The organism is Kitasatospora albolonga (assembly GCF_039535905.1).
Lineage (GTDB): Bacteria > Actinomycetota > Actinomycetes > Streptomycetales > Streptomycetaceae > Kitasatospora > Kitasatospora albolonga.
On the sequence record NZ_BAAAYB010000096.1, the window covers coordinates 1 to 45,895 of the forward strand.

The following is a 45,895-nucleotide window of genomic DNA, read 5'->3' on the forward strand; positions in this document are numbered from 1 at the left end:
GAAAAGGCCTCCCGGCTAAGCCGGGGGGCCTTTTCGCATTCCCGGACACGCCGGCCGGGACTTCCCAGACCCGTCCGGGCAGCGCGTTGGCCAAGGCCCGGGCACCGGCGAGCTCGGCTTCGTTGTCCTGTTCGTCGTAGGGCTTGCCAGGTCAGCTGACCGCGATAGGCGCCGGGCCGACGACCTGCCAACTCCCGCCGAGGCGACGGCTCGTCGGCCCGAGACGCTTCAGTAGGCTGCGCTGGCCATGGATACGCACGCCGAACCCGAGCCGCCCCGGACCGACGCGATCGCTTCCGGTCCGCCGATCCGGCAGCTCTTCCGGAACGTCATCGCCGACTGTCTGCCGGGCCGCAGGCCGCCCCAGGCGGCGATGCTGTTCGACGCCGAGATCGACCCCTTCTGGGACGACCGGAGCTTCCTCGGCGCCTTCTACAACGAGATCCTCCACCAGGACACCTGCCAGCCGGCTACCGCTGACGGCCTCGTCCTGCCCGCGATTCTGGCCGCTGACGACCGGGTTCCCGCCCGGCACCGGTTCCAAGCCGTCCATCTGCTGTTCAGGGCTGCCACCGTCGCCGAGCACCACCTCGCCGAGACCTGGCCGGACAGCCCGCGGCACGCCGATCCCGACAGCGAGGCCCGGGCCCGCAGCGCGGTCCAGGCCCGCACCCCGGACCTGCTGAACCGCTGGTCGGCCGAATGCCCCGCGGTCCGGCTGGCCCTGGCCGGCCTCGCGGTCGTCTTCCCGACCGACCGCACCCTGCCCGCCCTCGCCCCGCGCCTGCACGGCTTCACGAACCAGCACGGCCGGGGCACCGACATCGGCGACTACGTACGGTTCGTCCTCGTGCTGGCCTCCCAGAACGAAGAACGGATCCGCACCCTGACGGAGAGCCTCACCGGCGCCCACTGGGCGGGAACAGCGAGAGAACTACCGACCCGGGCACGGGCCCTCCACCTCCTTGGTCAGATGCTGGCCGAGGTCGGAGCCGAACTCACCCAACCGCGCGGCCGGCAGTGACGCACCGCAGCCACGACGAACGACACACTGCTCGTCGCTCACGCTGCCATCTCTCGTGAACACCCGCGGACTTCAAGATCCGCAACTGCTGCCCAAACCGGCGGACAAAACGCTGCTCATAGAAGTGAACGAAGCCACCAGGTGGCCCAGGACGACCTGGTTGGCCTGTCCGCGGCCGACTGCGGACAGCCACGCCATCTGGACCGGCGGCACGAGGCCCTTCGTTGACGGGCCGTCAGGGAAATCGTCGGGATCGGGTCCCTCGGGCCACTGGTGGTCCCCTTCTGGATCTCACCGCCGCCCCAGCCTGACGGAATCGCGACCGAGCTCCTTTCGAGGATCCTCATCGAACGACAGGCCGACAGGCCCGGCAACGGCCCGACATACTCAGCGGATGAGCGTTGAGGCGGGAGCAGGCGGCGGTGGGGCACTCCAGGAGGTGCTGAGACGTACGGCGGAGGGTCTCGGAGTGGTCCTGCCCGAGCCTGACGGGGAGTTCTCGCACATCGCGAGGTACGCCCGTGCGGAGTCGGGTCGACGGGTGACGGTGCGTCCGCCCTACGACCGGTCCTGGGGCTCGAAATTCCTGACGGTGTATCCGCCCGGCGAGCAGTGCGGCGGCCACTGGATAGCCCTGGAAAGCCGCGGCGTGCCCATGGCCGGCGGGTGGGTCACGGATCCGGCCGAAGTGGTCAGGGCGACAGCGGCGTGGTTGAGCGGTGCGGGGTTGGGCGAGACCAAGGCTCTGGCTCCGGGCATCGAGTACCGCCCGTGGGCCGTGGAGCACGAGCAGGAGCCTCTGGACGCGGTCGAGTTGGTGTGGCACATCAAGCTCGACCGCTTTCACACGTCGTCGTGGGGCCGCCGTCCCCGCACGCACGCGCTGTTGGTGGCCGCGTATGCCCAGCCGGCGCTCCGCAGGCTGACGCCGATCACCAGTCATTTCAACGTGTGGTTCTCCACCAGGATCGAGTTCTTCGAGGACAGAGGGACCAGACAGGCCGGGTTCGGCCACTGGGCGGGGCAAGTCGGGTACGGCCTGCTCCCGCACGATGAGCGGCTGTACGGGGTGCGGCGCCGAGGCGGAGAGCTGGTCGCGCGCACCGAGACACCCGAGGAGGCCGTCTCCCTCGTGGTGGCTGCACTCCCGGACCGGCCGTGGTGATCAGCGGCTCAGGCTGTGCCGGACGTAGTCCGGGTGGGCGGCGCCGACCTCGATGCTGTTCTCGTCCAGGCCGTTGATGATCCGCAGGCAGCCGTCGGCGAAGGCGAACTCCACTGCCACGGTTCCGGCTGCCAGATCGCGGCCTGCCGGCTGCCACTCGAGCAGCGCGACCTCTCGCAGCTCCTGGCCGAGGAACGGCTCCAGGCGCTCATCGCTGTGGGACCACTGCGGCGTGAGCTCGAACCACTCCCACCCGGTGATCGTCGCCGCGGTGTCGAGCGTGTCCCAGCCGATCGAGAGGAGGTCGAGCTGCGAGTGGCAGACCTCCACCTGGTGGCCGTCGAAGTCCAGCACCACCGGGCAGTCGGCGAACCAGTCCCCGTCCTCGGCGAACCGCACCAGCGCGAACCCCGTCAGCCGTCTGCCGGCGAGCGCCGCCAGGCGTGATCCGTGTGCCTGCCGAATGGCGTCGAGCCCGATCAGGAAGGACGGCTCGAAACCAGAGATCCCCATGGTCACAGCACATGAGTTTCCAGGGCTTTGACCCGACCAGCCAGCGCATATCGACCATGCCGGGGGACTGCTTGTCGCCCGCAGCGCGCCGGCTACCTCTGGGCGTTCCCACGCGCCCGGCCGCTGGTGCCGCGTTCGAGGCGAGGGATCTTGTGCGGATTCTCCGGCAGCACGATGATGTGCGGCCATGAGCGATCTCGACCCGGTCACCCAGGAAACCCTGCGTTCGGTGGGCTGGTTGCCTGGGCGCCGCGTGGACACCAGCCTCTGGCGCATGAGTTTCGCGGAGACCGGGCTGGTGATGCACCGAGCCGCCGAGGAGTTCCTGGCCGAGTTCGGCGGGTTGCGGGTCGCCTCACAGGGTGCCGGGATCACGCGCGCTCGTGAGGCGTTCGACCTGGACCCCATGAGCCTCTGGAACAGTGAGGAGGACCGCTTCACGGCATGGAACGAAGTCAGAGGAGCCGGGCTCTTCCCCGTCGGCGAGCTTGCCCACGGCCTCGCGCTACTCGGCATCGACGAACACAGTGAGCTCTACGTGGTCCAACCCTCGCGCCTGGCCACCTTCGGGCGGCTTCCCACAGGCATGGACGGCCTCGTCCTCGGGGCCATGGCACGCAGGGTCGGCTGACCTCGGCGTCCGTCATGGCCCGACCGACGACAGTCCGTCAAGGGTGTTCGCCGGAGCGTGGGTTGATCGTGAGAGCGCAGGGCGGGTGCCGGGTTGCCTCTGTGGGGCTCGTCCGTGCGGCTGGGTGCGGGTGTACTGGGAGGGCGACGCCCTGGTGCCGTTGCCCTCGGCGGAGGGGGTGTTGTCGCGTCCTGCCGGGGCGGACGCGAGCTTCTGGGCCAGGAGGGGGTGGACATCCGGTCGGGCTCCCTGGGCTTGATCGGGCGCTGGTCGGGCGAGCCCGTGCGGATGACCACGGGAGGCGACTGGGGAAAACCGGTGCTCGGGTTCGAACCGGCCGCGGACGGTGTGGTGCTGCTGGCAGATCCCCTACCGGGCATCGAGGCATGGACCTTCGACAGCGGGTGCTCGTACGGCAGTACCTGGATCCGGTTCTTCAGGAGCTTGCGCTGGTCCAGGAGGGCCCGCAGCGAGCCGGCCGGGCTCGGCACGGTCAGAGCGGCCGCGTCGGTACTGGGGATGATGACGGTCTGCTCGTCGAGGGCGGCGAGGATCTCTTCGACCAGGCGCTGGACCATGCGCGGGGCCAAGGGCAGGGTGACACCAACCAGGCGACGGCGTCCGGCTTTTGTGCAGGGTGGACGGTGGGTCGAACCGCTCCAGCAGGGCCTCAGCACGCGTTCCAGGTGCGGGTCGAACCGGGTGAGCAGTCCGCGCAGCCGGTTGGCGATGCGAGCTCGATGCCGCGCGGGGTGTGCGGCATGGTGCGGGCGGCATCCGCAGTGACCGCGGTGTCGCGGGTGTCGCTCTTGGCCTCGCCGGGATAGAGCTTGGAGGTTCGGCAGCCGGCAGCCCGTGCGACCGCCAAGGGAAGGGCGCCGATGTTGGGCCCGTCGAGGGGGATAGGTTGAACAGGTGGCGTCGACGCCGCCGACTGGTCCGCCGTTCGCCCCGCGCCGCCAGGGCTCCCGGTGGGGCAGGTGCTGATGATGTTGATGCCGGGGCCGCCCCGGCCCTCCGTCGCCGCCGCGTAGCCGCACTGCTGTAGCTGAGTCCGAGACCGAGCCCCAGCCAGCCGGCCAAGCCGCCCTCGTCGCCCACGTCCGCGGCGCCGCCTGTGCCCGCTGGCGCCGCTGCGGCTGCGGGAGCTGTCCGAGCAGGCGGTCGTACTCGGTGCCGACTCCGCGTTGCGCCGGCCCGCTTGCGGGGCGGACGTGTGGCTCCGGCGGCGGCCGACCTGAGGTTGACGTCATGGGCGGAGAGGTCTAGTGTTCTTCGAGCTGCCTGACAGGGAGAACCGGACGCGCGCTCTGCACGGACGGTCCCGGGGTGGCCGATCTCCTGAAACACCACTTCTCATTCGAGCTGGTCCACGCCTTGTCGAGGGTCAGTGCGAATTGTCGTGCGCGAATTCGGAAGGTCGAGGCGGATTCGCTTTTCGGAGCGGGGATCGGCTAAGGTTTGAAACGTCGGACGGGCCGTCAGGTCGCAGAAGACACAAGCGAGTTGGATGAACGAAGCGCCGGAAACGGGGCGGAAAACATCTGGTAAGCTAAGAACACGAAAGAACGAAGCGCCCGGAGGGCCCGCTGGAAGGCGGACCGAAGGAAGCCACCGTTCCTTGAGAACTCAACAGCGTGCCAAAAGTCAACGCCAGATATGTTGACATCCCCGGCCTCACCTTCTGGTGGGGTTGGAGATTCCTTTATGAAGTAAACACTAGCGAGGACGCAGTGCGCGGGACCGCCCTATTCCGGTGGTTGCCGTGCCGCTCAACGCGAGTGCTTGCCGGATTACCGGTAGACATTCACGGAGAGTTTGATCCTGGCTCAGGACGAACGCTGGCGGCGTGCTTAACACATGCAAGTCGAACGGTGAAGCCCTTCGGGGTGGATCAGTGGCGAACGGGTGAGTAACACGTGGGAAATCTGCCCTGCACTCTGGGACAAGCCCGGGAAACTGGGTCTAATACCGGATATGACCTTCTTCCGCATGGTTGAAGGTGGAAAGCTCCGGCGGTGCAGGATGATCCCGCGGCCTATCAGCTTGTTGGTGGGGTAATGGCCTACCAAGGCGACGACGGGTAGCCGGCCTGAGAGGGCGACCGGCCACACTGGGACTGAGACACGGCCCAGACTCCTACGGGAGGCAGCAGTGGGGAATATTGCACAATGGGCGAAAGCCTGATGCAGCGACGCCGCGTGAGGGATGACGGCCTTCGGGTTGTAAACCTCTTTCAGCAGGGAAGAAGCGCAAGTGACGGTACCTGCAGAAGAAGCACCGGCTAACTACGTGCCAGCAGCCGCGGTAATACGTAGGGTGCGAGCGTTGTCCGGAATTATTGGGCGTAAAGAGCTCGTAGGCGGCTTGTCACGTCGGGTGTGAAAGCCCGGGGCTTAACCCCGGGTCTGCATTCGATACGGGCAGGCTTGAGTGTGGTAGGGGAGATCGGAATTCCTGGTGTAGCGGTGAAATGCGCAGATATCAGGAGGAACACCGGTGGCGAAGGCGGATCTCTGGGCCATTACTGACGCTGAGGAGCGAAAGCGTGGGGAGCGAACAGGATTAGATACCCTGGTAGTCCACGCCGTAAACGTTGGGAACTAGGTGTTGGCGACATTCCACGTCGTCGGTGCCGCAGCTAACGCATTAAGTTCCCCGCCTGGGGAGTACGGCCGCAAGGCTAAAACTCAAAGGAATTGACGGGGGCCCGCACAAGCAGCGGAGCATGTGGCTTAATTCGACGCAACGCGAAGAACCTTACCAAGGCTTGACATATGCCGGAAACGTCCAGAGATGGGCGCCCCCTTGTGGTCGGTATACAGGTGGTGCATGGTTGTCGTCAGCTCGTGTCGTGAGATGTTGGGTTAAGTCCCGCAACGAGCGCAACCCTTGTTCTGTGTTGCCAGCATGCCTTTCGGGGTGATGGGGACTCACAGGAGACTGCCGGGGTCAACTCGGAGGAAGGTGGGGACGACGTCAAATCATCATGCCCCTTATGTCTTGGGCTGCACACGTGCTACAATGGTCGGTACAAAGGGCTGCGATGCCGCGAGGCGGAGCGAATCCCAAAAAGCCGGCCTCAGTTCGGATTGGGGTCTGCAACTCGACCCCATGAAGTTGGAGTTGCTAGTAATCGCAGATCAGCATGCTGCGGTGAATACGTTCCCGGGCCTTGTACACACCGCCCGTCACGTCACGAAAGTCGGTAACACCCGAAGCCGGTGGCCTAACCCTTGGGAGGGAGCCGTCGAAGGTGGGACCAGCGATTGGGACGAAGTCGTAACAAGGTAGCCGTACCGGAAGGTGCGGCTGGATCACCTCCTTTCTAAGGAGCACATAGCCGGATGTGAGCGAATGTCTCACACGGTTGCTCATGGGTGGAACGTTGACTATTCGGCACACTAGGTAGGCCCTGTTAGTACTGCTTCGGCGTGGAACACAGGACACCATCTGGTGTGTCGGGCACGTTGTTGGGTCCTGAGGGAACGGAAGTTGCCTCGAGGATGCCGGCCTCATGCGAGGCGCCCCCGTAAGGGAGCGTTGAGTTTGGGTGTCTGGTCGTTGTTTGAGAACTGCACAGTGGACGCGAGCATCTGTGGCCAAGTTTTTAAGGGCGCACGGTGGATGCCTTGGCACTAGGAACCGATGAAGGACGTGGGAGGCCACGATAGTCCCCGGGGAGCCGTCAACCAGGCTTTGATCCGGGGGTTTCCGAATGGGGAAACCCGGCAGTCGTCATGGGCTGTCACCCGCACCTGAACACATAGGGTGTGTGGAGGGAACGAGGGGAAGTGAAACATCTCAGTACCCTCAGGAAGAGAAAACAACCGTGATTCCGGGAGTAGTGGCGAGCGAAACCGGATGAGGCTAAACCGCGTTGGTGTGAGACCCGGCAGGGGTTGCCATCGTGGGGTCGTGGGAAAGTTCTTCAGTCGTCTGCCGGCGGCTGGGCGAGTCAGAAACCGTATGGATAGTCGAAGGACATGCGAAAGGTCCGGCGTAGAGGGTAAGACCCCCGTAGACGAAATCTGTGCGGCTCGCTTGAGCTTCTCCCAAGTAGCACGGGGCCCGAGAAATCCCGTGTGAATCTGGCGGGACCACCCGCTAAGCCTAAATATTCCCTAGTGACCGATAGCGGATAGTACCGTGAGGGAATGGTGAAAAGTACCGCGGGAGCGGAGTGAAATAGTACCTGAAACCGTGTGCCTACAAGCCGTGGGAGCGTCGGATGTGCAGCTTGCTGTGCATCTCGTGACTGCGTGCCTTTTGAAGAATGAGCCTGCGAGTTTGCGGTGTGTAGCGAGGTTAACCCGTGTGGGGTAGCCGTAGCGAAAGCGAGTCCGAATAGGGCGTTTGAGTTGCATGCCCAAGACCCGAAGCGGAGTGATCTAGCCATGGGCAGGTTGAAGCGGAGGTAAGACTTCGTGGAGGACCGAACCCACCAGGGTTGAAAACCTGGGGGATGACCTGTGGTTAGGGGTGAAAGGCCAATCAAACTCCGTGATAGCTGGTTCTCCCCGAAATGCATTTAGGTGCAGCGTCACGTGTTTCTTGCCGGAGGTAGAGCACTGGATAGGCGATGGGCCTCACCGGGTTACTGACCTTAGCCAAACTCCGAATGCCGGTAAGTGAGAGCGTGGCAGTGAGACTGTGGGGGATAAGCTCCATGGTCGAGAGGGAAACAGCCCAGAACACCGACTAAGGCCCCTAAGCGTGTGCTAAGTGGGAAAGGATGTGGAGTCGCAGAGACAACCAGGAGGTTGGCTTAGAAGCAGCCACCCTTGAAAGAGTGCGTAATAGCTCACTGGTCAAGTGATTCCGCGCCGACAATGTAGCGGGGCTCAAGTACACCGCCGAAGTCGTGTCATTGCAGCAATACCCCCAACGGGGGCTGTGATGGGTAGGGGAGCGTCGTGTGCCGGGTGAAGCAGCGGAGGAATCCAGTTGTGGACGGTTCACGAGTGAGAATGCAGGCATGAGTAGCGATACAAGAGTGGGAAACTCTTGCGCCGATTGACCAAGGGTTCCTGGGTCAAGCTGATCTGCCCAGGGTAAGTCGGGACCTAAGGCGAGGCCGACAGGCGTAGTCGATGGACAACGGGTTGATATTCCCGTACCCGCTTTGAAGCGCCAACGGCGAACCTTCTGATGCTAAGACCGTGAAGCCGCCCCGGAGCCTTCGGGCAAAGGGGAGTGGTGGAGCCGTCGAACCAAGGTGGTAGTAGCTGAGCGATGGGGTGACGCAGGAAGGTAGTCCAGCCCGGGCGGTGGTTGTCCCGGGGTAAGGGTGTAGGACGTGAGGTAGGCAAATCCGCCTCACACATAGTCTGAGACCTGATGCCGAGCCGATTGTGGTGAAGTGGATGATCCTATGCTGTCGAGAAAAGCCTCTAGCGAGTTTCATGGCGGCCCGTACCCCAAACCGACTCAGGTGGTCAGGTAGAGAATACCGAGGCGTTCGGGTGAACTATGGTTAAGGAACTCGGCAAAATGCCCCCGTAACTTCGGGAGAAGGGGGGCCGGAACTGGTGATGGGATTTACTCCTTGAGCTGGGGCCGGCCGCAGAGACCAGCGAGAAGCGACTGTTTACTAAAAACACAGGTCCGTGCGAAGCCGTAAGGCGATGTATACGGACTGACGCCTGCCCGGTGCTGGAACGTTAAGGGGACCGGTTAGTCACGATTCGTCGTGGCGAAGCTGAGAACTTAAGCGCCAGTAAACGGCGGTGGTAACTATAACCATCCTAAGGTAGCGAAATTCCTTGTCGGGTAAGTTCCGACCTGCACGAATGGCGTAACGACTTCTCGACTGTCTCAACCATAGGCCCGGTGAAATTGCATTACGAGTAAAGATGCTCGTTTCGCGCAGCAGGACGGAAAGACCCCGGGACCTTTACTATAGCTTGATATTGGTGTTCGGTTCGGCTTGTGTAGGATAGGTGGGAGACTTTGAAACCCAAACGCCAGTTTGGGTGGAGTCGTCGTTGAAATACCACTCTGGTCGTGCTGGATGTCTAACCTGGGTCCGTGATCCGGATCAGGGACAGTGTCTGGTGGGTAGTTTAACTGGGGCGGTTGCCTCCTAAAGAGTAACGGAGGCGCCCAAAGGTTCCCTCAGCCTGGTTGGCAATCAGGTGTTGAGTGTAAGTGCACAAGGGAGCTTGACTGTGAGACCGACGGGTCGAGCAGGGACGAAAGTCGGGACTAGTGATCCGGCGGTGGCTTGTGGAAGCGCCGTCGCTCAACGGATAAAAGGTACCCCGGGGATAACAGGCTGATCTTCCCCAAGAGTCCATATCGACGGGATGGTTTGGCACCTCGATGTCGGCTCGTCGCATCCTGGGGCTGGAGTAGGTCCCAAGGGTTGGGCTGTTCGCCCATTAAAGCGGTACGCGAGCTGGGTTTAGAACGTCGTGAGACAGTTCGGTCCCTATCCGCTGTGCGCGTAGGAGTGTTGAGAAGGGCTGTCCCTAGTACGAGAGGACCGGGACGGACGAACCTCTGGTGTGCCAGTTGTCCTGCCAAGGGCATGGCTGGTTGGCTACGTTCGGGAGGGATAACCGCTGAAAGCATCTAAGCGGGAAGCCTGCTTCGAGATGAGCACTCCCACCTCCTTGAGAGGGTAAGGCTCCCAGTAGACGACTGGGTTGATAGGCCGGATGTGGAAGCCCTGTAAGGGGTGGAGCTGACCGGTACTAATAGGCCGAGGGCTTGTCCTCAGTTGCTCGCGTCCACTGTGTTGTTCTGAAACAACGACCCCACGTCATGGATGGCGTGGTGCGGTTGACAGTTTCATAGTGTTTCGGTGGTCATAGCGTGAGGGAAACGCCCGGTTACATTCCGAACCCGGAAGCTAAGCCTCACAGCGCCGATGGTACTGCAGGGGGGACCCTGTGGGAGAGTAGGACGCCGCCGAACAATCATTCAGAGAAGGCCTCCCGGCTTAGCCGGGGGGCCTTTTCGCATTTCCGGGCCGAATAACCGGATGCGTGCTTTCCGTATGATCTTTAGTGTTGCGCACATGACGATCTCTTACGACACCACCGGCGCCGGCCCGGCCGTTCTCCTGCTCCACTCCACCGTCTGTGACCGCCGCATGTGGGACGGCCAGCTGGCCGCCTTGGCCGGGGCCGGGCACCAGGTGGTCCGGGTCGATCTGCGGGGGTTCGGGGAGAGCCCGGCGGCGGACCAGGCCTACAACGATGCGGACGACCTGGTGGAGGTGCTGGCCGAGCTGGAGGTCGACCGGGTCGCTCTGGTGGGGGCGTCGGGTGGTGGGGCGGTGGCGCTGGAGTTCGCGGCGCGGTTCCCGGAGCGGGTCGGGGCGCTCGGGCTGCTCTGCACCGCGGCGGCGGGGCTCGAGCCGGGTGACGGGCTGCGGGCGTTCTGGGCGAAGGAGAACGAGCTGCTGGCGGCGGGGGACGTGGCGGGTGCCACAGACCTGAACGTGACCACCTGGCTGGGGCCGGACGCCGGTGACGACGCCCGGGCGACGGTCCGTCTGATGCAGCGGCACGCCTTCGAGGTGCAGCTGGCCGCGGGTGACGTGGAGGGGATCGAGTACGAGTCGTCCCCGGCCGACATCACCGCGCCGACCCTGCTGGTGACCGGGGCCCACGACTTCCCGGAGTTCGGTGGCGTCTCGGACAAGCTGGCCGGTCTGATCCCGGGTGCCCGCCGGCTGGACCTGGAGTGGGCCGGTCACCTGCCGGCCGTGGAGCGGCCCGAGGAGACTGCCGCCCTGCTGGTCGGGTTCCTGGCCGAGACCCGCTGGACCAAGTAGCAAGTAGCAAGGAGCGGGGGCGCGGGCTCAGGCGTGCTCGGCCGGGCCGAGGTCGACCAGGCCGAGGGCGGGCCGGTCGCGGTGGAGGGCCAGGGCGACGTCGACCAGGTCGGCCCGGGGCAGGTCGGTGATCTGGTCGAGGGGGATCCAGGCGGCCAGGTCGGTCGTGCCGTCCGTTTCCGGGCGGAGCTCGCCGCCGACCACCCGGGCGGAGTAGACGATCCGCAGGCTGTGGAAGTCGGTGGGTGGTCCGGAGAGGAACGGCGGGTTGAGGCGGTGCCGGGAGTCGACGCCGAGCAGGGCGTCGAGCTCGACCAGGTAGCCGGTCTCCTCCTCGGCCTCCCGGACGGCGGCGTGCTGCGGCGGTTCGCCGTGGTCGAGGCCGCCGCCGGGCACCGTCCACTCGGGACTGCCGTCGCCGAGCCGGCCGCGGGCGAGCAGCATCCGGTCGGCTTGGTCCACGCACACCACGTACGCCGCCACCCGCGAGCGCTGTACGGCCTTCTCCATCGTCGGCTCCCCCATCGTGGGCTCCTCGGTCTCCTCGGGCTCCTCCGTCGTCCCGCACCGGACCTGACACTCAATCAGGACGGGACCGGCCGGACCACCGTTTTACCGCCCGCCCGCCGCGTAAGGTCGGCAGCATGGAGATCCTGACCAACGCTGCCCTGACCGAGGACGAGCTCGCCGCCGCCCGGGCCGTCCTGACCGCCGCCGCGGAGGCGGACGGCCGCGAGGCGGTCTCGGAGGCGGGCCGGCTGCGGCTGCGGGTGGCGGAGCCCCGGGCCGGAGTGACGCACCTGGTGCAGCGCGGCGAGGCCCGCGAGCCGGCCGGGTACGCGCAGCTCGAGGTGGGCGAGGGGACGGCGACGGTCGAGTTCGCGGTGCACCCGGAGCTGCGTCGGCGCGGCCACGGGCGGGCGCTGCTGGACGCGGTGCTGGCGGCGGCGGGGCCGGGGCGGGCGGTGGACTTCTGGGCGCACGGCGGCCACCCGGGCGCGGCCAGGCTGGCCGAGGAGCGGGGAGCGGAGCTGGTGCGCGAGCTGCGGCAGATGCGCAAGCCGGCCGAGCCGGTGCCGGCCGCGCCGGTGCTCCCGGCGGGCGTGACGGTGCGGACCTTCCGGCCGGGGCGGGACGAGGCGGCCTGGCTGGCGCTGAACGCGCTGGCCTTCGCGCACCACCCCGAGCAGGGCAGCTGGACGGAGCGGGACCTGGCGGACCGTCAGGCGGAGGCGTGGTTCGACCCGAGCGGGTTCTTCCTGGCGGTCCGCGGGGACGGGGACGGGGCGGAGCGGGTGGTGGGCTTCCACTGGACCAAGGTGCACCCGGACGGGCTCGGCGAGGTGTACGTGGTCGGTGTCGACCCGGCCGAGCAGGGGAACGGACTGGGCAAGGCGCTGACCGCGACGGGCCTGCGCCATCTGGCCGAGGACCGCAAGGCGCCGACGGTGCTGCTGTACGTGGACGCCGACAACCACGCCGCCGTGCGGGTGTACGAGGGGCAGGGGTTCACCGTCCACGAGGTGGACCTGATGTACCGCCTGCACACGGAGCAGGCGCCGCGGGCCTGAGTCCGGCCACGGGGGCGACGGACTCAGCTTTCCTCCTGGCCATGCGGTGTTTACCGTGGATTAAATTCTCGCCGCGAAGATCACAGGATGAAGTCAGCAGTGCCCCGCCCCCGGGCGACCGGTCGCTCGGAGACCGTCCTGCTGGAGGAGCTGGAGCCCATGAGCATCCCCCGTCCCGTCTCCACCACCGATACCAAGGAGTCCACCGCCCTGCCGCCCTCCCTGGTGCTGGCCGAGGGAGAGCCGTCGAAGGACGAGGAGTTGGACGAGCTTCCGCAGGGTCGCTTCCTGGACCGGGAGCGGAGCTGGCTGGCGTTCAACGAGCGCGTCCTGGAGCTGGCCGAGGACCCGCAGATCCCGCTGCTGGAGCGGGCCAAGTTCCTGGCGATCTTCGCCTCGAACCTGGACGAGTTCTTCATGGTCCGGGTGGCCGGCCTGAAGCGCCGGATCGCCACCGGCGTCGCGCAGCGCTCGGCCTCGGGCCTGCAGCCGCGCGAGGTGCTGGACCAGATCTGGACCCGCTCGCGGGAGCTGATGGCGCGTCACGCGGCCACCTTCCAGCAGGAGGTGCTGCCGGACCTGGCGGCCGAGGGCATCGAGCTGGTGCGCTGGTCGGAGCTGGCGGAGAAGGAGCAGTCCCGGCTGCACTCGCTCTTCCGGCAGAAGATCTTCCCGGTGCTGACGCCGCTGGCGGTGGACCCGGCGCACCCGTTCCCGTACATATCCGGGCTGAGCCTCAACCTGGCCGTGGTGGTGCGCAACCCGGTGTCGGGTCACAAGCACTTCGCCCGCGTCAAGGTGCCGCAGTCGCTGTCCCGCTTCCTGGAGGCGGCGCCGCAGCGGTACGTGCCGCTGGAGGACGTGATGGGGGCTCACCTGGAGGAGCTCTTCCCGGGGATGGAGGTGCTGGCGCACCACGCCTTCCGGGTCACTCGCAACGAGGACCTGGAGGTGGAGGAGGACGACACCGAGAACATCCTCAAGGCGCTGGAGAAGGAGCTGATGCGCCGTCGGTTCGGCCCGCCGGTCCGGCTGGAGGTGGAGGAGTCGATCGACCCCTACATCCTCGACCTGCTGGTGCGCGAGCTGAACATCACCGACGCGGAGGTCTTCCCGCTGCCGGGGCCGCTGGACCTGACCGGGCTGTTCGGCATCGCCGACCTGGACCGGCCGGAGCTGAAGTACCCGAAGTTCGTGGCCGGGACGGCCCGCGGGCTGATCGACGTGGAGTCGGCCTCGCAGCCGGACATCTTCGCGGCGATGCGGGAGCGGGACGTGCTGCTGCACCACCCGTACGACTCCTTCTCGACCTCGGTGCTGGCCTTCCTGGAGCAGGCGGCCAACGACCCGGACGTGCTGGCGATCAAGCAGACGCTGTACCGCACCTCCGGTGACTCGCCGATCGTGGACGCGTTGACCGACGCGGCCGAGGCCGGCAAGCAGGTGCTGGTGCTGGTCGAGATCAAGGCGCGCTTCGACGAGCAGGCGAACATCAAGTGGGCCCGCAAGCTGGAGGAGGCGGGCTGCCACGTCGTCTACGGCCTGGTCGGCCTCAAGACGCACTGCAAGCTCTCGCTGGTGGTCCGTCAGGAGGGCGACACGCTCCGCCGGTACGCGCACGTGGGCACCGGCAACTACCACCCGAAGACGGCCAGGCTGTACGAGGACCTGGGGCTGCTGACCGCGGACCCGCAGGTCGGCGCGGACCTCTCGGACCTCTTCAACCGGCTCTCCGGGTACTCCCGGCGGGAGTCGTACCGGCGGTTGATGACGGCGCCGCGCGGGCTGCGGGACGGGCTGGTGGGCCGGATCCACCAGGAGATCGCGCACCACCGGGCGGGCCGGCCGGCCCACGTGAAGCTCAAGGTCAACTCCATCGTCGACGAGGAGCTGATCGACGCGCTGTACCGGGCCTCGCAGGCCGGGGTGCCGGTGGACGTCTGGGTGCGCGGGATCTGCGCGGTGCGGCCCGGGGTGGCCGGGCTGAGCGAGAACATCCGGGTGCGCAGCGTGCTGGGGCGCTTCCTGGAGCACTCGCGGATCTTCGTGTTCGGCAACGGGGGCGACCCCGAGGTCTGGTTCGGCAGCGCGGACATGATGCACCGCAACCTGGACCGCCGGATCGAGGCGCTGGTGCGGGTGACCGACCCGGCGCAGCGGGCGGAGCTGTCCGGGCTGGTGGACCTCGGGATGTCGGACGAGACGGAGTCCTGGCACCTGGGGTCGGACGGCCGCTGGACCAGGCACTCGCAGGACGCGGAGGGGCGTCGGCTGCGGCACGTGCAGAACCTGTTGATCGACTCCCGGCAGCGCCGCCGCAGCCTGGCCTGACCTGCTCCGTCCGGTCCGGCCGCCGTGACCGGTGGCCGGACCGGCACCACCATCCCCGGTACGGCGGGGACTTGCCTCGGGGGGACGAGGAACCAGCATGACGGATCTGCCGACGACCGCCCGGACCGACCAGCCGGCGGGGGAGGCCCTGACGGGTTACCTGACCGCCCAGGCGGGTGTCTTCCTGCGCGCGCTGCCGCTGGTGGTGGGGGAGGCCGGGGCCCGGGCGGGCACGCTGCCGGGTGGTCCGGGCGGGCAGGCGGCGGCCGGGACGGCCGAGCTGCTGCGCGCGGTGCGGCGGATCGGCGGGGCGCTGCACACCTACGCGGCGGGCTTCGAGCCGGAGTGGTCGGAGCGGACCAGGGCGGAGCTGCGCTGGCTGCTGGAGCTGCTGGCGCAGGAGCCGGGCTGTCTGCGGCGTTCGGCGCGGCTGCTGGCGGCGCTGGACTCGTTGAGCGAGACGGACCCGCGGCGGCCGGGGATGCTGGCGGGGCATCAGGGGGCGCCGAAGGCCCGGGCGCTGCTGGAGCGTCAGCTGACGCTGGCGCGGACCAGGGCGCACTCGACGCTGCTGCAGGAGCTGCGGTCGGCGCGGCTGCACGCGCTGGCGGACCGGATGACGCTGCTGGCGGGCGAGGTGCCGCTGGTGGAGTCGCAGCCGGAGCTGGCGGGGCAGGCGGTGGCGGCGCTGGAGCTGCTGTCGGCGGGGGTGGCGGCGCTGCCGCCGGCCCGGGCGCCGTACGGGGGCGAGGGGCTGCACCGGCTGAGCGTGGTGCCGCCGCAGGGGCAGTCGCAGGCGCCGGGTCCGACGGTGGAGGTGGACGCGGACGCGGCGCTGGCGGCGGACGACGCGCCGTGGGGGCGGGTGCGGATCCTGGTGAAGCGGGCCCGGTACGCCCTGGAGGTGTGCGGGGAGCGGCTGGCGGGCCTGGACGAGGTGGACGAGGTGCTGGACCGTCACCAGGACGCGGCGGACGCCGCGGTGACGGTGGCGACGGCGGCGCGCACGCCGCGGATCACCCCGGCGACGGCCTACGTGCTCGGCGTGGTGCATGCTGATCAACGACTGGAGGTGGAGGCGGCGAGGTACGCCTTCGGCCGCCGGTGGCCGAATCTCCAGCAGCACGGGTGGCACGAGTGGGCGAGTTCCTGACGATGGCGGTACCCCCGGTGCGGGGCCGTGCGGTGCGGCACGGGCAGACGGTGCTGGCGGCCGGGGTGGTGCTGTGGCGGCCGGGCCCGTTGAAGAAGGACGGGGAGCGGCGGAAGAAGCCGCGGATCGCGCTGATCCACCGGCCGAAGTACGACGACTGGTCGCTGCCGAAGGGGAAGCTGGAGCCGGGGGAGGGCTGGCGGGCGGCGGCGCTGCGGGAGGTTCGGGAGGAGACCGGGCTGAGCTGCGTGCTGGGGGCGGAGCTGCCGGCCCAGCACTACCTGGCGCACGGGCGGGCCAAGGAGGTCCGGTACTGGGCGGGGGAGCTGACGGGCGGCTCGTTCCTGCCCAACCGCGAGGTGGACCGCCTGGAGTGGCTGTCGCCGCGGAAGGCGCGGGCGCGGCTGTCGCACGGCCGGGACCGGGAGCTGGTGGACGCGCTGCTCTCCGTGCTCGGTGTGACGCACCGTCACGGGTGACCTGGCCGCGCCCTGCCTGTGACGCAACCGTTACTACCGATCGGTGTTTCCCGCCGTCCGTCGTCGGTTCACTCTCCGTTCATTTGTGACCGGCTGACGCGTCACCTACCCGGCCTAACTTCGGTGTCACCGGAGGGCCGGACGGGCCCTTCCACAGAAAGGGACACCCCTGTGAAGCTCCAGCGGAACGGCCGCTCCAAGGCCCTCGCGATCGGTGCCATGGCGCTCGTTGGCTCGCTGTCGCTCGCGGCGTGCGGCTCGGACGAGAACAACACCCCCGCCACCGGCGGTTCCTCGGCGGCCGGTGCCTCCAAGGCCGCGATCGACTGCGGCAAGGCGGGCCAGCTGCTCGGCGCCGGCTCCACCGCGCAGGGCAACGCGATCGACGTGTGGAAGGTCGCCTTCGGCGCCGCCTGCTCCGGTTCGACCATCACCTACAGCGGTGGCGGCTCGGGCGCCGGCGTCCAGCAGTTCAACCAGGGCAAGGTCGCCTTCGCTGGCACCGACTCGGCCCTGAAGCCGGCCGAGGTCGACGCCTCCAAGGAGGTCTGCAAGACCGGCCAGGGCATCAACCTGCCGATGGTCGGCGGCCTGATCTCGATCATCTTCAACGTGGACGGCGTGGACAACCTCGTCCTGGACGGCCCGAGCCTGGCGAAGATCTTCGACTCGCAGATCACCAAGTGGAACGACCCGGCCATCGCCGCCCTGAACCCGGGCGCCAAGCTGCCGGACGCCGAGATCCAGGCGATCCACCGCTCGGACGACTCGGGCACCACCGAGAACCTCACCAAGTACTTCGAGAAGGCCTCGGGCGGCGCCTGGACCTACAAGCCGTCGAAGACCTGGGCGGGCAAGGGCGGCCAGTCCGCCGCGCAGAGCGCCGGCGTCTCGGCGCAGGTCAAGCAGGTCAAGAACTCGATCAGCTACGCCGAGCTCTCCTACGCGCAGACCAACAACCTCAAGTCGGCCGCGATCGCCACCGGCGCCTCCAAGCCGGTCGAGGCCACCGCCGCCAACGCCGCCACCACCTTCGCCAAGGCGGAGATCGCGGGCACCGGCAGCGACCTGGCGCTGAAGCTCGACTACGCGACCAAGGCCGAGGGCTCCTACCCGCTCGTCCTGGTCACCTACGAGGTCGTCTGCGACAAGGGCAACAAGCCGGAGACGCTGGACACCCTGAAGGCCTTCCTCGGCTACACCATCAGCGACGCCGGCCAGAAGGCCATCGAGGCCAAGGGCTACGTCGCCCTCCCGGCCGAGCTGAGCGCCAAGGTGAAGACCGCGGTCGCCGCGCTCGCCTGATCCACCTGATCCACCGGCCGGGCAGCCCTCGAAGAGGGGGGCGGGGCTGCCCGGCCGGAACCAGCTGACAGCACATCAAGTCCGGGGCACCGCCGCCATGGTGCCGCCCTCCTTGGGCAGCACCACCAGACCGGAGAAACACCATGACCACATCACCCCCCGTCACGGACCGGGGTAGGCCCCGCCAGCGTGACAGCAGGCGCGGGGACAAGCTCTTCTTCAACCTCTCCCGCGGTTCGGGCGTCCTGCTGCTGGTCATCATGGCCGCCATCGCGGGATTCCTGGCCTACCGCTCCTCGCTCGCCCTCGGGCACAACGAGGGCAACTTCCTCACCACCTTCGAGTGGCTGCCGGACGCGCAGAAGCCGGTCTTCGGCATCGCCGTCCTGGCCTTCGGCACCATCGCCAGCGCGATCATCGCGATGGTCATCGCGGTCCCGGTGGCGATCGGCGTGGCGCTGTTCATCTCGCACTACGCGCCGAGGCGGATCGCCCAGCCCTTCGCCTACCTGGTGGACCTGCTGGCCGCCGTGCCGTCCATCGTCTACGGCCTGTGGGGCGCGCTCTTCCTGGTGCCGCACATGGAGGGCCTGACCAGCTGGCTGGACCAGTACCTCGGCTGGACCTACGTCTTCGACTCCACCAAGACCGGTGCCGCCCCGCGCTCGCTGTTCACCGTCGGCATCGTGCTGGCGATCATGATCCTGCCGATCATCACCGCGGTCTCCCGCGAGGTGTTCAAGCAGGCGCCGCGGATGCACGAGGAGGCGGCGCTCGCCCTCGGCGCGACCCGCTGGGAGATGATCCGCACCGCGGTGCTGCCGTTCGGCCGCCCGGGCGTGATCTCCGCCTCGATGCTGGGCCTCGGCCGCGCGCTCGGCGAGACCATCGCGGTCGCCACCGTGCTCTCCGCCAGCCCGGTCCTCTCGCTGCACCTGCTCGACCCGGGCGGCGGCACCTTCGCGCAGAACATCGCGCTGAAGTTCGGCGAGGCCGGTGAGAACGGCCGGAACGCGCTGATGGCCTCCGGCCTGGTCCTGTTCGTGATCACCCTGCTGGTGAACGGCGCGGCCCGGATGATCATCGCCCGCCGCAAGGAATTCTCGGGGGCCAACTGATGAGCACCACCACCGTGACCCCCGTGGCGGACTCCCCGCGGCTGAGCCGCCGGCTGACCGCCAACCGGCTGCCCTCCTGGGCGCCGGCCGGCATCGCCGCCCTCTCGATCGCCCTCGGCGTCGGCATCGGCCTCGGCGCCGGCCTGCAGAGCAAGATCCAGTGGGGCCTGATCGCCGGGCTGCTGTTCGTCCTCATCACCTACGCCGCCGCCACCAAGGTGGAGGGCTCCCGCCAGGCCAAGGACCGCCTCGCCACCTCGGTGGTCTGGCTGGCCTTCGTCCTCGCGGTGGTGCCGCTGGCCGCGCTGACCTTCTACACGGTCCAGCAGGGCATCGGCGTCGTGGACGGCTACTTCCTCAGCCACTCCATGAAGGGCGTCCTCCAGACCGAGGCGGGCGGTGGTCTCTACCACGCCCTGATCGGCACCCTGGAGCAGGTCGGCCTGGCCACCCTGATGGCCGCCCCGATCGGTCTGCTGACCGCCGTCTACCTGGTGGAGTACGGCCGCGGCCGGCTCGCCAAGGCGGTCACCTTCTTCGTCGACGTGATGACGGGCATCCCGTCCATCGTCGCCGGTCTGTTCATCCTGTCGCTCTGGATCCTCCTGTTCGGCTTCCAGTACTCGGGCTTCGCGGGCTCCCTCGCCCTGGCCATCCTGATGATGCCGGTCGTGGTCCGCTCCACCGAGGAGATGCTCAAGCTCGTCCCGAACGAGCTGCGCGAGGCCTCGTACGCCCTGGGCGTGCCCAAGTGGAAGACCATCCTGCGGATCGTCCTGCCGACCGCGATCGGCGGCATCACCACCGGTGTGATGCTGGCCGTCGCCCGCATCACCGGTGAGACCGCCCCGGTCATGATGCTGGTCTTCGGCGCGGACATCATCAACGAGAACCCGTTCGAGGGTCCGCAGCAGTCGCTGCCGCTCTACATCTGGCAGCAGTACCAGACCAACAACGACTTCGGGTACGCCCGGGCCTGGGGCGCCGCGCTGGTGCTGATCGCCTTCGTGATGGCGCTCAACCTCATCGCCCGTGCCGTCGCCCGCTGGCGCTCGCCCAAGTCCGGTCACTGACACACCGACTGACGTACGAACAGACGAGAGAAGACGAACGATCATGGCCAAGCGCATCGACGTCAGCGGACTGTCCGCCTACTACGGGAGCACCAAGGCCATCGAGGACATCTCGATGACCGTCGAGCCCCGCTCCGTGACGGCCTTCATCGGCCCCTCCGGCTGCGGCAAGTCGACCTTCCTGCGCACCCTCAACCGGATGCACGAGGTCATCCCCGGCGCCCGGGTCGAGGGCAAGGTGATGCTGGACGACGAGAACCTCTACGGTGCCGCGGTCGACCCGGTGGCCGTGCGCCGCAGCGTCGGCATGGTCTTCCAGCGCCCGAACCCCTTCCCCACCATGTCGATCTACGACAACGTGGTGGCCGGTCTCAGGCTGGCCGGCGTGAAGAAGAAGTCCGTGCTGGACGGCGTGGTGGAGCGGTCGCTCCAGGGCGCCAACCTCTGGAACGAGGTCAAGGACCGCCTCAACAAGCCGGGCGCCGGCCTGTCGGGCGGCCAGCAGCAGCGTCTGTGCATCGCCCGCGCCATCGCGGTCGAGCCCGAGGTGCTGCTGATGGACGAGCCCTGCTCGGCCCTCGACCCGATCTCCACCCTCGCCATCGAGGACCTGATCGGCGAGCTGAAGTCGCAGTTCACCATCGTGATCGTGACCCACAACATGCAGCAGGCGGCCCGCGTCTCCGACCGCACCGCCTTCTTCAACCTGGCGGGCGTCGGCCAGCCGGGCAAGCTGATCGAGCTGGACGACACCCAGCGGATCTTCTCCAACCCGTCCGTGCAGGCCACCGAGGACTACATCTCCGGCCGCTTCGGCTAGACCGCACGGATCCCCCGACTGCTTCGCGGTGCTGCATGGCGGTGCCGCCGCGGAGTCAGAGAAGGCCCGCCCCCGTGATGTGGGGGCGGGCCTTCGCCTTCGGGCCGACGGTGCGTCAGCCGAACAGCAGGTGGACGATCCCGTACATGGCGGCCGCCACCAGCGCGGCGGCCGGCATGGTGATGAACCAGCCCAGCACGATGTTCTTCGCCACGCCCCAACGGACCGCGCGGATCCGCTTGGTGGCGCCCACGCCCATGATCGCCGAGGTGATCACGTGGGTGGTGGAGATCGGCGCCTTGAAGACGAACGACGTGATGTACATGATCGTCGCGGCGGTGGCCTCGGCCGCGAAGCCCTGCGGCGGGTCCAGCTCGATGATCTTGCGGCCGAGTGTCCGCATGATCCGCCAGCCACCCGCGTAGGTGCCCAGCGAGAGCATGGTGGCGCAGGAGATCTTCACCCAGAGCGGGATCGAGGAGTCGCCCTGGTGGCCCGAGATGGTGAGCGCCATCACCACGATGCCCATGGTCTTCTGGGCGTCCTGGACGCCGTGCGCCAGGGCCATGGCGGCGGCCGAAGCGGTCTGGGCGACCCGGAAGTTGCGCTTGGCGCGGTGCGGGTTGGCCTTCTTGAAGATCCACAGGATGGCCAGCATCACCAGGAAGCCGGCCACCAGGCCGACCACCGGGGAGACGATCATCGGGATGACGATCTTCTCGATGACGCCGTGCCAGATCACCTCGGTGCCGCCGGCCAGGGCCGCGCCCACCATGCCGCCGAACAGCGCGTGCGAGGAGGAGGACGGCAGGCCGAAGTACCAGGTGACCAGGTTCCAGGTGATCGCCCCGACCAGCGCGGCGAACAGGATGGCCATCCCCTGCTGACCGCTCGGGGTCTCGATCAGGCCCTCGGAGACGGTCTTGGCGACGCCGGTGCCGAGGAAGGCGCCGGCCAGGTTCATCACGGCCGCCATCGCCAGCGCCGCCCGGGGGGTGAGCGCCCGGGTGGAGACGGAGGTGGCGATCGCGTTCGCCGAGTCGTGGAAGCCGTTGGTGTAGGTGAAGAAGAAGGCCACGCCGATGACGGCGATGAGTGCAGCCGTATCCACGAGGGTCAGGACTCCTTGACCGCGATGGTCTCCACCGTGTTGGCCACGTGCTCGAACGCGTCGGCGGCCTCTTCGAGGACGTCCACGACCTGCTTGAGCTTGAGCACCTCGATGGCGTCGTACTGGCCGCTGAACAGGTGGGCCAGCAGCTTGCGGTGGATCTGGTCCGCCTGGTTCTCCAGCCGGTTGACCTCGATCCAGTACTCGGTGAGCTTGTCCATCGTGCGCAGCTTGGGCATCGCCTCGGCGGTCAGCTCGGCGGCCCGGGCCAGCACCTCGATCTGCTGCTCGATGCCCTTGGGCAGGGTCTGGATGTCGTAGAGGACGACGAGGTCGACCGCCTCCTCCATGAAGTCCATGATGTCGTCCAGCGACGAGGCGAGGGAGTAGATGTCCTCGCGGTCGAAGGGCGTGATGAAGGAGGAGTTCAGCTGGTGGAACACCGCGTGGGTGGTGTCGTCACCCGCGTGCTCGGCGGCGCGCATGCGCTCGACGATCTCCGCGCGGGCCGACACGTCTGCACCCAGCAGTTCCAGCAGGAGCTTCGATCCGACGACGAGGTTCTCCGCGGCCGCGGCGAACATGTCGTAGAAGCTCGTCTCCTTCGGGGTCAGGCTAAAACGCACGGAATTCTCCGATGTGCGGGGGAGGGACTGAACGATGCTAGGCGCAAGCCGTCAGAACTGCGCAAACGGGGTGATGGTCACGATCCCTCAGTCTGACGGAAGTCGGCCGGATTGCGTCCGTCCTGGGCACGGAGATCCGGTCGCGCCGCTCGGACGGAGGAACACCCGGCGGGCCCGGGGTGTTGGACACTTGAGCCCAGTGGACGGGTGGAGACCGAGACCTAGGCGGGCCGAATGACCAGCACCGAGACGCACGAGCAGACCACCGCGCCGGCGGCCGCCGAGGCCACCGAGGCCGCGGGCGACGCGGGCCAGTGCTGCGACAGCCACGGGCCCCACGGCTACAGCGCCCGCAAGGCCGAGCACCTCAAGCGGCTGCGCCGGATCGAGGGCCAGGTCCGGGGCCTCCAGCGGATGGTGGACGAGGACGTCTACTGCATCGACGTACTCACCCAGGTCTCGGCCGGGACGAAGGCGCTCCAGGCCTTCGCCCTCTCGCTCCTGGAGGAGCACCTGCGGCACTGCGTGGCCGCCGCCGCGGAGCAGGGCGGGGCCGAGCTGGAGGCCAAGGTGGCCGAGGCCACGGCCGCGATCTCCCGCCTGCTGCGCACCTGAGGCCCGGGGCTCCGCACCCGGCACCGGCGGCCCCCGGTGGCCGACCCGGGCAGCGGCCGCTCACCGGGGGCCGCCTGACGGCCGCTCAGCCGTCGCCGGCTCAGTTCTCGCCCGCGAGCAGGACTTCGTCGATCAGCTCGGGCGCCAGCCGCTCGCCCTCCCCGGCCGCGGCGGCGATCATCAGCTCGCCGGCCAGCTCGATCTCGTCCAGCGCGGCCTGCTCTTGTCCGCCACCGTCACGGGGCGTCGAGGACACCATCCGTTCCACCCCCATGGACCCGTCCGACCCGGCAGAGCTGCCGCCCCCTACTCAAGCGTAGGCAGACGGGGCGTCAGACCCCATGGCACCAACGGGCCATCTCTGCGCACCACCCGGGCGCACTACTGGGCCGGGGACGAGGACGGCTTCATCGAGTAGATCTCGGTGGCGGCCGGCTCCGCGGCCTGCACCGGCTGCCCGAACTCGGAGAGCGCCACCGTGGAGACCACCTGGACCTGGTCCTTGGGCTGCTTGGACCCGGCCACCCCGGCGAACGAGAAGGTCTGCGTCACCTTGTGCAGCCGACCCTGCCCGTCCAGCCAGGCCTCGTACGGGACCTCCTTGACCGTGAAGGTCTGGGCCGCCATCCGCAGCCCGTCCCCACCCCGGCCGCCGGTCGCTTCCGCCGCCTTGGTGAGGTCGAGGGTGCCCTTGTAGTGCTTGAGCTCCGCCCCGCCCGCCGTCTCGGTGCCGACCAGCTCGGCGGTGACCGCCCCGCGCAGCGCCCCGGCGGCGCTGGCCGGATCGGTGGCGCCGCTGCTCACCAGGTTCCCGTCCGGGAGCTGGCGGATGTCGAGCTTCACCCACTTGCCCTCGGGGATCTTGGCCCCGCTGTTCTGCAGGTAGACCGTGCCGGGCAGCACGACCTCCACGATCTTGCCGGTGGTGGCGGCGCCGGGCGGCACGTCGATGTCCAGCCGGCCGATCCGCTTCACGTAGTCGTAGCCGCCGGCGCCCTTGAAGACCGCCTTCTTGTCGGCGGACTCGGTGGTCAGCTCGGTGGCGGCCTTGGCGGAGCCGGTGCGGCCGGTGATGTCCGCCGCGCTGCGGACGGCGGTCAGCGGGTCGGCCGAGAGCTGGTCGGCCGAGCTGCCGGGCTTGTGGGCGTCGGCGCCGCCACAGGCGGCCAGGGCGGCGACCAGCAGGGCGGCGGTGGCGGCGGACGCGGTGGTGCGGACGGTGTGCTTCACGATCGGGTACAACCCCCTCAGAGCTCTTCCAGAGCCAACGAGTTGAGGGTCGGTGAGGTTACGGGTCGACCGGCGCGCGGCTTCCGTTTCACGCCGTCCGGTTGAGCCGTTACGGTGAGGAGCGTGAACGTCGAGCACCGGGTGACGGTCGAAGAACGAGGCTCCTTCTCCACCGCCCGCTGCACCTGCGGCTGGCATGCCCCCGCCCGACGCAGCCGCGACAAGTCCCGCCGCGACGCCGCCGAACACCTCGCCGAGCATCCGGCCGACGGTCACCCGGCAGGGGCCCAGGGGCGCGAGGAACTGCGCGGGTCGGAAGGCGGCTCACCGGCAAGTTAGGCACCGTCAGCCAGTTGCACGTGCTGCCGTTCCCCCGCGCGCCGTTCCCCGCGCCCCTGACGGGGCGCTCCCCGAACGCCGGAAGGCTAGGCCGCGAGGTCGCGTTCGATGCGGCGGCGGCCGGTGCGGCGGGGCTCGGCGACGAACAGGGGCCGCAGGGCGGTGCGTCCGAGGGCGTGGGTGAGCGGTACCAGGACGGCCATCGCGAGCGGGGCCAGCAGCAGGACGACCGCGGCCGCCAGCGCGAACCCGCCGAGGACGTCGGTGGGGTAGTGCACCCCGACGTACATCCGGGCGAAGCCCTGGAGCACGGCGAGCACCCCGGCGGCCAGCCCCAGCCGCTTGTTCACCAGGTAGAGCGCGACGGCGATCCCCATCGCCATCGCCGAGTGGTCGCTGACGAAGGAGAGGGTGCCCTCCTTGCCGTGCACCAGCACGTCGACCTCGGGGTGGTCGACGAACGGCCGCGGCCGGTCGACGATCGCGGAGATCGGCAGGTTGGCCAGCTCGCACAGGGCCACCGCGAGCGGGGCCCAGAGCAGGCCGGCGACGGCCACCGGGGCGTCGGGGCGGCGGCGGGCCTGGAGCCAGCCGACGGCGAGGAGCAGGGCGAGGCCGAGCAGCAGGCCGTACTCGCCGAGCCAGGCGACGGTGGAGTCGACCCAGGAGGGGGCGGATCCGGCGAGGCCGTTCACGGCCTTGAGCAGGTCCAGGTCGGGCCCGGCGGTGTCGCCCAGCAGCGTCGACACGCCGCACCTCCGTCGTGGCCCTCGCGGCCCCTTGATCATTTGACTGACAAGGGGCACAACGCGAGAACCCCGGCACCGGTTTCAGGTTTCACGCACCGTTATGAAAACTTGACTGACCGTCCACTGGACGTCCACGGTCAACCTGGCTCCGGACGGTGCGTCAACTGTCCTTCGGGTCACGGCCGGTGCCCTGACCGCCGCTGGCGATCTGGCCGTCGGCCTGGTAGCGCGGCAGGGAGAGGGCGCCGTCGGGGGTGACCCGGGTGGCGCCGTAGTACTTGGGGCGGTCGATCTTGTCGTAGCGGATCACCGCGCCGGTGTGCGGAGCGTTGATCATGTAGCCGCCGCCGACGTAGATGCCGACGTGGTCGATGGAGCGCGGGTCGCCCTGGTCGGTGGCGAAGAACACCAGGTCGCCCGGCCGGAGTTGGCTGCGATCGATGTGCGGCCCGGCGTTCCACTGGTCGTTGGCCACCCGGGGCAGCTTGATGCCGACGCTCTCGAAGGCGGCCACGGTGAGGCCGGAGCAGTCGAAGCGGCCGCCCTGGGACTCCCAGCCGTTCCCTCCCCACAGGTAGGGGGTGCCGAGGGTGGTCTGGGCGAAGTAGATCGCCCCGGAGGCCTGCGCGGAGATCGCCTGGGTCACCACCGGCGCACCGGGGGAGGCCTCGGCGGGCGCGGTGAAGTTGGCCGCGAGGGTTTTGATGTTCTTCACGTACCCCTGGGTCTCCCGGTACGGCGGGACCCCGTTGTACTTGATGACCGCGTACGGCCCGGCGTTGTAGGCGGCGAGCAGATTCGACTGCCGGTCGCCGGGGATTTTCGCTATGTCCTTGGCGAGGGAGCAGTCGTACACCGCGGCGGAGGCGATCGCGTCGGCCGCGTTCCACACGTCCTTCTTGCCGTCGCCGTCGCCGTCGGTGGCGTAGCCGGGCCAGGTGCCCGGCATGAACTGGGCCATGCCCTGGGCGCCGACCGGGCTCTGCGCGCGGGGGTTGAAGCCGCTCTCCTGGTAGAGCTGCGCGGCCAGCATGGGGGGCGAGATCTCCGGGCAGAGGGAGCCCCACTGCTGGAACATCGGCTGGTAGGCGGCCGGCACGGTGCGGCCCGCGAGCTTGGGCTGGACGGCCTGCGGGGTACCGCTGGCGGCGAAGGTGCCGAGCACCACCACGCCGACGAAACCGACACCCACCAGACCGGTCGCGGCCGCTGCCGCGCCCGCCTTCCGGAGTACCATCAGCACCGTCCCGACGAACCGTCAGTTTCCCGTGTCCCAGAAGGCATTGCTCATCGCAATCATCGCAGATACAAAGGGTGAGCGGTATCCTTCGTACGGTGGACATCCTGGCGGACGGGCCCCGTGCTCCACGACCAATCCGCGAGAAGCAGCCAAGTCGAAGTCGGATCTGGCCAAGAATGGGGTACGGCCCTTCGCGCCACCCCGGTCCTGGGCCTTGAATTTGCCTGATCGGGCGGTGAGACGAATGAACCTGAGCAGCGTGGTGCAGAGTGACCGGGTCCGGCTCCTGGCGGAGGACCCACCGAAGAAGGCCAACATCGACACGATCATCGGTGGCATCGCGCCGGACTGGGGTCCGTTCTCCAGCCTGGGCGCCGAGGCCCGCACGATGATCCAGGTGGTCATGGCGGTCGCCATCCTGGCCTGCCTGGGCATCGCCGTCTGGGGGGCGGCCAAGCAGCGGATCGGCGCGACCGCGATGCGGGACAGCTTCAGTGCCGAGCAGGGCAAGGGGCTGATCGTGGCGGGCCTGACCGGCGTGTTCATCATCGGTTCGCTCACCACTCTGTTCACCATTGTGTACGGCATGGCCATCTGACGATCAGACAGAATTGCCCCGGCGGAGCGGCCTCGCAGCGGCCGTCCCCGCCGGGGTGTCGCGCTTCCCGCGCGGACCGCTCGTACCAGCTCGTACCAGCCAGGGGGCCCAGGGGTCTCCCCGTACCAGGAGGGCCGCCGTGCCGGTGTCCGACGACCAGCCGCACACCCGGACGCGGCTGCCGGTCGGCGAGCAGTCCGTCTACCAGCAGCAGACGGGGCGTCAGGCCCGGCCGGTGCGGACGCTCTTGACGGTCCTGCTGGTGGTGGCCCTGCTGGTGGTCGCCGTCTCGATCGCGAACCGGGACAAGCCGGACCCGGGGGGCAGCGCTCCGGCCGGCTCCTCCGACGGGGCGGCCTCGGCCTCCCCCAAGCCCGCCACCACCGCGCCGAGCGGGCAGCTCCCGGTGGCCACCGCCTCCAACGGGATCGGCGTCGGGCACCCGCACACCTCGCAGGGCGCCCAGTCGGCCGCCGCCAACTACGCGGTGGCGATGGGCTCCGAGGAGATGTTCCGGGCCGACACCCGGGCCACCCTGCTGACCACGCTGGCCGACCCGACCGCGCTGCCCGGGCTGAAGGCCCGGCTGGACTCCGCCTTCGGGCCGCAGCAGCTGGCCGGCTTCGGCCTGGACGACAAGGGCAAGCCGGCCAAGGGACTGACCTTCGTCAGCCGCACCGTGCCGGTCGGCACCAAGCTCACCAACCAGGCGGACACCGCGACCGTGGTCGAGGTCTGGTGCACCGGCCTGCTCGGCCTGGCCGGCCCCGGCTCCACCCAGCCGGTCTCCGAGAACTGGTTCACCCTCACCCTCACCATGCGCTGGACCGGCAGCGACTGGAAGCTCACCGACTTCACCCGCCGCACGGGCCCGGCCCCCCTCCCCGGCGACCAGCAGGCCGCCACCGCCGACGAGATCACCGGCGCCGTCCAGGACTTCGGAGGCTTCCGCTATGCCCGTTGACGCTGCCACAGCCGCCCGCCGCGGCCTGCTCCGGGCCGGGGCGGTGCTCGGATCGCTCCCCGCACTGGTGCTGCTGACGGCGGCCCGGGCGCTGGCCGATCCGACGCCCTCGCCCTCGCAGACCGCCAAGTGCAACCTGCCGGTGCCCGGCGCCGACCGGGCCTGCGCCCCCGACGCCCCCGGCGTGGTGGTCACCGGCCCCGGCGGCGGCACCCTCGGCGGCGTCACCGACCCGCTCGGCTCGCTGGCCAAGGGCTGCGCCGAGGCGGCCGCCTGGGTCACCCGGAAGCTGGCCACCGCGATCGACTCCACCACCCAGGTCGACTTCACCAACGCCTCCTTCCTGCAGCAGTACGCGGTGGTGTTCGCCGGCTCCACGGTGATCACCCTGGTGCTCTGGCTGCTCGCGGTGACCAAGCGCGCGGTCCGCGGCGCCTCGCTGACCACCGCCATCTCGGAGGCCATCGGCTTCCTCTGGCTGACCGTCATCGCCTCCGCCTTCACCCCGCTGGTGCTCTTCACCCTGGTCTCCGCCACCGACGGGCTGACCGCCGCCATCGCGGCCGGCACCAAGTCCGACACCGGCACCTACCTGGGCGGCTTCGCGGACACCCTGGAGAAGGGCTCGCTGGGCGGCGGCCCGCTGATCCTGATCATCGTCTCGCTGGTCGCGGTGCTGGCCGCCGCGGTGCTCTGGATCGAGCTGCTGATCCGGGCCGCGATGCTCTACGTCGGCGCGCTGCTGGGCACCGCGGTCTACGCCGGGCTGGTCGACAAGCAGCTGTGGAAGCACGTCCGGCGGTGGGCCGGGGTGATGCTCGCGGTGGACCTGGCCAAGCCGATCATCGTGATCATCCTGGGCCTGGCCGGGGCGGTGGCCACCGGCGCCGGGGCCACCGACGACTTCGCCAAGGTGCTCTCCGGGCTGGCCATCCTGTTCCTGTCGATCTTCGCCAGCGCCGCCGTCTACCGCTTCGTGCCGGGCTTCGGCGACGAGCTGATGCAGATGCGGCACGCCCGCGCCAGCGCCGTCTCGGCCGGCTCCGCGATGATCAACGGCCCGGCCAACCTGGTCAAGCAGGGCATCTCCACCCACGGCGCCCGCGGCGGAGGCGGCGGCCCCGCCACCGCCAACGCCTCCACCGGCACCGGCGCCGCTGCCGCCGGCATCGCCGCCCACGGCTCCCGCGCTCCGGCACCCCCGCCGCAGACCCCCGCCCAGGCCCCGGCCGCCAACCCAGTGAAGGGAGCGTGATGCGCGCGTGAGCAGCGAACCGCTCGGCCAGTACGGCGCCCCGTACGCCCACCAGCGCCGCACCTACCTGATCGGCAAGGCCCGGCCGAACGCGCCGATCGGGCGCAACCGGGAGTCCGGGGAGATCGTGCTGATCATCTTCGGGGCCTTCCTCGGCATGGTCTGGGGCCTGGCGATGCCGATCCTGCCGCTGCGGATCGCCGGCCTGCTCGGTCTGCCGCTGCTCGCGATCGCCGCGGTCTACGTGCCGTACCGGCGCCGCACCTTCTACAAGTGGGTGGAGATCAACCGCACCTACCGCCGCACCCTGCGCAGCGGCCGCGCGGTCTGGAAGTCCGAGGTGGTGGACGCCGGCACCCGGCTGGACGGCCGCGAGGTGGAGATCGGCCCGCCGCCCGGGGTGGGCCGGCTGCACTGGCTGACGGCGCCGTTCGGCCCGGACGAGGTCGGGGTGCTGATGCACCTGGAGCGCCGCACCGTCACCGCCGCGATCGAGATCGAGGGCCCCGGCGTGGGCCTGCGCGACTCGGAGGACCAGGAGGCCCTGGTCGACCGCTTCGGCACCCTGCTCAAGCACGTGGCCAACGGCGACGGCTTCGTGACGCGCCTGCAGATCCTGGCCCGCACCCTGCCGGCCGACCCGGACGCGCACGCCAAGGACGTGGAGCGCCGGGGCGACCACTCCTCGCCCGGCTGGCTCCAGGACTCCTACGACCAGCTGCAGTCGATGGTCTCCACCTCCTCCGAGCAGCACCGGGCCTACCTGGTCGCCTGCATGCACTACACCCGCGACCTGGCCTCCGAGGCGCACGCGATGGGCCGGACGGCGGGCGGAGCCAAGTCCCGGGACGACGACGGCCTGGCCGCCGTGATGGCCCGTGAGCTGACCGACATCTGCGCCCGGCTCGCCGAGGCGGACATCCGGGTCCGCCAGCCGCTCGGCCAGGCCCGGCTCTCCTCGCTGCTGCACTCGATGTACGACCCGGACCACCCGATCGACCACATCCAGGCGATGTCCCGGCGGAACGCCTGGCCGGCCGAACTCGACGCCACCCACCCGCAGTTCCTGCAGGCCAAGACCCGCGAGTCCACCACCCGGGAGCCGTGGTGCCACGCCACCGCCTGGGTCAAGGAGTGGCCGCTCACCCCGGTCGGCGTCAACTTCCTGGCCCCGCTGCTGGTGCACACCCCGGACGTGATCCGCACGGTGGCCGTCACCATGGACCTGGAGCCGACCGACGTCGCGATCGAGCGGATGCTCACCGAGAAGACCAACGACGAGGCCGAGGCCAGCCGGGCCGCCAAGATGAACCGCACCATCGACCCGCGCGACCTGGCCCACACCGGCCGGGTCGACCAGCGCGGCGACGACCTGGCCTCCGGCGCCGCCGGGGTCAACCTGGTCGGCTACATCACCGTCTCCTCCCGCTCGCCCGAGGCGCTGGCCCGCGACAAGCGGACCATCCGGGCCTCGGCCGGCAAGAGCTTCCTCAAGCTGGAGTGGTGCGACCGCGAGCACCACCGGGCCTTCGTCAACACCCTCCCGTTCGCCACGGGCATCCGCCGCTGACCTGATCTGGAGTCCTCCCCATGGCCATCGGCAGCATCACCGACGCCTTCACCAGCCTGATGTTCGGCAAGGTGGAGACCACCCGCCTCCCGGTCCGCACCTCCACCGGCCAGGCCCAGGCGGTCTACCTCCCCACCGCCGCACCGGGGTTGGGCGACTCCGGGGTGATCATCGGCCGTGAGGTGTACTCCGGCAAGGGGTACGTCTACGACCCGTTCCAGCTCTACGGGCAGCAGCTCCCGGCCCCGCACTGGCTGGTGCTCGGCGAATCCGGCAACGGCAAGTCGGCGCTGGAGAAGACCTACGTGCTGCGGCAGCTGCGCTTCCGCGACCGCCAGGTGGTCGTCCTCGACGCCCAGGGCGAGGACGGCGTCGGCGAGTGGAACCTGATCGCCGACGCGCTGGGGATAAAGTCCATCCGCCTGGACCCGATGGCGGCCCGGGACGGCGGGGTCAAGCTCAACCCGCTGGACCCGGCGATCACCACCACCGGCCAGCTCTCGCTGCTGCGCACCATCATCGAGGTGGCGATGGGGCGCGGCCTCGACGAGCGCTCCGGCTTCGCCCTGAAGGCCGCCCACGCCCACGTCATCGCGACCGTGACGGGCCGTCAGCCGGTCCTGAACGACATCATCGACACCCTGCGCAGCCCCGAACTCTCCTCGGTGGAGTCGCTCGGCGTCGGCGTCGACGAGGTCCAGGCCTGGGGGCCTGGACGTGGCGCTGGTGCTGGACCGTCTGGTCGACGGCGACCTGCGCGGCATGTTCGACGGCTCCACCACCGACGGCATCGACCTCGACGCCCCGCTGATCGTCTTCGACCTCTCGCACATCGACCGCAACTCCATCGCGATGCCGATCCTGATGGCCATCGTCGGCGTCTGGCTGGAGCACACCTGGATCCGCCCCGACCGGAAGAAGCGCATCTTCCTGGTCGAGGAGGCCTGGCACATCATCAACAGCCCCTTCGTGGCCCAGCTCTTCCAGCGCCTGCTGAAGTTCGGCCGCCGCCTCGGCCTCTCCTTCGTCGCGGTCGTCCACCACCTCTCCGACGTGGTCGACGGCGCCGCCGCCAAGGAGGCCTCCGCGATCCTCAAGATGGCCTCCACCCGCACCATCTACATGCAGAAGGCCGACGAGGCCAGAGCCACCGGCCGCGTCCTCGGCCTCCCGCGCTGGGCCGTCGAGATCATCCCCACCCTCTCCCCGGGCATCGCGGTCTGGGACGTCAACGGCAACGTCCAAGTCGTCAAACACATCATCACCGAGACCGAACGACCTTTGGTCTACACCGACCGCGCCATGACCGAGGACGCAGTCGCCGAACGCCACCGCGCGGAGCGCCAACTCGCGGCGGAGCCGGGGGTCTGACGCCCCGCCAATCGGGCAGCAGCCTGTTGCCCAATTGGCGCCTGGGCTAGCGCTTGCCGTCCAGCACCTCGTGCGCGACCCGCGCGAGGTCCGCCTCGGTGGGCAGCAGCGCCCGCATCTCCGGTGGCAGGGTGGCGTAGGTGCTGACCGCCATCGGCTGGGTGGAGCCGCGCAGCGAGTCGCCTGGATCTCGGCCTTGATGTCGCCGAGCAGGTCGGCGTAAGCAGTGTCCAGGCGTGCGGTGGTGCCCGGCGGCTGACGGTTCTTCGGGGGATGGAAACCCTCTCGTTACTCGCGGGGTCCTGACAGCTACGCGCGTTGACCCTAGGCTGCGGTGGTCACACCACCTCTTCGGCTCCGGTCCCACGGCGGAGCCCCAACGGTGCAGGGGAACCCTCATGTCCAACTCCGGCCGCACCGGCCGTTTCCGTCGCCCGGCGTACGCCGCGGCCGCCGCCATCGGTCTCTTCGGGACCCTGCTGGTGCCGGGCACTGCCTCGGCACACGGCTGGGACTGGGACTGGAACTGGCACAAGCCGAAGACCGAGGACCTCCAGATCCTCGCCATCAACGACCTGCACGGGAACCTCGAGCCCCCGGCCGGCTCCTCCGGCAACATCAAGGAGGTGGACCCGGCCACCGGCAAGGTGGTCGACACCCCCGCCGGCGGCATGGAGTACCTGGCCACCGCGCTGCGCCAGGCCCGTGAGGGCCACCGCAACACGGTGACGGTGGCGGCCGGTGACCTGGTCGGCGCGAGCCCGCTGGTGTCGGCGCTGTTCCACGACGAGCCCACCGTCGAGGCGCTCAACAAGGTCGGCCTGGACGTCACCTCGGTGGGCAACCACGAGTTCGACGAGGGCTACAAGGAGCTGCTGCGCCTGCAGAACGGCGGCTGCCACCCGACCGACGGCTGCTACGAGAAGGGCCGCAAGTTCCGCGGCGCCGACTTCGAGTACCTGGCCGCCAACGTCACCAACGAGAAGACCGGCCGCCCGATCCTCAAGCCGTACTGGGTGAAGAACGTCCGCGGCACCAAGGTCGGCTTCATCGGCGCGACCCTCGAGGGCACCCCGAACATCGTCACCGCCGAGGGCATCAAGGGCCTGAAGTTCGGCGACGAGATCGAGACCATCAACAAGTACGCCAAGGAGCTCAAGCGCCAGGGCGTGGACTCGATCGTGGCGCTGATCCACGAGGGCGGCTACCCGGCCTCCACCACCTACAACTACGACTGCGGCGCGGCCGGCGAGGGCATCTCCGGCCCGATCGTCGACATCGCCAAGGGCCTGGACCCGGCGATCGGCGCCATCGTCACCGGTCACACCCACAACGCCTACGCCTGCGCGATCCCGGACCCGAACGGCGTCCCGCGCTCGGTGACCAGCGCCGCCTCCTTCGGCCGGCTGTACACCGAGATCAACCTCAAGCTGGACAAGCGCACCGGCGCCATCGTCCGCCCCTCGGTGACCGCCGCCAACCACGTGGTGCGCCGCACCGTCGACAAGGCCGCGGACGTCACCGAGCTGATCGGCCGTTACAGCAAGCTGGCCGCCCCGATCGCCAACCGCCCGCTCGGCTTCATCGGCGCCGACATCAACGGCCGCGGCTCCACCGCCTACGAGAAGCCGCTCGGTGACGTGATCGCCGACGCCCAGCTCGCCGGTCTCTCCCCGGCCGACAAGGGCGGCGCCCAGATCGCCTTCATGAACCCCGGCGGCATCCGCTCCGACCTGGTCTACAAGGCCAGCGGCGCCGAGGGCGACGGCGTGGTGACCTACGGCGAGGCGTTCACCGTCCAGCCGTTCACCAACATGATGCAGGTCAAGACCCTGACGGGTGCTCAGATCGTCAAGGTCCTGCAGGAGCAGGTCAGCGGCCCGAACCAGGCCGCCCCGAAGATCCTCCAGATCTCCAAGGGCCTGACCTACACCCTCAACCTGAACAAGACCGGCGCCGACCGGATCGCGGACGTCAAGTTCAACGGCGCCCCGATCGACGTCAACGCCAAGTTCCGCGTCGCGGCCAACGAGTTCCTGCAGGGCGGCGGCGACGGCTTCCCGACCTTCACCGCCGGCACCGACAAGCTGGTCGGCGCCTCCGACCTGGACGTCTTCGCGGCCTACCTGGGTGCGAACTCCACCGCCTCGGCCCCGCTGAAGGTCCCGGCCCAGGACCGCATCAAGGTCATCGGCATCGGCGAGGACGTCAACTGACGCTCCGCCGAGGTCTGTAGCGGGGCTCCTCTCCTTCGGGAGGGGAGCCCCGCTCCCTTTGCTACGGCGCGGTCGCCTGCCCCGGCAGGCGCACGGTGGCGACCGTGCCCGGGCCGCCGTCCGTGGCCGGGCCGAGGGCGACCTCGCCGCCGGCGTCCTGGACGGCCTGCGCCACGATCGACAGCCCGAGCCCGGAGCCGGGGAGCTGGCGGGAGGACGGGGAGCGCCAGAAGCGGTCGAAGACGTACTGGAGCTCGTCCGGCGGGATGCCCGGCCCGTGGTCGCGGACGGTCAGCCGGCCGTCCTGGAGGGCGAGTTGGACGGTGCCGCCGGGCGGGGAGTACTTCACCGCGTTGTCCAGCAGGTTGATCACCGCGCGCTCCAGGGCGGGGCCGTCCCCGTGCACGTACCAGGGGTCCACCACGAGGGCGAACTGCAGCCCCGGGCCCCGGAGCCGGGCCCGCTCGACGGCGCGGTGGACGAGCTCGTGCAGCGCCACCACGGTGTGCTCGCGCTCGGGCCGGGAGGTCTCCGGGCGGGAGAGCTGGAGCAGGTCGCCGATCAGGACGGTGAGCTCCTGCATCTGGGCCTTCATGCTGCCCAGAAGCTTGGTCCTGGTCGCCTCGGGGAGCGGTCGCCCGGTGTCGTTCGAGCGGATCAGCAGGTCGACGTTGGTGCGCAGTGAGGTGAGCGGGGTGCGGAGCTCGTGCCCGGCGTCGGCGATCAGTCGGATCTGCCGCTCCCGGGAGTTGGCGAGGGCGGTCGACATCGAGTTGAACGAGGAGGACAGCCGGGCGAGTTCGTCGTCGCCGCGGACGGGGATGGTGGTGCCGACCTCCTCGGTGCGGGCGATGTGCTCCACCGCGTTGGTCAGCTGGTCGACGGGCTTGAGCGCCGAGCGCGCCACCAGCCGCCCGGTGATCCCGGCGCCGACCACGCCGAGCGCGGCCACGCCCGCCAGGAGCAGGGCGAGTTGCTGGAGCGACTCCTCGACGCCGTCGACCGCGACGGCGGTCAGCATGGTGAAGTCCTTCGGGCCCTGCCCGGTGACGGACACCCGGATCTGGGACACCCGGACCCTCGCCGAGGTGCCGTTGGCGTAGCTGCCGTCCCGGTAGGTCACCCCGGTGGTGGTGAAGTCGGACGGCTGGCTCCTGACGATCCGGTCCGCGCCGCCCGGGAGGCAGGCCGACCCGTCCGTCGCCACCAGCTCGATGTCCCAGCGGTTCGGCACCGGTCGCCGGTGTTCGGCGACGCTGGCGAGGGCGGCCTCCGGGCTGGCGGCGCAGGTGAAGATCCCGGTGTCCGGCCCCAGCCGCAGCGGTGCTTGGGCGAGGGTCTGGGTGATCTGGTCGTTGAGCCTCTGCCTGACGATGAACCAGCAGGCCAGCGCGGACAGCGCGATGGCCACCGCCACGGCGGCGGCCGTGAGCATCGCGAGCCGGCTGCGCAGCGAGCGCCCCCGGTACCAGCCCGCGAGGCGGTTCACGTCGCGGCGCCGGTGGGGGTGCGGAGGGCGTAGCCGACGCCGCGGACGGTCTGGATGATGCGCGGCAGGCCGCCCTGCTCGGTCTTGCGGCGCAGGTACATCACGTAGACGTCCAGGGAGTTGGAGGAGGGCTCGAAGTCGAAGCCCCAGACCGCCTTGAGGATCTGTTCCCGGGTCAGGACCTGCCGCGGGTGGGCGAGGAACATCTCCAGCAGCATGAACTCCGTGCGGGTCAGCTCGATCGGCTTGCCGTCCCGGGTGACCTCCCTGGTCGCGGTGTTCATCCGCAGGTCGGCGAAGGCCAGCACCTCGCTGGACTCGGCCTCGGCCGAGGCCCGGGCGGCGGCCTCGCTGGCCAGGGCCGAGCGGCGGAGCAACGCCCGGACCCGGGCGAGGAGTTCGTCGAGCTCGAAGGGCTTGGCCAGGTAGTCGTCGGCGCCGACGTCCAGGCCGGTGACGCGGTCGCCGACGGCGTCGCGGGCGGTGAGCATCAGGACCGGGGCACTGTCGCCCCGGGCCCGCATGCGGCGGACGGCGGTGAGGCCGTCCATCCGGGGCATCATGATGTCGAGCAGTACGAGGTCGGGGCGGTCGCGCTCGACCGCGTCCAGGGCCTCGAAGCCGTCGGTGGCAGTGGTCACCTCGTAGCCCTCGAAGGCGAGGCTGCTCTCCAGGGCGTCCCGGAGGGCGGGTTCGTCGTCGACCACGAGGATCCGGGCGGTGGGGCCCTGGAGTGCCTCGGCAGGGGTGCGGTCGTCGGCGGGCGGGGTCATCGGCGCGGGGCCTTTCCTCGGGCGGTCTGGCTGCTGTCATTCTCCGTCAGAGCTGCTGCCCTGCCTGGAGCTTCGGCAGTACCTGCTTGATGTCGTTGATCGGGATGGCGAAGCCGAGGCCGACGTTGCCGGCGCTGCCGGAGCCGGCGGTGGCGCTGGAGCCGCTGGCGGAGTACATCGCGGAGTTGATGCCGATGACCTGGCCGGAGGCGTTGATCAGCGGGCCGCCGGAGTTGCCGGGGTTGAGCGCGGCGTCGGTCTGCAGGGCCTTGTAGCTGGCGGTGGCACCGCTGTTCGAGGCACTGGACCGCTGGCCGGGCAGCTGCGGGAAGCCGAAGCCGCCGTTGCCGCTGGTGGTCGAGTCGTCGACCTGGACGGTGACGGGGCGGTCCTTGGCGCTGATGATGCCGGAGGTGACGGTGCCGGTCAGGCCCTCGGGGTTGCCGATGGCGACCACCGAGTCGCCGACCCGCATGGCGTCCGAGTCGCCGAGGGTGGCGGTCTTGAGGCCGCTGACGCCGGAGGCGGTGATCACGGCGACGTCCATCGACTCGTCGGTGCCGGTGACGGTGGCCTTGGCGGTGGAGCCGTCCTTGAAGGTGACGGTGGCCTGGCCGCCGCCGCTGACGGCGCCGGAGATCACGTGGTAGTTGGTCAGGATCTGGCCGTCGGCGGTGAGCACCACGCCGGTGCCGGTGGCGGTGCCGGTGGCGGTCTTCACGGTGATCTGGACGACGGCGGGGGAGACGGCCGCGTTGATCGCGGCGACGTTCGCGGTGCCGTCGGAGTTGGAGGAGACCGGGCTGACCACGGTGGAGCCGGAGCCCGAGGCGGTGGCGGTGGAGCGGTCGCCGGCGACCACGCCGCCGGTGACGCCGCCGATCAGGGCGGCGGCCGCCGCGACGGCGGTCACCAGGGCGAGGCGGCCCTTGAGGAAGCCCTTCCGCGCGTGGCTCACGGGGGCCTCGGCGGCGGGCTGCGGGGTGGTGGTCCAGTCGGCGTAGGCGTAAGGACCCTGGTCTTCGGTGCTTCGCTGCTGGTCGCTCATGCCCTCCAAGCTCCGCCCGTCCGATGAGAGCCGGATGAGAGCGGGATCAGAGGCGGCCGAGAAGCCCGTTGACTTCTCATAAAGCCTGCTCAGCCCGGGTCAGGCGCCGGTGGGGCCCCCGCAGCCGCAGGAACGGCGGATGACCAGGCGGGACGGGAAGGTCCGCACCCGCTCGGTCTCCGAGCCCGGCACCATCAGCGACTCGTCCAGCACCAGGTCGACGGCGGCCCGGGCCATCGCGTCCCGGTCGGAGGCGACGGTGGTCAGCGGCGGGTCGGCCAGCGCGGCCTCGGGGATGTCGTCGAAGCCGGCCACCGCCAGGTCCTCGGGCACCCGCAGGCCCACCTCGCGGGCGGCCCGCAGCACGCCGAGCGCCTGGTCGTCGGTGGAGCAGAAGATCGCGGTCGGGCGGTCCGGCGAGCGCAGCAGCTCGACGGCGACCTCGTATGCGCCGTAGCGGTGGAACGGGGCGTCCACCAGGTTGGGCTCGACCGGGAGGCCGTGGGCGGTCATGGCCCGCTCCCAGCCCTCGACGTGGTCGATGACCGGGTCGCCGGGGGCGGGGGACTCGACCGGGCCGCCGAAGCAGACCACGGAGGCGTGCCCGTGCTCCTCCAGCAGGTGGCGGACGGCGGTCTCGGCGCCGCCGACGTCGTCGGTGGTGACGGCCACGTCGTCGATCGCCTCGGGGCGGCGGTGCAGCAGCACCACCTTGGCGCCCTCCATCGCGGCGAACTCCTCGGCGGCCCGCTGCGAGGGGCCCTGGCTGACCAGGATCAGGCCGGAGACCCGCATGCCGAGGAATGCGCGGACGTAGTGCACCTCGCGGTCGTCCACGTAGTCGGAGTTGCCGATCAGCACCAGCTTGCCGCGCTCGGAGGCGGCGCGTTCCACCGCGTGCGCCATCTCGGCGAAGAAGGGCTGGCGGGCGTCGGGGACGACCATGCCGATCAGGTTGGTGCGCCGGGAGGCCATCGCCTGGGCGACGCTGTTCGGCCGGTAGCCGAGCTGCTCGATCGCCGCGAGCACCTTCTCCTTGGTCGCGGGCGCGACCGGGCGCGGCCCGTTGTTGATGACGTAGGAGACGACCGCGGTCGAAGTCCCAGCCAGTCGGGCTACATCGTCGCGCGTCACCTTGGCCACGGGGGGAGTCTACGCGGGTGGCTCGCGGTCGGAAGGGGGGATACCCGCCGTCCGGCCGACCGGCCCCGGACGAGCCGGGGCACAGTCGGACAGATCGGACGCGCGGTCGCTCGGTCCGGCGGGAATCCGACGGGCCGTCAGGCGTCCTGGGTGGTCCGCTCGGCCGCCCGCTCGCCCTTGTCCGGGACGACGAAGCGGTAGCCGACGTTGCGCACGGTGCCGATCAGCTGCTCGTGCTCGACGCCGAGCTTGGCCCGCAGCCGCCGCACGTGCACGTCCACCGTCCGGGTGCCGCCGAAGTAGTCGTAGCCCCAGACCTCCTGGAGCAGCTGGGCCCGGGTGAAGACCCGGCCCGGGTGCTGCGCCAGGTACTTGAGGAGCTCGAACTCCTTGAAGGTGAGGTCCAGCACCCGGCCCTTGAGCTTGGCCGAGTAGGTGGCCTCGTCCACCGAGAGGTCGCCGTTGCGGATCTCCATCGGGCTGTCGTCGACGGCCACCTGGAGGCGGCCCATGGCGAGCCGGAGCCGGGCCTCGACCTCGGCCGGGCCGGCCGTGTCCAGCAGCACGTCGTCGATGCCCCACTCGGCGGTGACGGCGGCCAGGCCGCCCTCGGTGACCACCAGGATCAGCGGGCAGCCGATGCCGGTGGAGCGCAGCAGCTGGCACAGGCTGCGGATCTGCGGCAGGTCGCGCCGGCCGTCGACCAGGATCACGTCGGCCGAGGGGGTGTCCACCAGGGCGGAGCCCTCGGCGGGGGCGACGCGGACGTTGTGCAGCAGGAGTCCGAGGGCGGGCAGCACCTCGGCGGAGGGCTGCAGGGCGTTGGTGAGGAGCAGGAGTGAACTCATACCCGGTGGTCCCCTTTCCGGGTCGTCGCGGACGTGGCCGGCGGTCCTGACGGAGCGTCGGCCACGGAGCAGGTGGGGGTGGGGACGTCCGAGGGGCGAGACACGACCGGTTCGGGGGTGAACAGTGCGGGCCGGGGCGCACGCGCGGGGTCCCGCAACCCCTGGTGCTCCGTCACTGCCCTGCTCATCCGCGAACCTTCCGGTCTGCTCCCGCCGCACACCGCCCGTCCGCGCCCCGCACGTCCTTGTGCGGTTTGGGCCGGGCGGCCCCCCGGGACGGCCGGCGCGGGTGGGGCGCCGGCCTCCGGAGGCCATCCGTACGTGACGTCCTGAAAGCACAAAAGGACCCGGGGGCGACTCTGCCCAGGTCCCTCTCTGCGCACGAGAATAGCCGACCACCCCTCGCCGGGGGAGGGGCGCGCGACGATGCCTGGGCCACACCGGGGCCGTTCGGGCGTGACCCGGGGGCGCTCCGCGCCGTTCTCCCGGTGCCGCGCGCGCCGTGCGCGAGCAGCGGCATTGCGGCATCCGGGGCGGGCCGGTCCATCATGGGAGCCGCACCGGCCGCACCGTACGTGTACACCTTTGGCGTGGGTGCCCCGGCAGCAGGGCCGGGGTGCCGCACCGGGCGGGGACGTAGGAGGAGGACAGCCATGACGGCGACCGCGGACCACACTTCCACCCCGCGGGTGACGGACCCGGGGGCCGCCCGGGTGACCGTGCGGTACTGGGCGGCGGCCAAGGCCGCGGCCGGGCTGGCGGAGGAGGAGGTGCCCGCGGCCACCCTCGCCGAGGCCCTCTCGGCCGTCCGTGGGCGCCACCCCGGCAACGCCCGCCTGCACCAGGTGCTGGCGCACTGCTCCTACCTGGTCGACGGCGAGCAGGTCGGCAACCGCGACCACGCCACCGTCGACCTCCCGCCCGGCGCCACCGTCGAGGCCCTCCCGCCCTTCGCCGGCGGCTGACGGGCTGCGCCCCGAGCCGCCCGCAGGGCGGTCAGGGGCGCGAGGAACTGCGCGCAGGGGAACGGCACCACGTGCAACTGGCTCTCGTGCCCCGATCTGGCGGTGGTCCGCCTTCCGTACCCGCGCAGTTCCTCGCGCCCCTGGGTCGCTGCCCTGCCGGATCTCATCCCCAATCTCAGGAGCACCACATGACCCTCACCGCAGATCCCGTCCGTCGGAGCGGGACGCCGATCGTCGAGCCGGGCCTGCCGGTGGCCGGGCTGACGGCCGGGCTCTGTGCTGTGCTGGCGGCGGCCTCGCTGGCCGGCGGGCGATGGGGGCTGGCGGTAGCGCTGACGGTGGCTCAGGGGCTGACCGCGGTGGGGTGGTTCAGGCTGCACGGGATGTGGCCGGCCCGGCAGGGGATCGCGGCGGTGGCGCTGGCGGGCGTGGTGGCGGACCTCGCGGTGCTGGGTGCCGGGGCGGTGGGGCTGCTGGGCGCGCTCGGGACGTACCTGGTCGCGGTGCTGGTCTGGCAGACCTTCCGGCCGTCCGATCCGGCCGAGCGGTTCTACGCCCTGACGGTGCTGGCCTCCGGCGTGGTGCTGGCCGGGCTGGAGGCCTCGCTGCTGCTGGGCGGCCACACCCCGGCCGCGCTGCTGGCGGTGGCGGTCGCGGTGCTGCTGGCCGCCACCCCGGCCCCGGCGGCGGTGGCCGTCGCGGCGGCGCTGCTGCTCGGCGCCACCGCCGGGGTACTGGCGGGCGGTCCGCCGGTGCAGGCGGTGCTGGTGACGGTCGGCGCCCTGGTCGGGCGGCGGGTGGCCTCGTACGATTTCCCGTCGAGGTTCGTGCACTTCACCGCCGGGGTGGTGCTGCCGGTGGCGGTGGCCGCCCCGCTGGCCTGGATCGGGTCCGCGCTCCCGCTCTGACGTCCGCCTGTCGAGACGCGGTGTCCATGACGATCGCCGCCGCGGCCTCCGGGTGCCCCGCCGGGCGGCCCGGGCCGTGCCGCTGAGCGGCGCAGTCCGGCGGAATCCCGGAATGTGAGCGGATTCGTCTCAGTATTCGACATGCTGATGACAGCGGCCGTTTCGGTTCCCTAGCATCGTCGGCATGAAGCGACAGGCGGACCTCACGAAGCGGCGGGCGGTAGACCTGTGCCGCGTGTCCGCCTGCCTGTGTCGAATGCGCTGACCGGGCGGTTCTGACCGGTACGTCCGGCCCCGTCCACCCCGCCGAGCACCTCTGGCCTGGTATTTCCTGCCGTGGCCGACTCGGCCTCCCGATCTCTTGCCCCATCCCGGCTGCACCCACCCGCGTCTCGTCATACGAGACGACGTTCGGTACGGGCTGCCGCCGGGCGCTGCCCGCACACACCTTCCGCAGTACCGCCCCCGGATGGAGACACCACCATGAGCCGCAGTGACGTCCTGGTCGACGCCGACTGGGTCGAGGCCAACCTCGACAACCCGAAGGTCGTCGTCGTCGAGGTCGACGAGGACACCGCCGCGTACGACCTGAACCACATCCGCAACGCCGTCCGGATCGACTGGAAGCAGGACCTGCAGGACCCGGTCCGCCGCGACTTCGTCGACCAGGCCGGCTTCGAGGCGCTGCTCTCCAAGAAGGGCATCGGCAACGACGACATCGTGGTGCTCTACGGCGGCAACAACAACTGGTTCGCCTCGTACGCCTACTGGTACTTCAAGCTCTACGGCCACGGCGACGTCCGCCTGCTGGACGGCGGCCGCAAGAAGTGGGAGCTGGACGCCCGCGAGCTGGTCGCCGAGGTGCCCGAGCGCGCCGCGACCGAGTACAAGGCCCAGGAGCAGGACAAGTCCATCCGCGCCTTCCGCGACGACGTGGTGAACGCGATCGGCACCCTCAACCTGGTCGACGTCCGCTCGCCCGACGAGTTCGCCGGCCGCCTGCTCGCCCCGGCCCACCTGCCGCAGGAGCAGTCGCAGCGCCCGGGCCACGTCCCGTCCGCCCGCAACATCCCGTGGGCCAAGAACGCCAACGACGACGGCACCTTCAAGTCGGACGACGAGCTCGCGGCGCTCTACACCGCCGAGGGCGTCGACCTGGCGAAGGACACCATCGCCTACTGCCGCATCGGCGAGCGCTCCGCGCTCACCTGGTTCGTGCTGCACGAGCTGCTCGGCCAGACCAACGTCAAGAACTACGACGGCTCGTGGACCGAGTACGGCAGCCTGGTCGGCGTTCCGATCGAGCTCGGCGACAACTGAGCCTCGGCGCTCGAACCGTAAGGAAGGAAGACAGACATGTGCGGTGCGAAGGCCGGCGGCCCCGACCTGGCAGGAGTTGACGTGGCCAAGGAGACGATCATCCAGGGTTCCGTGACCCGCGACGGCGAGCCCGTCAACGGTTACGTCCGCCTCCTCGACGAGGGCGGCGAGTTCACGGCCGAGGTGCCCACCTCGGCGACCGGGCAGTTCCGCTTCTTCGCCCGTCCGGGCAAGTGGACGCTGCGCGCGCTGGTCCCGGGCGCGACCGTGGACCGCGTCGTGGTCGCCTCCCAGGGCGCCCAGACCGAGGTCGCGATCGCGGTCTGAGGACCCGTCACGACCACGGCGCCACCCGTGGCAGACGGCGGCCCCGTCACCCCCGCGCAGGGGGAGGCGGGGCCGTCCGCGTGCCGGGCGTCGGTTCCCGCACCCCGTAGGGTGGTTGCCCCGCGACCTACCCGCCGGTTCTCATTGGAGGGGAGAGAACCGGGGGACACGGGGGAGTGCGATGACGGGGGCAAGGGTGGCGCCGTTGGCCGGGGACGACCCGGTCCGGCTGGGGCCGTACCGGCTGCTCGGGCGGCTGGGTGCGGGCGGCATGGGCCGGGTCTACCTGGCCCGCGAGGACGGGCCGGACGGCAGGCTGGCGGCCGTCAAGACGCTGCTGCCGGAGGGCAGCCGCGACGAGGTGGACCGGCACCGGTTCGCCCGCGAGGCCAGGCTGGCCCAGCGGGTGGAGAGCGAGCACACCGTCCGGGTGCGCGGCGCCGATCCGGACGGCGACCCGCCGTGGCTGGCCCTCGACTACGTACCGGCGCCCTCGCTCGGCGAACTGGTCCGCACCGCCGGGCGGCTGCCCGGCTCCGCCGTCCGCTGGCTGGCCGCCGGGACGGCCGAGGCGCTGATGGTGCTGCACGCGCACCGCATCGTGCACCGCGACGTGAAGCCCTCCAACATCCTGCTGCCGCTGGACGGCCCCCGGCTGATCGACTTCGGCATCTCGCACGCCGCCGACCTCACCCGTACCGGCCTCACCCTCGGCACCCTCACCTTCACCTCGCCCGAACAGGCCCGGGGCGAACGCTCGGAGGCCGCCTCCGACGTCTACTCGCTCGGCGCCACCCTGTTCCACCTCGCGGTCGGCCGCCCTCCGTACCCGGACCACCACGACACCCTCCAGCTGCTCGCCCTGGTGCAGCACAACCGGCTCGACCTGACCGGCCTCCCCAAGGAACTGACCCCGCTGGTCCGCCCCTGCCTGGCCGCCGCACCCGGCGACCGGCCCACCCCCGCAGAGCTGCACGCCGCCTTCCTCGCCTCGCTGGACGGCCTCCCGGTCTCCTCCAGCGGCAGCCGCTGGCTCCCACCGCGCTGGACCGCCCTGATCGACGCGTACGAGCGGCGCGGCCGCGAGCTGGAGCTCGCCCACCCGTCCGGCGGCGAGTCGGCACCCACCAGGCTCGGACGGGTCCGGCGTCCCGGGTACGTCCCGGCTCCGCCGACACCCGCAGCGCCGATGCCCGCAGCGTCGACGCCTGAGCCGGCGCCGGCTCTGCCCGCCACACCGCCACCTGCCCCTGCGGCACCCGCCCCTGCGTCACCCGTCGGGCCGTCACCTGTCGGACCGTCACCCGCCGCGCCGGCACCGGATGTTCGGCCGCAGTCCGCTGCCCGACCGCCCGCGGCGGCCCAGGGGCCCTCGGTGCCGCCGCCCGTCACCACCCTCCCGCTCCGACGGCCGTCCGTCCCGCCGCAGTCTCCCGTCCCGTCCCGGTTCCCGTCGCCGTCCTGGCCGGCACCCGCACCCGCACCCGCACCTGCACCGGTGCCGGCGGCACCCGGGCAGGACAGCCGCCCGCCGCAGCGGCCCGAGCGGCCCGAGCGGCCGCGCGCCCGCTGGTGGCCCGTCCTGCTGGCCGGGGTGCTGGTGTTCGTGATCGCCGCCGGTGCCGTCCTGCTGCGTCCGTGGCAGTGGGGCGAGGGCGGCGGGGCGGGCGACACCCCCGGGGCCCACGGCACCACGCCGCCCGTCTCCGCGCCGGCCACCCCGCCCACCGACGACCCGGGCCTGATCGCCAACCTGGCCTTCCAGGGCGTCGCGGCCGGCGAGTGCCTGAGCACCCACCGGCTGCCGGGCGGCACCTGGTCCACCCCGTTCCCGGAGGAGGTGCCGTGCGGTTCGGCCGAGGCGCGCCTCAAGGTCCTCGCGGCCCTCCCGGGCACCAGCGCCAAGGGCTGTCCGGACGGCGTGGGCCGGGGCTCCTGGGTGCACGCGGCGCCGATGGCCGAGACCACGCTCTGCCTGGAGCGCCAGTACCGGGAGGGCGAGTGCTTCCCGGTGAAGGGCACGGACGGGGATCCGCAGCTGCGGGCGGAGGACCTGCTCGGCAGTTGGCCGTGCGACGGGGCGCCCGCCGGGGCCCAGGGCTACGACGCGCGCGCTGCGGATCACCGCCGTGCACCCGGGCCCGGTGCCGGACGGCGGCTGCCGCCGCGGCACGGACGACCAGGCCGTCTACCGCCAGTTGGAGGTGAACGGCGGCACCGT

The 45,895-nt window shown here is 70.2% G+C and carries 38 protein-coding genes, 3 rRNA genes and 2 pseudogenes; 29 read left to right on the plus strand and 14 right to left on the minus strand.

The window, feature by feature from the left end; translation table 11 throughout:
• Positions 1–247: 247 nt before the first annotated feature.
• On the plus strand, positions 248–1,024 hold the full coding sequence (locus tag ABD946_RS23810) for a hypothetical protein (RefSeq protein WP_345286802.1): 777 nt from the start codon (positions 248–250) through the stop codon (positions 1,022–1,024).
• A gap of 541 nt (positions 1,025–1,565) precedes the next feature.
• Positions 1,566–2,189 (plus strand): DUF6193 family natural product biosynthesis protein, encoded by a 624-nt coding sequence (locus ABD946_RS23815; protein WP_345286804.1) that lies wholly within the window; start codon positions 1,566–1,568, stop codon positions 2,187–2,189.
• On the opposite strand, the gene ABD946_RS23820 is transcribed toward ABD946_RS23815, so the two are convergent.
• A complete protein-coding gene (locus tag ABD946_RS23820; protein ID WP_345286806.1) occupies positions 2,190–2,702 on the minus strand; it encodes a hypothetical protein in 513 nt (170 codons plus the stop codon).
• Between the two features lie 187 nt (positions 2,703–2,889).
• On the opposite strand from ABD946_RS23820, the gene ABD946_RS23825 reads away from it, so the two are divergent.
• Positions 2,890–3,333 carry an SUKH-3 domain-containing protein gene (locus ABD946_RS23825; protein WP_345286808.1) on the plus strand — a complete coding sequence of 148 codons (444 nt, stop codon included), beginning with the start codon at positions 2,890–2,892 and terminating at the stop codon, positions 3,331–3,333.
• Between the two features lie 365 nt (positions 3,334–3,698).
• On the opposite strand, the pseudogene ABD946_RS42890 reads toward ABD946_RS23825, so the two are convergent.
• A pseudogene (locus tag ABD946_RS42890) lies at positions 3,699–4,237 on the minus strand (IS110 family transposase); the annotation flags it as partial.
• Between the two features lie 902 nt (positions 4,238–5,139).
• Here ABD946_RS42890 and ABD946_RS23830 point away from each other — a divergent pair.
• From ABD946_RS23830 to ABD946_RS23845, 4 genes are all read left to right on the plus strand, one after another.
• Positions 5,140–6,661, plus strand: a 16S ribosomal RNA gene (locus ABD946_RS23830).
• A 272-nt stretch (positions 6,662–6,933) separates the two neighbouring features.
• Positions 6,934–10,055, plus strand: a 23S ribosomal RNA gene (locus tag ABD946_RS23835).
• An 82-nt stretch (positions 10,056–10,137) separates the two neighbouring features.
• Positions 10,138–10,254 (plus strand): 5S ribosomal RNA (rrf, locus tag ABD946_RS23840).
• The 16S, 23S and 5S rRNA genes sit together here, the layout of an rRNA operon.
• 103 nt (positions 10,255–10,357) lie before the next feature.
• Positions 10,358–11,119 (plus strand): alpha/beta fold hydrolase, encoded by a 762-nt coding sequence (locus ABD946_RS23845; RefSeq protein ID WP_345286810.1) that lies wholly within the window; start codon positions 10,358–10,360, stop codon positions 11,117–11,119.
• Positions 11,120–11,146: 27 nt separating this feature from the next.
• On the opposite strand, the gene ABD946_RS23850 is transcribed toward ABD946_RS23845, so the two are convergent.
• Entirely contained in the window at positions 11,147–11,644 is a 498-nt protein-coding gene (locus ABD946_RS23850) for an NUDIX hydrolase (RefSeq protein WP_345286812.1), read from the minus strand.
• A gap of 119 nt (positions 11,645–11,763) precedes the next feature.
• Here ABD946_RS23850 and mshD point away from each other — a divergent pair, with 119 nt between their 5' ends.
• The 8 genes from mshD to pstB all read left to right on the plus strand — a co-directional run bounded on the left by mshD (position 11,764) and on the right by pstB (position 20,969).
• Positions 11,764–12,690, plus strand: a complete 927-nt coding sequence (gene mshD / locus ABD946_RS23855) for a mycothiol synthase (RefSeq protein ID WP_345286814.1) — start codon at positions 11,764–11,766, stop codon at positions 12,688–12,690.
• A gap of 87 nt (positions 12,691–12,777) precedes the next feature.
• Positions 12,778–15,021: an RNA degradosome polyphosphate kinase gene (locus ABD946_RS23860; protein ID WP_345286816.1), complete on the plus strand. Its 2,244-nt coding sequence runs from the start codon at positions 12,778–12,780 to the stop codon at positions 15,019–15,021.
• 97 nt (positions 15,022–15,118) lie between these two features.
• Entirely contained in the window at positions 15,119–16,174 is a 1,056-nt protein-coding gene (locus ABD946_RS23865; RefSeq protein ID WP_345286818.1) for a CHAD domain-containing protein, read from the plus strand.
• 2 nt (positions 16,175–16,176) lie between these two features.
• A complete protein-coding gene (locus ABD946_RS23870) occupies positions 16,177–16,653 on the plus strand; it encodes an NUDIX hydrolase (protein WP_380149464.1) in 477 nt (158 codons plus the stop codon).
• Positions 16,654–16,824: 171 nt separating this feature from the next.
• Positions 16,825–17,958: a phosphate ABC transporter substrate-binding protein PstS gene (gene pstS, locus ABD946_RS23875; protein WP_345286822.1), complete on the plus strand. Its 1,134-nt coding sequence runs from the start codon at positions 16,825–16,827 to the stop codon at positions 17,956–17,958.
• A 143-nt stretch (positions 17,959–18,101) separates the two neighbouring features.
• The gene (pstC, locus tag ABD946_RS23880) at positions 18,102–19,076 is read left to right on the plus strand and encodes a phosphate ABC transporter permease subunit PstC (protein ID WP_345286824.1); all 975 of its coding nucleotides are present in this window, start codon (positions 18,102–18,104) and stop codon (positions 19,074–19,076) included.
• A complete protein-coding gene (pstA, locus tag ABD946_RS23885; protein ID WP_345286826.1) occupies positions 19,076–20,149 on the plus strand; it encodes a phosphate ABC transporter permease PstA in 1,074 nt (357 codons plus the stop codon). The genes pstC and pstA overlap by 1 nt, the downstream gene beginning before the upstream one ends.
• A gap of 43 nt (positions 20,150–20,192) precedes the next feature.
• Positions 20,193–20,969 carry a phosphate ABC transporter ATP-binding protein PstB gene (gene pstB, locus ABD946_RS23890; protein ID WP_345286828.1) on the plus strand — a complete coding sequence of 259 codons (777 nt, stop codon included), beginning with the start codon at positions 20,193–20,195 and terminating at the stop codon, positions 20,967–20,969.
• Positions 20,970–21,084: 115 nt separating this feature from the next.
• On the opposite strand, the gene ABD946_RS23895 is transcribed toward pstB, so the two are convergent.
• Positions 21,085–22,080 (minus strand): inorganic phosphate transporter, encoded by a 996-nt coding sequence (locus ABD946_RS23895; RefSeq protein WP_345286830.1) that lies wholly within the window; start codon positions 22,078–22,080, stop codon positions 21,085–21,087.
• A 5-nt stretch (positions 22,081–22,085) separates the two neighbouring features.
• Entirely contained in the window at positions 22,086–22,706 is a 621-nt protein-coding gene (locus ABD946_RS23900) for a DUF47 domain-containing protein (protein ID WP_345286831.1), read from the minus strand.
• Between the two features lie 234 nt (positions 22,707–22,940).
• On the opposite strand from ABD946_RS23900, the gene ABD946_RS23905 reads away from it, so the two are divergent.
• Positions 22,941–23,321: a metal-sensitive transcriptional regulator gene (locus tag ABD946_RS23905; protein ID WP_345286832.1), complete on the plus strand. Its 381-nt coding sequence runs from the start codon at positions 22,941–22,943 to the stop codon at positions 23,319–23,321.
• Between the two features lie 100 nt (positions 23,322–23,421).
• On the opposite strand, the gene ABD946_RS23910 is transcribed toward ABD946_RS23905, so the two are convergent.
• Positions 23,422–23,580 carry a hypothetical protein gene (locus ABD946_RS23910; RefSeq protein WP_345286834.1) on the minus strand — a complete coding sequence of 53 codons (159 nt, stop codon included), beginning with the start codon at positions 23,578–23,580 and terminating at the stop codon, positions 23,422–23,424.
• A 122-nt stretch (positions 23,581–23,702) separates the two neighbouring features.
• On the minus strand, positions 23,703–24,551 hold the full coding sequence (locus ABD946_RS23915) for an SCO4651 family lipoprotein (RefSeq protein ID WP_345286836.1): 849 nt from the start codon (positions 24,549–24,551) through the stop codon (positions 23,703–23,705).
• Between the two features lie 123 nt (positions 24,552–24,674).
• Between ABD946_RS23915 and ABD946_RS23920 the strand changes: the two genes are divergently transcribed.
• Entirely contained in the window at positions 24,675–24,890 is a 216-nt protein-coding gene (locus ABD946_RS23920; RefSeq protein WP_380149452.1) for a hypothetical protein, read from the plus strand.
• 86 nt (positions 24,891–24,976) lie between these two features.
• Here ABD946_RS23920 and ABD946_RS23925 read toward each other — a convergent pair whose 3' ends face one another.
• Positions 24,977–25,639 carry a phosphatase PAP2 family protein gene (locus ABD946_RS23925; RefSeq protein ID WP_345286840.1) on the minus strand — a complete coding sequence of 221 codons (663 nt, stop codon included), beginning with the start codon at positions 25,637–25,639 and terminating at the stop codon, positions 24,977–24,979.
• A gap of 160 nt (positions 25,640–25,799) precedes the next feature.
• On the minus strand, positions 25,800–26,876 hold the full coding sequence (locus ABD946_RS23930) for a C40 family peptidase (protein WP_345286865.1): 1,077 nt from the start codon (positions 26,874–26,876) through the stop codon (positions 25,800–25,802).
• A 247-nt stretch (positions 26,877–27,123) separates the two neighbouring features.
• On the opposite strand from ABD946_RS23930, the gene ABD946_RS23935 reads away from it, so the two are divergent.
• The 6 genes and pseudogenes from ABD946_RS23935 (at position 27,124) to ABD946_RS23960 (ending at position 34,853) form a co-directional block, all read left to right on the plus strand.
• The gene (locus ABD946_RS23935) at positions 27,124–27,477 is read left to right on the plus strand and encodes a hypothetical protein (protein WP_345286842.1); all 354 of its coding nucleotides are present in this window, start codon (positions 27,124–27,126) and stop codon (positions 27,475–27,477) included.
• 139 nt (positions 27,478–27,616) lie between these two features.
• Positions 27,617–28,441 carry a hypothetical protein gene (locus ABD946_RS23940; RefSeq protein WP_345286843.1) on the plus strand — a complete coding sequence of 275 codons (825 nt, stop codon included), beginning with the start codon at positions 27,617–27,619 and terminating at the stop codon, positions 28,439–28,441.
• Positions 28,431–29,696, plus strand: a complete 1,266-nt coding sequence (locus ABD946_RS23945) for a hypothetical protein (RefSeq protein ID WP_345286844.1) — start codon at positions 28,431–28,433, stop codon at positions 29,694–29,696. The genes ABD946_RS23940 and ABD946_RS23945 overlap by 11 nt, the downstream gene beginning before the upstream one ends.
• A 7-nt stretch (positions 29,697–29,703) precedes the next feature.
• The gene (locus tag ABD946_RS23950) at positions 29,704–31,266 is read left to right on the plus strand and encodes an SCO6880 family protein (protein WP_345286846.1); all 1,563 of its coding nucleotides are present in this window, start codon (positions 29,704–29,706) and stop codon (positions 31,264–31,266) included.
• Positions 31,267–31,286: 20 nt separating this feature from the next.
• Positions 31,287–32,637, plus strand: a pseudogene (locus ABD946_RS23955) (ATP-binding protein).
• Between the two features lie 398 nt (positions 32,638–33,035).
• On the plus strand, positions 33,036–34,853 hold the full coding sequence (locus ABD946_RS23960) for a bifunctional metallophosphatase/5'-nucleotidase (protein ID WP_345286847.1): 1,818 nt from the start codon (positions 33,036–33,038) through the stop codon (positions 34,851–34,853).
• Between the two features lie 61 nt (positions 34,854–34,914).
• On the opposite strand, the gene ABD946_RS23965 is transcribed toward ABD946_RS23960, so the two are convergent.
• From ABD946_RS23965 to ABD946_RS23985, 5 genes are all read right to left on the minus strand, one after another.
• Positions 34,915–36,342 (minus strand): HAMP domain-containing sensor histidine kinase, encoded by a 1,428-nt coding sequence (locus tag ABD946_RS23965; RefSeq protein WP_345286848.1) that lies wholly within the window; start codon positions 36,340–36,342, stop codon positions 34,915–34,917.
• Complete coding sequence (locus tag ABD946_RS23970; RefSeq protein ID WP_345286850.1) at positions 36,339–37,115, minus strand: response regulator transcription factor; 777 nt, start codon at positions 37,113–37,115, stop codon at positions 36,339–36,341. The genes ABD946_RS23965 and ABD946_RS23970 overlap by 4 nt, the downstream gene beginning before the upstream one ends.
• A 46-nt stretch (positions 37,116–37,161) precedes the next feature.
• Positions 37,162–38,163 (minus strand): S1C family serine protease, encoded by a 1,002-nt coding sequence (locus ABD946_RS23975; protein WP_345286852.1) that lies wholly within the window; start codon positions 38,161–38,163, stop codon positions 37,162–37,164.
• 99 nt (positions 38,164–38,262) lie between these two features.
• Positions 38,263–39,306, minus strand: coding sequence for a LacI family DNA-binding transcriptional regulator (locus ABD946_RS23980; RefSeq protein WP_345286854.1), 1,044 nt, complete (start codon positions 39,304–39,306; stop codon positions 38,263–38,265).
• A 137-nt stretch (positions 39,307–39,443) separates the two neighbouring features.
• Complete coding sequence (locus ABD946_RS23985; protein WP_345286856.1) at positions 39,444–40,154, minus strand: response regulator transcription factor; 711 nt, start codon at positions 40,152–40,154, stop codon at positions 39,444–39,446.
• A gap of 653 nt (positions 40,155–40,807) precedes the next feature.
• Here ABD946_RS23985 and ABD946_RS23990 point away from each other — a divergent pair.
• The 6 genes from ABD946_RS23990 to ABD946_RS24010 all read left to right on the plus strand — a co-directional run.
• A complete protein-coding gene (locus ABD946_RS23990; RefSeq protein WP_345286858.1) occupies positions 40,808–41,119 on the plus strand; it encodes a MoaD/ThiS family protein in 312 nt (103 codons plus the stop codon).
• A gap of 188 nt (positions 41,120–41,307) precedes the next feature.
• Positions 41,308–42,027 (plus strand): hypothetical protein, encoded by a 720-nt coding sequence (locus ABD946_RS23995; protein WP_345286859.1) that lies wholly within the window; start codon positions 41,308–41,310, stop codon positions 42,025–42,027.
• A 184-nt stretch (positions 42,028–42,211) separates the two neighbouring features.
• Positions 42,212–42,292: a putative leader peptide gene (locus ABD946_RS42895; RefSeq protein WP_350529122.1), complete on the plus strand. Its 81-nt coding sequence runs from the start codon at positions 42,212–42,214 to the stop codon at positions 42,290–42,292.
• A 218-nt stretch (positions 42,293–42,510) separates the two neighbouring features.
• Positions 42,511–43,347: a sulfurtransferase gene (locus tag ABD946_RS24000; RefSeq protein WP_345286861.1), complete on the plus strand. Its 837-nt coding sequence runs from the start codon at positions 42,511–42,513 to the stop codon at positions 43,345–43,347.
• Positions 43,348–43,383: 36 nt separating this feature from the next.
• Entirely contained in the window at positions 43,384–43,674 is a 291-nt protein-coding gene (locus ABD946_RS24005) for a DUF1416 domain-containing protein (RefSeq protein WP_057227860.1), read from the plus strand.
• Positions 43,675–43,855: 181 nt separating this feature from the next.
• Positions 43,856–45,895 (plus strand): serine/threonine-protein kinase (locus ABD946_RS24010; protein WP_345286864.1); only part of this gene is annotated, 2,040 nt, incomplete at its 3' end.

Excerpts from the sequence above, each read along its gene's own strand:
- ABD946_RS23945 (WP_345286844.1), top strand. The coding sequence starts at position 28,431 with ATGCCCGTTGACGCTGCCACAGCCGCCCGCCGCGGCCTGCTCCGGGCC.
- ABD946_RS23990 (WP_345286858.1), top strand. The coding sequence starts at position 40,808 with ATGACGGCGACCGCGGACCACACTTCCACCCCGCGGGTGACGGACCCG.
- ABD946_RS23860 (WP_345286816.1), top strand. The coding sequence starts at position 12,778 with ATGAAGTCAGCAGTGCCCCGCCCCCGGGCGACCGGTCGCTCGGAGACC.
- pstC (WP_345286824.1), top strand. The coding sequence starts at position 18,102 with ATGACCACATCACCCCCCGTCACGGACCGGGGTAGGCCCCGCCAGCGT.
- mshD (WP_345286814.1), top strand. The coding sequence starts at position 11,764 with ATGGAGATCCTGACCAACGCTGCCCTGACCGAGGACGAGCTCGCCGCC.
- ABD946_RS42895 (WP_350529122.1), top strand. The coding sequence starts at position 42,212 with ATGAAGCGACAGGCGGACCTCACGAAGCGGCGGGCGGTAGACCTGTGC.
- pstA (WP_345286826.1), top strand. The coding sequence starts at position 19,076 with ATGAGCACCACCACCGTGACCCCCGTGGCGGACTCCCCGCGGCTGAGC.
- ABD946_RS23825 (WP_345286808.1), top strand. The coding sequence starts at position 2,890 with ATGAGCGATCTCGACCCGGTCACCCAGGAAACCCTGCGTTCGGTGGGC.
- ABD946_RS24000 (WP_345286861.1), top strand. The coding sequence starts at position 42,511 with ATGAGCCGCAGTGACGTCCTGGTCGACGCCGACTGGGTCGAGGCCAAC.
- ABD946_RS24005 (WP_057227860.1), top strand. The coding sequence starts at position 43,384 with ATGTGCGGTGCGAAGGCCGGCGGCCCCGACCTGGCAGGAGTTGACGTG.
- ABD946_RS23810 (WP_345286802.1), top strand. The coding sequence starts at position 248 with ATGGATACGCACGCCGAACCCGAGCCGCCCCGGACCGACGCGATCGCT.
- ABD946_RS23995 (WP_345286859.1), top strand. The coding sequence starts at position 41,308 with ATGACCCTCACCGCAGATCCCGTCCGTCGGAGCGGGACGCCGATCGTC.
- pstB (WP_345286828.1), top strand. The coding sequence starts at position 20,193 with ATGGCCAAGCGCATCGACGTCAGCGGACTGTCCGCCTACTACGGGAGC.
- ABD946_RS23975 (WP_345286852.1), bottom strand. The coding sequence starts at position 38,163 with ATGAGCGACCAGCAGCGAAGCACCGAAGACCAGGGTCCTTACGCCTAC.
- ABD946_RS23930 (WP_345286865.1), bottom strand. The coding sequence starts at position 26,876 with ATGGTACTCCGGAAGGCGGGCGCGGCAGCGGCCGCGACCGGTCTGGTG.
- ABD946_RS23970 (WP_345286850.1), bottom strand. The coding sequence starts at position 37,115 with ATGACCCCGCCCGCCGACGACCGCACCCCTGCCGAGGCACTCCAGGGC.
- ABD946_RS23910 (WP_345286834.1), bottom strand. The coding sequence starts at position 23,580 with ATGGTGTCCTCGACGCCCCGTGACGGTGGCGGACAAGAGCAGGCCGCG.
- ABD946_RS23985 (WP_345286856.1), bottom strand. The coding sequence starts at position 40,154 with ATGAGTTCACTCCTGCTCCTCACCAACGCCCTGCAGCCCTCCGCCGAG.
- ABD946_RS23820 (WP_345286806.1), bottom strand. The coding sequence starts at position 2,702 with ATGGGGATCTCTGGTTTCGAGCCGTCCTTCCTGATCGGGCTCGACGCC.
- ABD946_RS23905 (WP_345286832.1), top strand. The coding sequence starts at position 22,941 with ATGACCAGCACCGAGACGCACGAGCAGACCACCGCGCCGGCGGCCGCC.
- ABD946_RS23870 (WP_380149464.1), top strand. The coding sequence starts at position 16,177 with ATGGCGGTACCCCCGGTGCGGGGCCGTGCGGTGCGGCACGGGCAGACG.
- ABD946_RS23960 (WP_345286847.1), top strand. The coding sequence starts at position 33,036 with ATGTCCAACTCCGGCCGCACCGGCCGTTTCCGTCGCCCGGCGTACGCC.
- ABD946_RS23865 (WP_345286818.1), top strand. The coding sequence starts at position 15,119 with ATGACGGATCTGCCGACGACCGCCCGGACCGACCAGCCGGCGGGGGAG.
- ABD946_RS23845 (WP_345286810.1), top strand. The coding sequence starts at position 10,358 with ATGACGATCTCTTACGACACCACCGGCGCCGGCCCGGCCGTTCTCCTG.
- ABD946_RS23935 (WP_345286842.1), top strand. The coding sequence starts at position 27,124 with ATGAACCTGAGCAGCGTGGTGCAGAGTGACCGGGTCCGGCTCCTGGCG.
- ABD946_RS23850 (WP_345286812.1), bottom strand. The coding sequence starts at position 11,644 with ATGGGGGAGCCGACGATGGAGAAGGCCGTACAGCGCTCGCGGGTGGCG.